This window comes from Chloroflexota bacterium, assembly GCA_035652535.1.
Taxonomy (GTDB): Bacteria; Chloroflexota; UBA6077; order UBA6077; family SHYK01; genus DASRDP01.
In genome coordinates this window covers 1-57,671 of the sequence record DASRDP010000009.1, presented here as the reverse complement: position 1 = coordinate 57,671, position 57,671 = coordinate 1, and the positions used below count along the sequence as shown (strand labels likewise).

The following is a 57,671-nucleotide window of genomic DNA, read 5'->3' as shown; positions in this document are numbered from 1 at the left end:
GATTCAACCTGCTGGTCCGGCTGGTCGCCGTGCCAGAGATTCGCGACACGCAGTGCGGCTTCAAAGCGTTCACCAGGACCGCTGCGGAGGATCTGTTCAGCCGCCAAGTGATCAACGGCTGGGCCTTCGACGTCGAGGTGTTGTTCCTCGCGCGGCGTCGGGGATACACGCTTCGCGAGGTTCCGGTCACCTGGCGGTATGATGCATCGAGTCGGGTGCGACCACTCCATGATACAATTGCGATGCTGCGCGAACTGTTCATCATCCGCTGGAACCAGACAACCGGTCGATACGCATAGCCCCTGACTGGCCATCTGAAGCGTATTCCCGGCATCGCTTTCGAGCGTTCCTGTCTCCTCTCAGCGATCTTCAGGAGGACATGTGGCCGATAAAGTCCTCGTTTGCGTCGCATGGCCGTATGCAAACGGCTCACTGCACGTCGGTCAGATCGCCGGAGCGTATCTTCCAGCCGATATTTTTGCGCGGTTTCACCGCTTGATCGGCAACGACGTTTTGATGGTCTCCGGATCCGATGAGCATGGCACGCCGATCACGGTCCGCGCCGACCAGGAAGGTCGCACGCCTCGGGAAATCACAGATCACTATCACGCGGAATTCCTGGAATCGTGGAAGCAGCTCGGCATTAGCTTCGACATCTTCACGCGGACCGGAACGCAGAACCACGAACAGGTCGTTCACGATCTCTTTCTGCGCATGCTGAATGACGGACATATCACGCTCGATACCATGCAGGCTCTGTACTGCGTCTACGACCGCCGATACCTTCCGGATCGATACGTCGAGGGGACGTGTCCACATTGCGGGTATGACGGCGCCCGCGGGGACCAGTGCGACAATTGCGGGCGTCCACTGAACGGGATCGACCTCATCCGTCCTCGCTGTCGCTCCTGCGGCAACGAGCCCGAGATCCGGGAGACGCAGCACTTCTTCCTTCAGCTTCCGCACTTTGAAGAACAGCTCAAGGAGTGGGTGGCCGGGCAGTCACATTGGCGACCAACCGTGCTCAACGCGACGCGCTCATTCCTCGAAGGCGGACTCCTTCCGCGACCCATCACCCGAGACATCGACTGGGGCGTCACCATCCCGGTGCCGGGGTTCGACGACAAGCGGATCTACGTGTGGTTCGAGGCGTGCATCGGGTACCTGTCATCGAGCATCGAGTGGGCGAAGGCACAGGGGAAACCGGATCTTTGGAAGCAGTGGTGGACTGGTGAGAACCACACCTATTACTTCATCGGAAAAGATAACGTCTTCTTCCATACGATCATTTGGCCCGCCGAACTGCTCGGCCACGGGGGCCTCAACCTCCCCTACGACGTGCCCGCTAACGAATATCTCACGCTGGAGAACGCGAAGGTTTCGACGAGCCGCAACTGGGCGATCTGGGTGCCAGAGTTCCTGCAGCGGTACGATCCTGACCCCCTTCGGTACATGCTCGCGGCCAACATGCCGGAGGGCCGCGACGCGGACTTCACGTGGGAGGAGTTCATCCGACGCAATAACGAGGAGCTGGTCGCCACGTGGGGGAACCTGGTGCATCGAACGCTCACATTCACGAGTCGAAACTTCGACCGGCGCGTTCCCGCGGCCGATCCGTCCGTGAGTGAGGCCGTCGAAGCCCGCGCCGCCGAGACGTTCGACCGTGTGCGGAGCTTGCTCGCCGCGTGTCGCTTCAAAGAGTCGCTCCGCGAGGTGATGGCGCTCGCGCAGTTCGGGAACAAAGAGCTGGACCGCCGCGAGCCCTGGCGGCAAATCCGCGAGGACCGGGCCGCCTGCGCCGCGACGGTGTACGGGCTCCTGACGCTCATCAATTCGATCAAGGTGCTCATGGCGCCGTTTCTGCCCTTCTCGTCCGAACGGCTCCACCATCTCCTTGGCTATCAGGACGAGCTGGCGACACGCGGCTGGAAGATCGAGCGCCTCGCTCCGGGCACGCCACTTCCGGTCCCCACCCCGCTCTTCACAAAGCTCGACGTCGATTGAGCGCCCGCCTCGAATCAGACGTCGCGAGGAATCACTGCGGTCGTTCGGCAGCCGACGGCGGGCAGGGGCACCAAGGATGGCATAATCGACGCCATGAACATGCAGCGCCCGGGACCCAACCGAGCCGCTCGACGGAGGGGGTCAAACCCCAGGGTTGGCGGCCCCAATGCGGACGACCATTTCCACGAGCTGATCGGAAGCAATAGCTTCTGGATTTATCTGACCCCCAACAAGCGGCTCAAGGGCTTCGAGACGCTTCAGGAGCAGGTGGAGTCCCATGGCTGCTCGATAGGCTTTGCTGACGACGCGCCGGTGGACGCTGGCAAAGGCTATCAGGCGCTGAAAATCGCTGCCCGGGGCGATCTATTGCTGCCGGTGGATGTCCTCAAGCTCGCTCACCGCTGGGCCCATCGACACAATTTCTTGCACAGCTTCTTCAAGCCCACATTTCGCGGCCTGATTTGAAGCTGCCTCCTCCGCGCGCATCCGCCCCATCGGTTCGGCAGCGAGCGTTAACGGGATATGGGGCCGACCCGCAGCGTCTCGCGCACGAGCTGGACGAGCTTGGCAGGAATGAGCCGCGCCAGGTCGGCCAGCGGACCGGGATAACGGCTGGGGTCGATCTCCATTATGCCGCTCAGGACGAGCGCGAGCCCTGCAACTACCGCGATGGCGATGAGGGCCAGAACCACGCGCACGAGGTGCCCAAGGATGAACCCCACGCGGATTGGCGCGCGCGGCGGTTTCTCGGGCTCGGCGGCCCGAGCTGGCTGCGATGGGCGCGCGACTCGTACGACCCCGGCCTTTGGTGTATGCGGGGCGGGGGCCTGCACCGCGGGCGGCACGCGAGGGGCGGCACGAACGGCGGTGGCAGGCTCGGCCGCTGTCGGAGCCGCGGCTGCGGACAGGCGCTCCGGTTCCTGCGCGGCACCAACGGGCCGGGGGCCGGCTGGGACGGGCGATTCCGGTGGGAGACGGAGGACTCTTCGTAGCTCGGCTTCACGAGCGACGAGATCTTCGAGCTCTTCTCGCCGGCTGATGAGCTCATCGTGCACCATGGATTCCCGCAATCGTTGGACGGATCGATACGGGTCTGTTCCGTCGCCCTCGAGCGAGGTTGCCGGCGGTGCCGACGCGAGGCGTTCGATCTCCAACCGAAGCTGGGTGATCCTCTGGCGGGCGCGTTCCAGCTCTTCTCTGCGTTGATCGCGGCGAAACGGGAGGGAAAAGGGCACGCTTCCTCCGGGGGGTTGATCGGCGCGCTAAAGGTTAACCGGCAGACACCAGGGGCGTCCACCCGCTGTCCGAGTAGCGAAATTCGTATCGACGACGCGTGGCGAGCGCCACGGTCGAGACCCTAGCGGGATGGAATCTGCGTGAACGGACCACCAGGCGCACCAACGGATCCGCCGGAGGCGCCGGAGCTTCCGCCGCCGTGCTGAGGCCCAGGAACTGGCGACGGATCGACCGACGCCGGCGAGCCAGCGCGGGTGGGCGTTGGCGACGCCACACCGGAGGCAGTACCGGTCGACTGCGCCGCCGGCGAGCGCGGTGTCGCTGTCGCGCTTGCGGCCGACGGGGTCGACGTCGACGACGGATCAATGGGAACGAACGTACCGGATGGAGCACTCGAAGACGCTCCGGAAAGCGCGTCCACGCCGGCCTCGCTCGCGGGGAGGTTCGCCCCGCCAATCCGTGTGAACCCGCTCGCCGGCCGCGGCGCCAGCAGGGAATTTTTGCTCCCGCTCGACACCGAGTCCTGGATGCGCGCGTCCGTATCAGGCGCGGCGACGCTGTCGACGTTGTCCGGGGCCGCGATGATCGAGCGCGAGCTCGGATCCTGAGCAGGTCCAGCCGGCAGGGAGTTATTCGTTGGGGCGCTCAGAGCCGCGACCCGATTCGCCTCGGCCTGCACGCTGGCGATCGCACGAGATACGGCCTCGGGATGGGACGTTTGGCGCGCCGCCGCCCGCGCGGACTCTAACTTGATCTGCGCGTCCACGACTGTCCGCTCGGCTTCGGAGAAGTTCCCTCCATCGATGAGCCGTTTGGACTCCTGGACGCGCAGCCCTGCTTGTTCCACGTAGATCTGCGGTCGGGCTTCAGCGTCCGCCGTCGCCACGCGGACCTCTTCCACAAAGAGCTTGAGGGAATACAGCGGACTATCCGGCAGCGACGCGGCTGATACCGCGAGCGTGCTGTATCCGGCCAGGACGGCGATGAGCGCCGCGGCGATCGACCGGCTGGCGAGGGTGACCCAGTGATGTCGACGGGGACGAATAGCCGCGAGATAGACGATCCCGCCGGTGGACCGCCCACTATAGATCTGCGAGAGAACGCGTGACCGGAGCCGGAATGGGGCACGCACGGCGCGAAGGCGGCGCATGCGACGGGTCAGCAGCAGGAGGTCGGCCGACTCGTCGTCGGTAATCAGGTCAGGGCGCTGCCTCTTCGGTCGCAGTCCTGTCCCGCCCCGCAATCGCTCGAATAGGTCTCGGGCCCGCCACGGCACTTCTGGTCGTTCCGCCTTCCGCTAAAAGATTCTGTAACGCCCGTAGAGCGCGAACCTGGATCTGACGCACGGCCACTACGCTCTTTTTCAGAACCTCGGCCGTCTCCTTGTGCGAATACCCCTCGATAAATCGAAGAATCAATACGTCCCGCTGATCATCCGGTAGCTTCCTCAGAGCACGCCCGAGTGTTTCAACCTCAAAATCAAAGGCGATTCGCTCGTCGGGGAGAAGGTCCTCGCTTGTCGCTTCCCCAAGCTCATCAATCGGGCTTGCCACTCGCCGCCGCGAGCGCCAGAAGTCGATAACAACGTTCCGCGCGATCCGCAGGAGCCAGTGCTGGACTGGGACATTTCTCCACTGAAACCGGTCGATCCGCTCCCACGCTTTTGAAAAGACTTCCGCGGTTAGATCCTCCGCGATCGACCCGTCGCCCACCTTATAGAAGATGGACCGATACACGACGTCCGCATGCTCGTCGTACAGCTGGGCAAACGCATCGGGGTCCCGCTGTGCTGCGCGCTGCGCGATTTCCTGGGGATCAGCCTGCGTCATGGAGCCGGTTGGGTTCCTTTCCGCTGCTCCCCATGATGTAAACGGATGGGGAGGATTGGTGTGACACCAATGTGTCGCGGCTTGGGGGGCGATACCGGTCGTAGATCGAGTGGCGGTACCGTCAGAGTGAGCGGCACGCCCTTGATTCAGGGCTTCTAGCGTGCCTATGATACGCGCAGGGCGCGCAGAGGGCAAAATACCCGATTTTTGCCCGGGGGAAGAATGATCGATCCAGAGCTCCTCGAAATTCTCGCGTGTCCGGCCTGCAAAACACCCGTTCGCCTGGAAGATTCGTACCTCGTTTGTGACACCTGCGGCCGACGGTACCCCATCCGCGATGGCATTCCGGTAATGCTCATCGACGAGGCAGAGCAAGGCCAGCCCCGGCCACCCGTTGGCGGCTAGTCTGCGACGCCGCCACTGCCAGCAGCACACGGATCCGACGCGGAGCAGGGTGGGCTGCTGCGCGACTCATGCTCTGAGGCGCGCGCGCAAGCCGTATCGCCGCGGGGTCCTGCTCGTCATCGCCCTGGCGATTGCGCCGCTGGCTGCACAGCGGGGGGAGATGCGCGCCCTCGCGGGCGAGGTCCACGCGGCTATCGTCCCAAATGACGACCTGTACGACCAATATCAATGGAACCTGCGCCAGATCCACGCCCCAGAGGCCTGGGATCTGACCACCGGTTCCTCCACCGTCGTCATTGCCATTCTTGACACGGGCGTGTCGCTCACCCATCCCGATCTCGTGCGCAAGCTGGTGCCGGGCCACAACTTCCTGAACGACGCGAGCCAGCCCGACGACGATCACGGTAACGGGACGCACGTCGCGGGAATCGCCGCGGCCGACACCAACAATCACGCGGGCATCGCGGGCATTGCCTGGCAAGCGCGCATTATGCCGGTGAAGGTGCTGGATGCGAACGCGCGCGGGGATCCGTCCATCGCCGCGCGCGGTGTCACCTGGGCCGTCGACCATGGCGCCAACATCATCAACCTCGGACTGACGGGGCCTGACCCCTCGCCCGATCTCGAGGCGGCGATCGACTACGCGCACTCGCAGGGCGTCACGGTGATCGCGCCGGTGGCAAATGACGGAGCAGACGCGGTCACCTATCCGGCGGCGTTCCCCCACGTGATCGCCGTCGGCGCCACCGGCCGTGATGATCAGCGCCTGTCCACGTCGGACACGGGGTCCTACATCAGCGTTTCCGCGCCAGGCGAGCAGATCGCGAGCACGTTTAAGTCGCCCGACGGCCAGGATGGCTACGCCGTGGCGAGCAGTACGGCCCAGGCGGCAGCGCACGTATCCGGCGTCGCTGCGCTTCTTCTCGCAATCAACCCGAATCTCACGCCCAGCGACATCCGATCGATCCTCGAAAGCTCCGCCGACGATGTCGGTCCACCCGGTCGGGACGCGGAGACGGGCGCTGGCCGAATCAACGCTGCGCGCGCGGTACTTTTTGCCAGCCCGTGGAACTTCGTACCGAGCGGCGCTGGCGCCTACACGGCCGCGAGTACATCGACGAACTCCCTGTACTTTCCGCTTGTCGAGAAGGACGTCAACGGCTGGAGTACGTCCTTCACCGTCCAGAACACCAGCGGCAAGTCCGTCAACCTGACCATCGAGCTGTTCGACATGGACGGCAAGCTCGTTCTCTCCTTCCCTTCTTCTATCGGCGCGAACGGCTCCGCCACGTACCAGCCAGCTCAGCTCGCCGGACTGCCGAGCGGTTTCAATGGGTCGGCAGCCATCTACGCTGATGGTCCGATCGATGGATTGGTGAACCAGGACCAGGCCGGGCGCGATCGCCTGACGTACGAAGGAGTCAGCGGTGGGGCGCGAGGCGTCTGGGTGCCCTACCTTGCCCGATCCTCCGACGGGTGGAGCACCGGCCTCCGCGTGCAGAACATTGGGGGCGTTCCGACCCGAGTCCACGTCGTCTATACGTCAACCGACTCCAGCGCGCCAACGGCCGACGCGATGGTATCGATTCCCGCCTTCGGGTCGGCGACCCTATTCCAACCAGCCGAGGATCGGCTGCCGGACGGCTGGGTCGGCGCCGCCTACGTCGATAGCCTCGACGACCAACTCCTGGCGGTGGTGGTCAACGCGGTGTCCGCCAGCGGCGCCAACGCGAGCTACAGCGTGTTCGGAAGTCCGGGCCCCGTCGCGTATGCGCCGCTCATATTTCGTAACGGTGCAAGCTGGGTGACCGACGTGCGTGTCCAGAACGCGAGCTCCGTTCCGACGACCCTTGCCGTGTCCTACAACAGCGCGGCGAGCCCCGGCGAACGCTGGGTGGCGCAACGCCCGCTCGATTCGAATGCGGCCGCTCCCATCAGCGAACCCACAGACGCGCAGCTCCCATCACCCTTCGCCGGTTCCGGGACGTTCCGGGCCATAGGAGGCGGACAACTGCAGGGCGTTGCCGCGACAGTGAATCCGACCGGAGATGAGGGGATGGCGTACCAGTTGCCCGTGGACGGCAGCCAGACCATTGCGCTTCCCTTGCTCTATCGTGGATTTGCCGGCTGGAACTCTGGCGTTCGGATCCAGAACATTGGATCGCGACCCACGACGGTCGATTTGAGCCTCTATCAACAAGACGGCACACTGGTGGCGGCGCTTCAAGAAGAGCTAGACGCCGGGGCTGCCCGCACATTTTTCCTCCCCGACATCGACGCGGTCCCCCCGTTTTTCGTCGGGAGCGCGATAGCCACCTCGAGCGACTCGGTGCCCATCGTGGGCATCGTCAACTCCGTGAAATAGGCCAACCTTGTTCCGAGTTCTCCTGCGCGTCGTGCTTGCGACCGGACTCGTCGGGCTCTTCCTCACCGGTGGTCCGGTTGCGGCGCCCGCGAGCCACGATTTCACAGCCCCGCCGATCCTTAGCGCCCGCGACCAGGACCTGGCGCCCGGCGAGGTCCTCGTCCGCTGGCGCGACGATGCGACGGCCGACGCGCTCGCAGAAGTCGGTGCGTCGGTCCTCGACCACGTTATCGACGACCACGTAACTCTGCTGCGCGTGCCCATCGGCGAGGAGCGCCGAGCCGCCGCGCGTCTCACGGTTCGGCCAGAGGTCGTTTGGGCCCAGCCGAACTACGTTCGGTCGGCGCAGATGATGGCGAATGACCCGCTCTTCCCTCAGCAATGGGGATTGCAGCGGATTCAAACGCCCGATGCCTGGGACGTGACGACAGGCACGGCGTCGGTGGTGGTCGCTGTCGTCGATACCGGCGTTGACCTGGGACATCCCGAGCTGCAGGGGAAGATCGTCGACGGTCGCAATTTCCTCGAACCAGACGAGTCACCGCAGGACGACGGCGGCCACGGCACGCACGTAGCAGGCACCATCGCCGCGACCATCAATAATGGCATGGGGATCGCCGGCATCGCGCCGGGCGTGTCCATCATGCCCATCAAGGTCCTGAAGGCGGATGGGTCGGGCAAAGACAGCACGGTCGCTGCGGGAATGCGCTGGGCCATCGACCACGGGGCCCGCATCATCAACATGAGTTTCAGCGGCGCGGAGGTCTCTCCGGCCTTGACAGAGGCGGTCGCGTATGCGCAAAGCAAGAACGTGCTTCTCGTCGTTGCGGCTGGAAACGAGGGCAGCTCCGATCCGACCTTTCCTGCCGCCACAGATCCGGTGATCGCGGTCGGCGCTACGGACCAGGCGGACCATCGCGCCTACTACTCGAATTTCGGGGATTGGATCGACATTGCCGGCCCGGGTACCAACATCTTGAGCACCTACTGGGACGGCACCTCCACCTATCGGACGGACACGGGCACGTCTATGGCGGCCCCCCACGTGACCGGCGTGATTGCGCTGCTCCTCTCGCTCCATCCGGAGTATTCGATTCCCGAGGTCGAAGCCATCCTCCGTTCGACGGCGGACCCGATCGGCGACTCCGGCCTGGGCGCGGGACGCGTGAACGCGGCGCGTGCCGTGGCGGCCGCGGCCCAGCTACCGCCCACGCCGACGCCGCCTCCTCCGACGGCGGTCGCGACACCAACGCCAACTCCGCCCCCATCGCCGGTTCCAGGTCGGTCGCGCGCATTCACCTACAATACGCCGTCGCCGGCGAGCACCGTGTACCTCCCGGCGTTGGCGCGCAGCACGGATGGGTGGAACAGCCACATCAGCGTCATGAACACGGGCAATGCCCCCGCCTCTACGACGATCCGCCTCATCGAGGTGAATGGCTCGTCCACGCTCAGCCTGAACGCCGTACTCCCCGCCAACGCCTCGACAACCGTCGAGCTGGAGTCGATAGACTTCCTCAGCGGCTCATGGGAGGGCTCGGGCGTCATAAGCTCCGAGGGGGCGATCGCCTCCGTCGTGACCGCTACTCGCGCCTCCTGGAATTCGATCGCCTACGACGGGCGTGTCGGGGGCACGCCCGTCGCGTACGCGCCGCTGGTCTTCAAGAACCGAAACGGCTGGAGCACCACAGCCTACGTTCAAAACCTGGGTGCCGATCCGACGTTCGTGCAACTCGCCTACACCAGCGCGGACGGGCCCGGCGTGTGGACTGATCGCGTGTCGATCCCGGCGGCGGCGAGCCGCCGGATCAGTCTTCGAGACACGACGGCCATCCCCGACAATTTCGTTGGCGGCCTGACCGCGACGAGCCAGGACGCGCAGCCCCTTGCCCTGGTGATCCTCGAAACCAACCCAATCGGCAACGCGGCAGCCTACACTGCGCCCCTCAACAGTGGCACCAATCTCGTGGCGCCGGTCGTGTTCAAGAACAGGCGGACGAACGGCACGTGGAACACCGGGGTGCAAATTCAAAACCTGGGAGCGGACACCGCGCACGTGACCGTGACGTATCGGGGAACGGACGGGCCAGGCGACTCGTACAGCGATCGCGGCAGCATCGACCCGGGCGGGTCGCGAACCTTTTATCAGCCATCGTCGCCTGGGCTCCCAGACGGCTTCGTGGGCTCTGCCACCATCGCCGTCGACAACGCGCAGCTCGTCTCTGGCCTCGTCAACGAGGTGAATTACGATCGGAACGTCTCGTCGACCTATCAGGTGCTGGCATCGGGCCAGAATACCCTTTACGCGCCATTGCTCATGCGAAACGTTGCGGGCGCAAATACCGGCCTGCAGGTGCAGAATCTCGGCCAGCAAGCAGCTGCCCTGACGATTACGTACCGCAGCCAGACGGGCACAGCGCTGTTGGTGCAGTCGGACGTGATCGGACCCGGCTCCGCCAAGAGCTATTTCCAGCCGGCCATTGGCGGGCTTCCGGACGGATTCATCGGGTCCGCGACGGTCGTGGCCGACAACGGTCAGCCGATCGCCGCCATCGTCAACGCGGTCGCCTATTGACGCGGCGAGGGGGGGACCCCCCCCTTTGCCCTCTCGTAACGGGGAGAATTCGCTACCATTTGCGGTGGCCGATCAAAAGGCGAAAGCTAAGGAAGTGACGCGTGAACCACGAATCGGTGGGCCTGGAGCAGGTCGATGCTCCACCCCGGCACCGGCGAAGCCTGCTCGCGCGCGCAGTCACGGTCCTCGCGTTTGCCGTCCTGACGGTGCAGCTCTGGCGCTTACAGATCGTCGACAACCTCGTCCATCGCGCTGCGGCGGAGGACAATAGCCTGCGTCCTACGACGATCCAGCCCCTACGCGGGGTCATCTACGACCGCAACATGACGCCGCTTGCCGTCAATGCGCCGACGTTCGTCGCCACCATCACAGAGGCCGACGTTCCTGCCGCCCGCCGAAGCCAGATCTTTAAAGAAACGGCGGACATCCTCGGCATGACCGTGGGAGACATCGAGCAGACGCTCCGGTCGAAGTCCGCCGATTCGCGATCGTTCACACCCATCGCCATTATGGAGAACGTACCGCGAGAAACCGCGCTGCAGCTGGAGGAGCGGAGCTGGGCGCTGCCCGGCGTCAACATCCAGGTCGCGACGGTCCGGCAGTACGTCGACGGCCCAATTTTCTCACACATCGTCGGCTACACGGCCCTCCCCGCCCCGGACGAATACGCCAAGCGATACAAACCGGACGGTTACCAGATCGACGAGCGGGTTGGGGCAACCGGAGTGGAGCAGTCCTACGAGGCGGACCTTCACGGCCATCCCGGCGCCAGGCTCGTCGAAGTCGACGTGTCCGGGCGACCGATTCGCGAGGTGCAGGAGCAGGCCGCTGAACCGGGCCACCGGGTTATCTTGAGCATCGATGCCGATCTGCAGCGCGCGGTGTACGACGTGATGAAGAAAAAGGTAGGCGAGGATTCCTCAGGCGTAGCGATTGTCATGGACCCGCGCAACGGCGAGATTCTGGCGATGGTTTCTATCCCAGGGTTCGACAACAACCTGTTCGCCATGCCCAACAACGACCAGGAGATCAACCATCTCCTGTCAGACCCGCGACTGCCCCTCTTCGACCGGAGCATAGCCGGGCAATACCCGCCGGGGTCAACGTTCAAGCTCGTCACCGGCATCGGCGCGCTTGAGGAGGGCGTCGCAACCCGAGATACGCGGATCGACTGCAACGGTGGGCTCCGGATTCCGAACCCGTACAATCCGTCGGCGTCCACGTATCTTCCGGACTGGGGCGTCATGGGCGTGCTGGACTTCGTTCAGGGTCTCGCCCAGTCGTGCAACGTGTATTTCTACACGCTGGGTGGGGGGTATGGTCCCATTGACGGGCTCAAGGCGGACCGCATCGCCCGGTACGCCCGCATGCTCGGGTACGGAGAGCGGACCGGCATCGACCTATCGTCCGAGGCGGCCGGCCGCGTTCCCACACCCGCGTGGAAGCAGGCGACTATCGGCGAAGAGTGGGTGCCGGGCGACACCTATCACATGGCCATCGGCCAGGGGGATGTACTGGCGACCCCTCTCCAGGTGGCGAACCTGACAAACGCCATCGCGACCGGGGGCACCTTCTACCGACCCCACGTCGTGCGCTCGGTCGCCGACGAAGACGGCCAGCCGGTGCACGACCCAACGCCCCAGGTGCTTCGCCAGGTCACGCTGAAACCGGAAACGATCTCGGCGATTCGCGACGGCATGGCCGCGGTCATGGACACGTCGCAGGCAAAGCCGCACAACAACATTGGAGTGCGGGTGGCAGGGAAGACAGGCACCGCCGAGTATGCTGCCCCACGCGGGGGGAGCGCCATTGGTCCGACCCACGGCTGGTTCACCGCGTATGCCCCGGTGGAGAACCCGCGCGTCTCCGTTACCGTGTTCGTCGAGCACGGCGGGGGTCCAAGTGACGCCCTGCCGCCGGCAATGGACATCTTGCGGGAATATTTCGAGCGCTATCCTTAAGAATCGCTCCCTGATATAATCGGGCGAGGCTACATTGATTACCGTTGAACACCTCTCGAAGTACTACGGTCGTATCCCCGCGGTCGACGATATCTCCTTTGATGTCCCCAAGGGCGAAATCCTCGGCTTCCTTGGGCCGAATGGCGCAGGGAAGACGACGACAATGCGGATCCTGACCGGTTATATGCCCCCAACTGGCGGCAGAGCGACCGTTGCGGGACATGATGTTTTCAAGGATTCGCTCGAGGCGCGAAAGCACATCGGGTACATGCCCGAAACGGTTCCGCTCTATCCGGAAATGACCCCAAAGAGCTATCTGCACTTCATGGGCAAGATTCGGGGCTTAGACGGGCGAAGACGGCGCGCGCGCATCGACGACGTCGCCGATAAGTGCAAGATCGGCGATGTCATGAATCGGCTGATCGGCAAGCTCTCCAAGGGGTATCGCCAGCGTGTCGGCCTCGCGCAGGCGCTGCTCGCGGACCCCGAAGTCCTGATCCTCGACGAGCCCACCGTGGGCTTGGACCCGCGCCAGATCGTCGAGACGCGACAAGTCATCCGCGACCTGGCGGGCGCCCACACCGTCATTCTCAGCACGCACATCCTTCCCGAAGTCTCGATGACGTGCCAGCGCGTCATCATCATCAACCGCGGTCGAGTCGCAGCGATCGACACGCCGGAAAACCTCCAGCGACGCATGCGCGGGTCCGATTCCCTCGAAGTCGAAGTCCGCGGCCCGTGCGAGGCCATCATGGCGGCGATCCAGGCGATCCCGGAAGTTCTGACGGTGAAAGCCCGCGGCAATGGCACCGATAGCCACGTGTTCGCCGTGGACTGCGCCTTGGGCAGCGACATCCGCGAACAGCTCGCGCAAACCGTGGTGCAGCGCGGCTGGGGCCTGCGCGAGCTGCGCCCCGCTTCGGTCAGCCTCGAGGAGATCTTCGTGCAGCTCGTAACCGCTGAGCCTGCCGCTGCCTGAGCCAGGCCCGCATGCGTGGTCAATTCCTTGGAGTCTGAAAACCAATGATTCGTAATGTCGCCGCGGTCGCGGAGCGGGAGATTCGCTCCTACTTTGTGTCGCCGGTCGCCTGGGTCGTCACCGCCGTGATGATCGCGATGTGGGGATTCCTTTTCGGAATCATCATTCCACAGAGTCGACAGGCGGACCTGCGACCGGTCCTGAACAACTTCAGCGTCACCTTCCTCCTGGCGGGTCCGCTGCTGACCATGCGCCTCATCGCGGAGGAGGCCCGCACGGGCACGCTCGAGCTGCTCCTCACGCAGCCCATCCGTGACGTCGAGCTGGTTCTCGGGAAGTATCTCGGCAGCGTCGTCTTCCTCCTCTTCATGCTGGCTATGACCCTCTACTTCCCACTGCTCCTCAACATGTTCGGAAATCCAGACCGGGGACCCATGGTCGGCGGGTACCTCGGCGTCATGCTGCAGGGGATGGCGTTTCTCGCCATTGGCTTGATGGCGTCAGCGCTGACACAGAACCAGATCATCGCCGCGGCGGTGACGTTCGTCACGCTGCTCCTGCTGTGGCTCAGCGACTCGCTTTCGCGCCAGTTCACCGGCATCCCCGGCCAGGTCGCTCAATACGTCAGCATCACCAAGCGGTTCGAGGACATGCCTCGAGGCGTCGTCGACACCAAAGACATCGTCTTCTTCGTGACCGTCATCATCGCTTGCCTTTTCATCACGACGCAGATCATCTCGGCCCGGCGATGGCGATGAGCCAGGTGGCTGTCCTCCAGCCGCGCAAAGGAGCTGCGCCATGATCCCTCAGCAAACGATGACGCACCAGAGCTGGCTGGATCGGGCACGTGGGCCGCTGGCCCTCGTGAGCGGGCTGGCCCTTCTGGTCGCCGCGGGCTCGGCCCTCGTCGCGGGGGAATTCAGCGTCCTCTCCCGATTGGCGCTCGCTGTGGCGATCCTCTGCTTCGGTATGTACATCGCCATTGATCCGGCGAAAGCCTGGGGCAACGTTACGAGCCGCGAATCGCAGTACGGATCGAACGCGTTTGTCATGTGCCTAGCCATGATCGGAATCCTGGCTCTCGTCAACGTCCTGGCCAATCGCTACCACGAACGCTGGGACCTCACTGCCCAGCGCGACTTCTCCCTTTCAGAGGCGACCCTCAAGCTCCTGGCAGACCTGCCGGCACCAGTCCACGCAACCGCCTATTTCTCCTCCTCGCTGCCCGACGCCCAGAAAGTCGAAGATCTCTTGAAGGAGTACGCCGCGCGATCGAACGGCATGCTCACGTGGGAGACCGTCGACTTCAACATGAACCCGGCCGAAACGAAGCTCGCCGGCGTCAACGTCGACGGCACGATTCGATTTCGTTGGGCCGGCAAGACCGGGCCCGACGATCCGAAGCAGGATTCCATCACCACTGACGAGGCGCACATCACGACCGCGCTGTTGAAGCTGGTCAACCCAACCCCGCTCAAGGTGTACTACCTGACGGGACACGGCGAGCGAGACCTCGACAATTTCCAGGACGAAGGCTATTCGGACCTCAAAACGCAAATCCAGGCGGACAACTACGTCGTCGAATCGCTGAACCTCCTCTCGACGGGGAAAGTGCCCGACGACGCCAAGGCGGTCATCATCGCAGCCCCCAAGACGGCGTTGCTGGACGACGAGCTGAAGGCGTTGAACGACTACCTGGACGGCAACGGCCGTCTTCTCCTCTTCGTCGACCCCCTCCAGACCGACTCGAACGTCGGCGAGCTGATCAAACGCTGGGACCTCAACATCGGAGATGGCGTGGCCGTGGACCCGGTGAGCGCTCTCGGACAGGATCCGCTCGCCATCATCGTCCAGCGGTACGGACTCCACACGATTGTCAAAGACCTGGGCACCATCTCGCTGATGCCGTTCTCTACTTCCATCGAGATTCCCAACCTGATCAAGAAGGGTGTGGACATCAGCGGACTGGCGCTGACCTCTGGTGACCGGTCGTGGCTCGAGACGGACCGCTCCAAACTCCAGTACACCGATGGGGAAGACAAGAAGGGGCCGCTCACCTTGGCCGTGGCGGTCGAGCAAGTCGAAAATCCACCGGCCGAGGAGCCGCCCCCCGGGTTCGAGGATCCCAACAAGAAGGTCAAGAACCGAGCGGTCATCATCGGCAGCTCAGAGATGGGCGTCAATGGGCTCATCAAGCAGCAGATCGCAAACCGCGACTTCATTCTCAACTCCCTGAACTGGATTACGCAGACGGACCAGCTCATCACGACCCGCCCACGGATCGATCAGCAGCGCACCGTCTTTCTCACGCCAGCGCAGGGCAACTTTGTTTTCTTCTCGAGCGCCGTGTTCTTCCCGCTCGTCATCCTCGGCGTGGGCGGCGTGATCTGGTGGATGCGGCGCTGACCCATGGCCCGTAACACCGTCCTCATGGTCGTCGCATTCGCCGTCCTGGCAGCCGGCGTGTTCGCCATCGAAAAGACGCAGCCAGCGCCGGCCGCAGAGGGCGCCCCGACGTACATCGTCGACGCCAAAGACACGGACGTGCAGCGGCTCGACGTTCAGACCTCGGCGGGGAGTCAGGCATTCGAGCGCGCGGAGCCCGTTGGCTGGAAGTTCGCCGACAGTGGCGATCAGGCGGACCTGAGCCGCGTGAGCAGCGTCGTCAATCGTCTGGTGAAGCTGCGCAGCTCGGCCAAGGTTACCGACAAACCCGGCGACCTGGCGCAATACGGCCTCTCGCCGGCTGCCGACCAGGCGACGCTGTCCATGAAGGACGGCAAGACGATCCGCGTGCTCGTGGGATCAAAAACGCCGAACGGTGCCGCCTACTACGCGATGGTGGAGGGCCGCGGCGAGCTGCACACGATCAACACACTGCTCGTCGGCGATATCGAGAAGCTGGTGAGCGAGCCGCCCATCCCAACGCCAGTGGTGACGGCAACGCCAACGGAAGCTGTCGCGGGAGCATCGGAATCCGCCGCCGACGCCACGCCAAGGCCCAGCCAAACGCCAACGCCGACCGTCGGGCTGCCCGCCCCGTCTACGTCGCAGTGAGGTCGGACGTCGCGGCCGGTCCCGAAAAGGACGAGCGCGTCCGTGAGCACGCGCTCGAGATCTGCCATCGCCTGATGGTCTTCTATGGGCCTCCGAGTCCCCGCCCGCTTCAGGACCCGCTGTCCGAGCTGATTCAGACCGTGCTTTCCCAGAATACTGCCGACGTGAACTCCGATCGCGCCTTCGCTCAGCTCATGGACCGGTACCGAGGGGATTGGACCGCAGTCGCCCGGGCCCCGGTCTCGGAGGTGGCGGACGCGATTCGATCCGGTGGGCTCGCGGACATCAAGGCGGCCCGCATCCAGAACATCCTGCGAAGCGTTACGGACCGCCTCGGCGAGCTGGACCTCTCCTACCTGCGAGACGTCCCGCTGGAGGAAGGTCGAGCGTTTCTCCGATCGCTCGACGGGGTGGGGCCAAAGACCGCGGCGTGCGTTCTGCTTTTCGCGTGCGGCAAGCCTGCGATGCCCGTCGACACGCACGTGCTCCGCGTCAGCCAACGAATTGGCCTGGTTGGCGACAAGACGAGCGCGGAGCAGGCGCACATGGCGCTCGAAGCCGCGGTGCCGGCCGATCTCGTGTATGCGTTCCACATGCTCCTCATCACCCATGGCCGCCAAATCTGTAAGGCACAACGGCCGCGCTGTTCGACGTGCCCCGTATCCGCGCAGTGCGCATTTCCGGCGAAGACCGGGTCAGACGGGGATGGCCGGGGCGCATCCGGTCGGGGGAGCCAGAGCTGAGCGCACCGCTACGGTCGACGGAGCTGACCGCCGCGCTGGAGGCCGCGCGCGCCGCGGGCCGGCTCCAGCGCCGACGATTCCGCCGATGGCACGCGGTCGAATTCAAGACGGACGACACTCCCGTTACCGCGACGGACCGCGATTCGGAGCGGATCATCCGAGAGGTGCTCGTCCAGCGGTGTCCGGGGTGTGAATTTCTTGCCGAGGAGAGCTACACGACCGGCGCGCCCTTGACGCCCGTCGCCGATGGATGCCGCTGGATCGTTGATCCGCTAGATGGGACCAAGAAGTTCGTCCGCGGCCTCCCCTTTTTCGGACCGTGTGTCGCATTGGAGCGTGACGCCGACCTCGTGGCGGGCGTCATCCACCTGCCCGCGCTCGCAGAGACCTTCGCGGCCCAACGCGGCGACGGGGCCGACCTAAACGGGAATCCAATCCACGTGTCGGACGTGTCGCAGCTCGATCGCGCCTACGTCGTTTACGCCAACGAGTCCGAGTTCGCCCGGCGGGGCTGGGGTGAGGTCATCCGCCAGCTGATCGCGTCCACATATCACAACCCAGGATTTCTCGACCTGTACTCATACGGAGCGCTGGCGGCTGGCCGCGTAGACGCGGTGGTCATGATCGGCGAAGCCCCGTGGGATACGGCCGCGGCACGACTCATCGTCGAGGAAGCCGGGGGGAGATTTACCGACTTTCAGGGTGAGGCCAGTGTCTACGGCGGCACGACCCTCGCGTCCAATGGACTCCTCCACGCAGCGCTTCTCGACCTCATTCAGAGCGCCACCGATGGCCGCCACTGATGCGGGTCACGGACGGCGCGACGAACCTTCGGAATTCGACGACGCATCGGCGCTGAAGTTCGGACGGGCCTCGTCCGCCGAAGCCTGGGGCCCGTGAATAGGGATCAACAAAACCTGGCCCGCCTGGAGCTTCGCCGGATCGTCGATCCCGTTCGTGGCTGAGATCACGCCCACACTCACGCCAAACCGCTGCGAGATCTCCGCGAGCGTCTGGCCCGGCTCAACCGCGTGCACGACGCCGGGCGTCATCGGAACGTAGACGACCTGGCCGGGCTGGACCACGCCCGTGCTCTGAAGCCCGTTCGCTGTGACGAGATCCTGCGCGGCGATCCCGTACGCCCGCGCGATGGAAGACACGTCCTCACCGCGCCCGACGACGTGTCGGACAATCACCGGTGCGATTGGCGGGCTGCTCGGCGCCGCGCCAGGCGCAGACACACGCTCTGGCTGAGCGCCCGGAGTGCTTGCCGACGCCGGGGGCGACTCCGCGATGGGAGCGGCAATCGATGGCGCGACTGCGGACGCCTCCGCGCTCGCCCCGCCGGCCGTAATGGGCGCCGCGACGGGGGCGGCGCCTTCGCTCGCGATGACCTGCCTTGGCGTTGAAGAACCGGCGTCGGTCCGCGGGGACCGACGGGCAGACTCAACCAATGGCGGCGCCGAGGCGATCGCCGTCGTGCGGGCCGGGATGGCGATGCGGGTTTGGCTCAGCGCAACGAGCCAGCCAACGCCGGCTACGAGCACGATGAGGATGATCGCCACGAGGCGACCGGTCGCGCTGGGCTCGGCATCAGACTGCGTCGGCCTGCGTGACCGCGCCGACGTGATGCGCGGTCGTTCTATGGAGAATCGATCGTACACGCACTGCTCCTCGGATCTTGCTGACTCCAAGCATAGCCGCGCGGAGATTGTGCGCTGCACGCGGATGCGCGGCTACGATCGGTTGATGTAGCGCTGTGATGCGGTTGTGATAGACGGGCCGACGAACGCCGACAAATTATTCGATTCGCGCGGCGGCGGCCGCCGGCCTTACGTCATCGCGAAGGTGGATCCGCCAGGTCCTTTGATGACCTCGATGCGGACGGGAAACGCGTCCTTCAGGTCGTCGAGGTGGGTGATGACGAGAATCCGTTCAAAGTCGGCCTGAACGGTTCGAATCGCCTCGACGAGACGGTCGCAACCCTCGCGGTCCTGGCTCCCGAATCCCTCGTCGATGGCGAGCATCTGGAGCGGCGCATTCGCCCGACGCGCGAGGAGCTTGGAGAGGGCGATGCGGATGGCGAAGTTGATCCGGAACTTCTCGCCGCCGGAGAACAGCTCGTAGGGGCGTGTTCCCAGCTCGTCAGACACCAGGACGTCCAGCGTGCTCACCGTTCCGCCCGTCCTTCCCGGACGCTGCGTCTGCATCCTGACCCGCATGCGGCCGCTCGTGAGACGCGAGAGGAGCTCATTCGCGATATCCTCGATCTCGGGCAGAGCCTGGTCGATGATCATTTCCTGAATTCCGCTCTTGCCGAAGGCGTCGGCGAGCTGGGTGTAGGCGGAGACCTCCTCGAGACAGTGCGTGAGGTTGCGCTTCTGCTCCTCAACCTCTCGAGCCCTGGCGTTCAGCCAGGAGACCATCTGCTTCGCCTCCCCCACGCGCTGGGCCGCTGCGCGGTGCGCGGCGGCGCTCTCCTGCAACTCAGCCTCTTTCGCGGCGAGGGCGGACCGCTTGGCAGGCAACGCCGCGGCTTCCTGGACCAGCACGTCCGTCTCCCGATCGAGCCTCGACACCTCGGCATGGACTGCCGCCAGCTGGGCATCGAGCGCCGCTCGGTGCGCGGACGCCGTCTGGATGGTCGCGCGGGCGGCGTCGAGCGCTCGCATGCTGTCTGGGGCGTCGCGAAGCCGCTCGCGGGTCTCGCGCAACGCGCGATGCGCTTCAGGATCGTAGCCGGTGGCTTGCATCGCCTGGCGAAGCGGTGCCACGCGCGAGCGGGCCTCCAACGCGTAGTCGTTGGATTCCAGCGCCTGGCGATACGCCGCGGCCACTGCGCGGACCTCCGTCAGCGCCCGCCGATCCTCTTCTGCGTGCCGAAGCTGCGCCTGCAGGTCGCCGAGTTCGCGCTCGATCGCCGCGCGCCCGTTCAATTGCTCACGGAGCGACGCGGCGCGTTCTTGTGCGCTCTTGGTCACCTTCAGCTGCGCAAGATAATCCGCCCGGGCGCGCTCCAGCTGGCGCTCGACTTCGCGAAGCTCTTCGGTGAGCCTCTTGTGGGCGGCTGCGAGACCGGAGGCCCCAAGCTCCTGCCCACAGAGAGGGCAAGTATCGTTCTGCCCCAGCAGCTCCAGCCGCTGCCGGACCCGATCGGGCTCTTCTTTCAGACGCTCTCCTTCCCGGCGAAGGACGGCAAGCCTCTCGTTCGCGGCGTCAAAGGCCTTGCGCGCGTCCTCGTCCTCGCGCGCCAACGCGTCATAGCGAATGATGTCGGCCTGGATCGCTTCGGCTTTGGCCTGAGCTGACTCAACGCCCGCCAGGCGGCGCTCGACGTCAGCGGCCCTGTTCTCCGCCGCGGTCAGCTCTGCCTGGATGCGGCCGCGCTCCCGATCGACGGAAGACTCGACGCGCTGCAGCTCGTCACGAGCCTGACACCAGGCCTGAAAGCGGCCCGCCATGTCACGCTCTTGCTCGTCCGCCTTTTGGAACGCGGCGAAGTCCCGTTCGATCTCGCCGGCGCGCGACTCGGTCGCGGCCGCTTCGGCTACCTGCCGCGCCAGCTCCTCGATCTGCTTCTCGAGGCCATGGACCCGATCTCCGGCGATCTCGCGAGCGGCGCGCTTCTCGGCGGCTTGCCGATCGACCCCGACGAGTCGGTCGACCTCGCGGACCAGGGCGGTCCGCTCCGCTGTCAGCTCATCGACCTCGCGTTGCGCGTCCGCTTCGGCGCGAATGCTGTCGGCAAGCGCGCGCTCGAACTCTTCCCGACGCGCCAGCTCGGCCTCCGCCGCGCGGATCTGGCCGCTCAACCGATCCGCGCTCGCGCGGGCCTCTCGCATCGCCGCGTGGGCGGCGTCCGCAAGCTCGTCGTACTGGCCAAGGTTGAGGATGTCGCCGAGCACCTGCTTTCGGTGCTGCGGCGTCATGAGCATGAATGCGTCGGCTTTCCCCTGCTGAACGAACGACGCATGGACGAAGGTGTCGTGGGTCATGCGGAGTAGGCGGCTGATGGCGTCCTGTGTCTGGCCGACGCTGCCTTCGGCGAGCGGCCGCCAGATTGACCCGTCGAAGCCCTCGAACCGCAGCTCCGTGGAACCGCTGCGATTGCGCACCGTGCGCCGCCGCGTCACGCGGTAGCGGCCGCCGTCCATCAAGAACTCCAGCGCCACCGACATCTCGCTGGCGCCGTGCCGGACGAGGTCGTCTCCCGCGCGCGACCCGCCCCGCGGCTCTCCCCACAGCGCCCACACCATGGCATCGAGCAGGGCGCTCTTGCCGTTCCCGTTGGCGCCGGAGAGACAGGCAACGTGGACACCGTCGAGGTCCAGGGGCGGCGGTCGATCGCCATAGGACAGGAAGTTCCGAATCTCGAGACGGAGGGGGATCATGCTAGGCTCAAAGCCTGGACTGAATCAGGCGCTGCGCGTACGAGCGGAGGCGCTCCCGTTCGTCGGACGGAAGCTGTTTCGCCGAGAAGAATTCGTCGAGTAGCTCCATGGGCGTCTTGCCCTCCACCGACGCGCCCGCGAACCGGGTGCGCGCCGGTCGATCGACCTGCCGCGAGATCTCGGCGATCCAGAAGGCGCCGGCCAAGGCGGCCCGCGCGCGCCCCTCGTCGAAGAGCGCCTCATTTTGCGCCGTCAGCTCGACTCGCAGGCGCACCACCGCGTCATCGATCTCCGGCCGATGGCGATCGATCTGCCGCAGCGCCACGGCCGTCGGGTCATCGCCCGTCGCTTTGACTGGAATCGTGAGGAAGCGCCGCGCGGGAACGGGGAAGAACTCCCACTCGGCGTGGCCTTTCGAGACTTCGGCCACGACGTATCCTTTGTCCTCCAGCTCCTCACCGAAGTTCACGCGTTCGATGCTGCCCGGATAGACGGCGGGTGGCTGCGAACCGAAGGACTGGTGCGCATGGATGTGGCCAAGGGCAACGTAGTCGAAAGGCGGTACGGTGAGCACGCTGGCAGGAATCAGCGGGTCATTCCCAACGGTGAGCATTCGCTCCGCGCCGTCTCGCGCCTCCTGGGCGTGCAGGTGAGCGACGAGGATGGCTGGCGCCGTCCGCAACTCGGGATCGCCGCGCATCTCCTCGACGCGCTCGCCCAACGCCCCCACGACCTTGACCACAAAGTCGGCGATGTAGCGCTCGAAATCGCTCGACAAGAGATTTTGAGCGCCCTCGTGCGCCACGACGACACTTCGGGTGATCCAGGGAAGCGCGGCGATGATGGCCGGGCCCGATGGCGTGTCGACCCGGTGGCAGTCGGGCTGGCGGCCGACCGTGACCCCTGCCACTTCCAGCTCGTGGAAGATGTCGATGGACGTCGCGCGACTCACCGCATTGGGCACGTCGTGGTTGCCGGCCAGCAGAAACACCGGAACGCGTGCGCTCGCCAGTCGCAGAATCCGACGGGCGAACGCCCGCTGGTGAGTCGGGGAGGGGTCTCGCGACTTGTAAATGTCGCCCGCCATGACGACGAGATCGGCGCGGCCATCGATGGCCGCGTCCACGATCCGGTCGAGCGAGGCCAGAAAATCGTCGAGGCGACGCGGCAAGCCGGTCTGCGGATCGATTGGGCCGTGGGTCTCCATGCCGATGTGCAGGTCCGCAGTGTGGACGACCTTCATCAATCGTCCGGAAGCGTGGCCATGTCGAGCAGACCGCGGCCGGTGGGAAGGTCCATGCGCTTATCGCTCGCCGTCGCGTCCGCGTAGAAAGCTTCGTCGATCGTGCGGACCTTCACCACCACCGGCATCGGCACCGCGTGTCCCAGCAGGATGGCTTCTTGCTGGCTATCCAATGACGCGAGGACGGACCGGAGATGGGAGGCGCCGCTCACGCCGGCGAGAATTGCCGCGATGTCGTTCTCGTCGTTGAGCTGGCAGCTGAATCGCGTGCCAATCTGTGAGAGCACTTCAGGGTCAATGCCGGACGGACGTTGATCGACGACGAGGAGCGTCACGTTGAACTTGCGCAGCTCCCGGGCGATCTGGCCGAAGCTTGTGTGCCGGGCAGCGCTCGGGCTCAAGAACTTGTGCGCCTCCTCAATGGTCACGACGAGCTGCCGTGGACGTTCGCGATTCTCGGCGTCCGCGAGCTGCGAGTCGGTCCGCCACTTGTCGTGGATGCGCCGCGTGATGATGTTGGCGACGAGCATGTATTGGAGGAGGTCACCCTCCTGATCGAACGCTAGGACGACGCTGCGCCCGCTCGAGAGGCTTCGGACGATGTGGCTGATGGACGACGCCTCCGGCGAACGGAACTCCGAAATCACGAAATCCAGTCGCTGCAGCTGGCTCAGCTTGCGCTTCAGCGCCCCCACGGCGGCCGGGTGCGCTCCGGCCCGATCGGCAAAGTCCTTGATGGCCGGCGTGTCCATTTCTAGGAGATTCAGAAGCCACCCCTCCCTGAACTCGGTTTCGAGGAGATGAATGGTCTCGAGCGCCGTTTCGTTCAGGTTCAGCAGCTCCGACAGCAGCACGACGTCGTCGCGCGTGATCTCGTTCATACCGATGGCGATGTCCCCATCCGACTTGTGGCCGATCGGGCGGGGGCGGTTCGACTTGAGGGTGTACACGGCAACACGGCGACCGAAGAGGTCGGTCAGGCTCCGGAGCACCGCGCCCCGGTCAGGTTTCGGCCACGCATACTCGCTGTGCATGTCGAAGATAAGGTTCACCGCCCGGTCGCTCCGGATGAGCCCGCAGAGGAGGAGGCGGGTGAGCATGCTCTTACCGGAGCCAGACTTGCCAAAAACCCCGTTGGAGCGTTCGGCGACGCGTTCGAGGTCGAGGAGGATCGGAATATCCATGTCCCTGGGCGTGCCGACTTGCCAGGAGGAATCCCCCGGCTGAGCGAACACGCGATCGAAATCGGCGCGACCTGCGAGGCTGACCGGCGCGAAGTGGACGGGAACCGTCCGAACCGGCAGGGCCTGGCCCAGCTCCGACGGGTCGGTCTCCGCCGCCGGCATCTTGCCGAGCATCAGCATCGGCTGCAGGGAGACCGACCCGAAGAGGTTCGTTCCTTGGAGCACCAGGCGCGTGAACGCATCGCTGGGGTCCGGCGGGTTCGCCAGCACGTCGGCGTTCGCGGCGTTGAGCATGACGTCCGTGACGAGACAGAAGAAGTCGTACTTTTCGCCGTGAATCTTGACGAATTGCCCCACCCGTACATCTTCGACCGAGCAGTCGGCGTCCAAGTTCGCCGTGATCCCTTTGGTGAGCGTGCCATCGACGACGACGGCGAGCGGGCGACCTTCGTTCGGGTTCATGGAATGGTTCATCTCCCGCCCAGGAGCCGCTCGCGGTCGAAAAACCGAATGGCGGTTGCGATCAGAAAAACGTCGAGCGCCACGAACGCGGTGCCCAGGACCCACAGGGCGTGGCGGGTGAGGAAGAAGAGCACCACCGTCTGCGGAATCATAAAGGCGACGATGGGAAGAACGATGAGTCCGTTGAGCTGATAGGCTGCGCGATACGTCGCTACCCGCGTGGAGATCAGGGCAGCCACGCTCGCTGACATCAGGGCCATCAGTGGCACGATGATGAAGGTCGATGCCGTCCATTCCGGGTCGGCGAGGAGCAGGTGCGGGAAATACTGGTTGCCGGAGAACCAGATCCCGACCGCCAGGATCGCAGTCCCCCACCACGTCCCGAGGACGGCTGGGACGACCGCGGTCATGAGCTTGCCGAAAAAGAGGGCGCCGTTGCCGATGGGCGTCGCCAGCAACGGCTCGAGGGTGTCGCGCTCCTTCTCGCCGACGAAGCTGTCGGCCGCCACCGTCGCCGTGAGCGCGACCGTGACGATCCAGAACAGCGGAAGGGTGAGCGCTTTGAGCGCTTTCCCGACCGTCTTCGCCTGGTCGGCCTCGCTCAGCTGCAGAAAGGCGTTGGACCATGCGGGTGGCATGCGCTCGACACCGACGCTGCCGACGACGATGCTGACCGTCCCCGTGTCGACGGTTGACGTCCCGTACAGGCCAAGCGAGACGATCAGCGCCATGAGGGTGGGGAGGATGAAGATGGGCCCGACGAGGTTGAAGTCCCGAACGACTTCGGTCAGCTCACGTCGGGTCACGAGGAGTGTTCGGGTCACTTTCCCCCTTTCTCATCACGTGGAGATACGCGTCTTCGAGGCCCATCGCCTCGAGCTGCAACGACAAAACGTCTGCCCCGGCTTCGACGAGCTGGCGCACCACCCGGGGATTGACAGACGCGGCGTCCGTTGTGCGGTATGTGATCGTGCCGTTCTCGGTAGCCAGCGCCTCCACGCCCGGCGTCGCGTGGACCACCGCCACGTAGTTGGGCAGAACCGCGCGCAGGGACAATCGCACCGCCTGAGCAGCCATCGCCTTGAGCTCGATCGGCGTCCCCTCGGCGATGGATCTCCCCTGCTGGACAATACTGATCCTCCAGCACAGCTGCTCCGCCTCCGCCAAATTATGCGTGCAGAGCAGCACGGTGCACCGCTCGGTGCGAATCAAATCGACGATGTGGTCGCGCACGGTCTTGGCCGCTTCCGGATCCAGGGCCGCGGTGGGCTCGTCGAATAGCAGGACCTGGGGCCTGTGGATCAGGGCGCGCGCGATGGCGACCTTTTGCTTCATCCCCTTGGAGAAGCTGCGGAGCCGCTCGTTCCGCGCATCCCAGATATCCAGTAGCCGCATCAGGCCCTCGATTCGCGCCCGTCGCTGCGACCCCTGCAATCCGTACATCTGCGCAAAGAAGTCCAGATACTCGCCGGCCTTGAGCCGGTCATAGAGACCGGGGACCTCCGTCAAGATGCCGATGGTCGACCTCACCTTCTCCGGGTTCCGCGCCGCGTCAACGCCCGCGACCCATGCGCTTCCGCCGTCGGGATTGAGCAGACAGGCGAGGATCCGCATCGTCGTGGTCTTCCCTGCGCCGTTCGGGCCGAGCAGGCCATAGATTCGCCCCTCCGGAACGGAGAAGGTCATCCCATTGAGCGCTCGCTTCTCGCCGAAGCGCTTGATGAGGCCGTGCGCTTCGATCATGCCAGCATGGACGACGACGAGGTCTCGGCCGGGCGAATGCGCTGCAAAATCGCGCGAAGGCGCTGATGATCGTCGCGAAGAAGCGTCGCCACTTCTCGTCCGGCCCGTACCAGGTACTCGGAGGGTCCGCGCGGCGGCGAGCTGATCGACGCGACCAGCCGGATGTGGGTCGCGATCACGTCCTCGTTCGGCGCGTTCTGCGCTTCCAGCAACGTACGAAAGTAGTGCATCTCCGCGGCAAAGCGCTCGACCTCGTCGTGGGAGCACACGGTCACGGAGTAGTGGATCGGCACGGCAATGGGAGGAAGGTACTGATGACGGCCCGATCCATCGCGGAAGCCGACGACCAGGCTGCGAAAGCACGTCCGAAGGACGAACTCCAGATCAGGATGCGCCTGATAGATCTGGGCGTCTTCGCACCCGTCGCGTCCCCGCAGCACCGGCCGCGCGCCGACGTCGATCCCGTCCGTCCAGGATCCCGCGACGACCGCGTAGACGGTCATGGGATCCAAGCGCACGGAAACGAGCGTGCCGATGGGCGGTGCGGCGTGCAGCTTCGATGCCTGGGCCTCGAATTCCGCCACGCTGGTGCCCACAACTTCGCCAGCTCGCCGGCTCGTCGTGGCCGCCGATCCGTTCTGTGTCTCCACGATGCGATTGGACTCCAATCTCAACAGGCAGGGACCGCGTAGGAATCATCGGTTTCGCAGAAGCACCTGCGCCACGCCCGCGAACTCTCACGTCCTGGCGCTTAGACTGCCCTGAGCGTTTTGCTCGCCTGCTTCTCCGACACACCGGCGCCCAAGCCTGCTCGCGTCAGGGATTCGATGACGAGCTGCTGGAACGCCAGACGGTCCCGCCCGCTGATGACGGCTTGCTCATGGGCGCGTGCAAGCGCGACCGGATAGCCCAAGCCCCGCTCCGCCTGGTCGAACACCACATTATGGACGAGCCGCCGCGCGTCCTCATCCCTGGCCACCCAGGCAGGCACCTCAACGCGAACAATCTCCCGCCCGACGTTGAGGTAGAAGAAGTGGGATCGCACGCGCTCATCGTAACGATGCTGGTCCGGACCGACAACCTCAAAAAGCGTCGACGCCTGGCCCGGCTGCAGGAAGCGATACAGCTCCGCGTCGACGAGTCCGCCGAAGACACAGCCCGTCTCCTGGCACAGCGCACCGCACCCTTTGACGCACTGGACCGCCGACCGCAAGAGGTCCACGACCCAATGGCTCGACGGATTGCTGACGTACGCGGCAAGCGGCAATTTCACGTCGGCGATCCGCGCCAGCGCCCGGTTGAACTGGGCAATCACCTCGTCCCCGTCCTGGGTCGCCCAATCCTCGCGCCAGATCGTGAGCAGCCCGTCCGCCAGCGCAACGCTCGGCAACGCCAGTGGATTGGCGTCCCGAGCCATCTCGCTGAGGGCCTCCATCTCCAAAACGCTTCGGCGCGCATCCAGGAGGCGCTGGCGCAGGAGGACCCGACGGCCGCCTTGCTCAATGAATAGCTCCTCTCGCCGGAAGTACAGGATTGGCTCCGAATCGAGCTCGGCCTCAGGGGCGTCACCGTAGCGGATCCGTGCACGACCGATGTTCACGAGGGCGCACATCGCGGGGCCGTGCCGATCGGGCTCAATCGTCGACCCATCTGTTGCCATGACGAGATACGACGGGGGCGCAGCGCCTCGGTCGGAGGCTGAGCTGAGCGGCCCGAGCGGCGCCGCCCCAGATCGATCTCCCGAGCGCGCGGCCGACGCCATGCGCTCCCAATCGTCGGAGAGGCGGGCGAAGACGCCGCGCGCGGCGCTCAGGCGCGCGGCCCGCGCCTCGCGATGGTCACGCAGCTCTTGCCCCATGGCGGCAAGCTGCGAGCCTACGCGAAACACGTCGAGCGTCACGCCGAATCTCCCACTCGCTACTGTACCGGACAGCCGAGATCGTGCTGAGTGTACCAGGAGGCCATCGTGGGCTATTTCACCTCAGCCGTTGATCCGGCGCGGGACTGCGCGGCGTGTTTCCTATACTCTGGGGATGCATGGATCTGGATTGCGCCAGGACCTCGGACCGCGCTGCCGTCACCGGCGCACCCCGACGCTTCCGGAGGCATCGTGACCGAAGCCACTCTGGCGCAAGAGTGGGAAGCGGATCTGGTCGCAAGGGCGGTCGACGGGGATGAGCATGCATTCACCAGCCTCTACGACCACTACTTCGATCGAATCTATCGCCACATCTCCTATCGCGTCGGGCAGAGGCAGGACGCCGAGGATCTAACCCAACAGGTATTTCTCCAGGCGTGGCGCGCTCTGGGTCGGTACCGCCAGACCAACACACCGTTCGTCGCGTGGCTGCTGACCATCGCCCACAATCTGGTCGTAAGCTTCTATCGCCGCAACAAGTCGACGGCTTCGCTCGAGTCGGATCAGATTGATTGGCCATCCGACGACCACGTCGAAGGATTGGCGGAGACGCGAGCCGATTACCATCTGGTGCGTCGGCTGATTCGCGAGCTGAGACCCGAGCACCAGCAGGTTCTGGTGATGCGATTCCTCGAAGATCTTGCCCATCGCGACATCGCGATCGCAATGGGCAAGAGCGAGACAAACGTCCGGGTCATGCAGCACAGGGCCCTGTCGGAGTTGCGCAAACTCCTGAAGCGACAGGAGGGCGCCTAGCGGCGCGGCCGACGGGCGACCGGTCACCCTGGGGCACGCGCGGATCGGTCGTCCGCGCCTCAGTGGACCGGCTCGGAAAGGCCGCCGATTCCGTGGGCCGCGGCCCGCGTCACAATCGGGGAATACTTTCGGGCATTCTGCGTTCGATCCGGCCGGCCCTCGAAGGTGAGGTGGTTGATGAAGGGCGCCCACGGGCGTGCCGCATTGGTTGTGGGCCGGGTCGCGGAACACGTTCAGCGGATCGCCCCCCTCCTCCACGATCCCGATCTCTTCTTCGAGGAGCTGGCGCATTCGGATGATGTGCTCGGCTCCTTGCCCCAGATGCTCGCGCGCCCGGTCGGCGATAGCCCCCTGAGGGATCCCCGTTGCCATATCCTGTGCGCTGTTGACGGGTAGCCTACCACCCCGACTCCGAGTCGGGCTTACGGTGCGGCGAACTCCCAGTCAGCAACATTCCAAGTCGGCTCCGACTCGGGAGCGCGAATCCGCATCCCCCTGATTGTCGCGGGGAAGACCACCACCGTTGGGTTGAAGTAGAGCGAGATGATCCCGGCTTGTGCCGTCAGGATCCGCAGCGCCTCCACCACGCGCTGGCCCTGCTCCGCTCGGTCGAGCGTCGACTGAACAGCGGTGGCCATCCGGTCGTAGTCCGGGTCCGACCATCCACCGCGGTTGGACCTCGTCCACCGGTTCTCGGGACCGGAGATATTGTCACTCTGAAGCCGGATGAGTGACGGGATGCCCGCCGATGAGCCCGTCGAGTACATGCTTCGAAACGTTGCCAATCGCTGTCCGTCCCGGATCTCCTGGCCCGCGAATTCGGCCTCGTCGGTGTCCAGTCCCAGCTTTCGCCAACCGTCGGCCAGGATGCTCCGCTCACTGGCATTTTGCGGCGACTGGGTCCCGGTGATCTCGAAGGTCATTCGACTGCCCGTCTCGTCCAGATAGAACCCGTCCTGCCCTTTCCCGTAGCCAGCCTCCGCCATGAGTCGCTCGGTCTGGCGAGGATCGAATGCGTACTTTGTCACCGCAGCGTCCAGGGCGGGAAAGTAGTCCGCCGTCGGGTAGATCATCGTGTCTGTTGGGATCCCGACGCCGTGAAAAAGCGTCTCGTTTATCGTCTCTTTGTCGATGCCGCGCGCGATCGCTTGTCTCACCCGCACGTCCAGATGCGCCTTCGGGCGCGCGTATTCGGGTCGGTATTGAAAGTCGATAAATCGGTAGTCCCGGGGGAGAAACTCAATAGCCCCCGCGTTGCGCGCGGCCCAGGCTTGTTTCAGCACCAATCCGCCCTCGATCCGAATCGAGTCGTCCACAGGAAGGTGAGCCTCTCCAGCAAGCATCGCCGCCAGGACCACGTTCGAGTCCGCCGAGAAGCGGAGCTGGACGCGCTCGATCTTCGGGCGACCAAGCGCATGCTCGTCAAACGCCACGCCGTCGACGAAAGCGCCCGGCTCCCACCGATCCACGCGATAGGGACCGGCTCCCACGTACTGCACGGTCCAGAAGGGCAGCGTTGCGAAGGTATCGAGCTGCTGCTCGTAGGCGCTCGCGAGGATGTGCTTGGGCAGCGGCGCAAAGCTCGGCCCCGAATTTCCTGACGCCTGGACGCCCTGGAGCACTCCGGCGTCCGGGTAGGGCTGCAACCAGTGCACGACCAGCGTGCGATCGTCGAGCGCCTCGACTCCCGACATCGAGCTGATGGGCTCCGAATGAGATCGGCCAAGCTCAGGAGTGGCGTAGACGCGCCACGCGAACGCGAAGTCCTCAGCCGTGAGCGGCTGGCCGTCGTGCCATAGGAGCCCAGCTCGGAGGTGGTACGTGGTGTCCATCTGGCCGTCCGCGTACACGCGCCAGTCGTCGGTGCCGAGCTGGGGGAGCGATTCGGCGAGGTATGGCTGCGCACGTCCGTCGCCATCAAGCAGGCTGAGCGCAGCGTTAAAGAGGCGCCGCTTGCTGCCGGTCGATGCCGTGAGCGTGGTGATGGGCGTACCCGCGAGCGTCTCGGGCTCCGTCCGCGTTATGAGCACCAGGGTGCGATTGTCACCCGAATCGCGGTCGACCTTCCCGTCCTTGGGCGCGGACCCTCCGGCGTTGGGCGCGCAGGCCGCCAGCACCATGAGCAGGGCGGAAATGAGGAAACGAGGGCCCTTCACCTCGCGCGGGCTTCCGTCGCGCGCGAGCGCTCCTCGCTGGACGCGAAGAGCGCGGGCGACGTCCACTCCTTCAGCGGGCGGCCTTCGTCCAGGGCCCGAAGCTCGCGCTCCCAGATCTTGCGCTTGAGAATCGGCTTCGTGTCGGTGCGGACGAGTCGCTCGCTGGTCCGATCCGCTATGGGGCCCTGGCCGACCTGCGTGACGTAATCTTCGATCCAGAATTGTTTGTAGTAGCTCAGCTCCGGATCCATATCTTCGATGCGCATCTTCCCCGCCAAGATCGCCTCAGCGATCGCCAGGGGAGCTTCCGCTTCCGGATCTTGGATCTCGCGCCGTAGTCGGCTAAATCGCTCCCCCTCTTCCCCGGCGAGACCGGGGGTGAGGTTCACGTCGAAGGCAATGCAGTGCTCATCGTCCATCGGGACGTGGAAAACGAGTCGATATTCCCAGAGGCGCTCGTAGCCGGGCACGCGGTGTCGGACCTTGAGCTGATTCGTATTCGGCATGTGGAAATGATTGCTCGACCCGCCAGGGATCGAGCTCGCCACGCCCCAGTCCGTCTCGACATAATGCGTTGCATCGATCGAACCGCTTCGATCATGGCCCATGCGCCGGGTCGATTCGCGATGTGCCCAGGGGATGTGCGCGGGATCGTTGTCCAGCCGGTTGAAGAAATTGCAGGGCCAGACCTCGGGCGGATCCACATCGATCACGCCCGGTTGTTCGAAGTCCGGGTAGCGCCGAATCGGCGGGGGGTCGCCCTCGCCCAGGTACGCGAAGATGAGCCCGAGATACTCCTGGACCGGATAGCTGCGGATTTTCACGCGGGCTGCCAGGGCCGGATCCTCGCCCGGCTGCTCAACGCACTGGCCCGTGCCGTCGTAGAGCCATCCGTGGTAGCGGCAACGGATGCAGTCACCCTCGACCCAGCCGACGGAAAGCTGCGTGCCGCGGTGGGCGCAGCGAAAGGCTACGAGGTGCGCGTCCCCGCCGGCACCCCGATAGAGAGTCATATCCTCGCTCATGATCCGAATCGGTACGGCACGGCCGGGCTCCAGCTCGCGCCCCCGAAACACCGGTTGCCAGAACAGCCGCAGGTATCGCCCCCCGAGCGTGCCCGGGCCCGTGTGCACGAAGTCGGGTGTCTGAGAATCCCGCAAGTCATTGCTCCTCAAGCGGTCTGAGGTGGAAGGCTAGAGCCTTCCGCGATCAGATGTCAAACCCGGGCAGCATGCGTGGCACCGTCGGCACGGCGTGTTCCACTGGCCGACCCAACCGGCGCGCATATCACCATGGGCGCCAACCCAGTGGCGCCGATAGGAACGCAGGCGCTTGCGCCCTGACCCATTGGCCGGCCGCGGGTGTTGCCGTTGCGCGAGGAGGCGGCGGGCTGTACCATCCGTCGTCCGGATCCAGGTAGGATTGCGAGCGTGGAGGAACCTCATGGGACAAATAAATCGCCCTCCGCGCGGTGTGGGGCGCCACGCAAGGGGTTGGGCAATCCTTACGACGGTGTTTCTCATGACCTGTGTCTCGGATCCCGTGGCGTACGCGCAGCCGGGGTCCGATGACGCGGCATTCCACGAGCTGGCCGAGCGCCTCCTGACCACGCCCAGCGCGTCGCTCGCCACGGATACCGAGCGGGAGCCGACGAAGATCCTTCCCGGGCGCCTCCCCGACGACGCCCCCTTCGATGTCGCGTTGCCGCCTGGCGGGCGTCTCGTGGGCAGCAGCGAGCTTCGCTCGATGGATCGCGAGACCATCCAGATCGTTCTCGACTTTCCAGGGTCCGCGGAGGAGGCGGTCGCGTTCTACAGCGCTGCGCTCGGCGACCTCGGATGGTCGCAGCCTCAGCAGAGCGGGACGCAAGCCGGTGGCTTCCAGGCTTCAACAGCGGCCTTTTCGTACCTCTGCTCGCCCGTGAGTCCTACGACATCTGCCACCGTGAACGCCGGCTCACTTCGGCGCGGCGTGGCGGATGTGCACATCACGATCTACACATCGGGTCCAATAGCAGCACGTGGCATCGGACCATGCGCCGAACGAGCCGGGTACCCCTCAGGGTCCTCGGTCCTTCCGCCGCTTCACGCGCCGGCGGGGGTCCGGGTTCTCTCCACAGGCCAAAGTGCCGGGAGCAGCAGGATCGGCTCCACCGCGCTCCTCGAAAGCACGCAGCCGATCGAGGAGCTGGCATCGCAGCTCGGCGATGCCCTCGAGGCGAGCGACTGGTCGCAATCAGATGCTGGCGTATCTGGACCAATTGCCTGGAGCATGTGGGACGTACCGGGTGGCGAATTATGGGGAATTCTGCAAATCGTCGCCCTGCCCGCGGGCAACGAATTTGCGGCGACGATTCAGCTCTATCCCACCGGTGCCGGGTTCCCATCGGTTCCATCGACGACGTTCTTCTCCTATCCGTAGCGGCGGACCCGGCAGGGGGATGCCCACAGCGCGCCTGCCATTCGTCCTCGCCAAGAGGTCGGGGCTCGTCCTCTGCCCACGAGCCCCTCGCACAGTCACTGATCGTTAAGGTGGAAGAACTCGATGGCGTTGCCCGCCAGCATCTGGTAGCGCTCGTCGTCGGGCACGCCCACGAAGTCTCGCTCGATCAGCTTCCGCGAATTCGGCCAGTCGCTCGCGGCGTGAGCGAAATCGCTGCCCCACATGACGTTCTCGACGCCGACCGCCTCACGCCTCCGCACGCCGACCGGGTCCGACAGGAATCCCCACAGACAGTGGTCCCTGATGTACTCGCTGGGCATGCGCTCCAGCCAGTCGAGGCCGTATACCGCACGGCCCAGGTGTTTGTAGCGCTCGTAATGGTCGTCAATCTGCCAGAGCGCGTATTCGAGCCAGCCAATCATCGTCTCTGCCCAGTAGACCTTGAGGGCCGGAAACCGGTCCCACACCCCGGCAAACGCCATCTGCACCGGCGCGCACGCGGCATCGCCGCAGAATCGAAAGAACCAGTGGCGCATGGGATCGTGGCCGAATCCGCTCGCGTCTTCGCGCACGCCCCTGGCGTAGGTGAACGTCTGCTCATCGTGCGCGGTCATCCGGGTTGTGCCGCCATTTGTGTGGTGCGTGACCGGCATCCGCAAATCAAGGGCCGCCGCCCAGAAGCGATCATCTTCCGGACGCGGCGCGCCCCTGCCGTTTGGGAATCGGTCGATGAGGACGCCCTTCAGGCCAAGGGAGCTGCAGTGCTCTAATTCGCGCACCGCGTCGTCGATGCCGGTCGTAGGGATGACGCCCATCGGGATCAAGCGGTCGGGCGCGACGGCCGCGTACTCCTCGGCCAGGTAATCGTTGTAGGCGCGCACCCAGGTCAAAAAGATCGCGTCATCGGGAATCTGGCGGAGTGTCGACTGAATGCGCGAGAAAAGGATCTCCGCATCGACGCCGTCCTGGTCCTGCTCCTCGATCCGTCTCTCGGGACTTCCGGTCCCGCCGCTGTTGTCGAACGTAGGGATCTGCTCGTGGAGACGGTCCCGCGGAACGCCGACGCTCCGCGTCAGGCCGATCCGGGCCGGACGGCCGCCGTTCACGACGACGGCGTCCTCTCCCGACTCCAGTCGCACAACGGAGACGAGGTCGCGGTGGGCAGCCGGAACGCGGTGTTTCCAGCGTTCGGGCGAGAGGTCGAGATGCGAATCAGCGGAGATCAGTTGATAGGTCCGCGCCATGCCAGCCTCCATTTCCCAGCATCACAACGAGCGCATCGGCGAAGTCACTGGGCACGATTGTCGCGCGTCGACCGATCCGGATGGCGCGCATCGTCGAGCTCGGTGCGGACGGCCACCGCCAGCGCCTCGCGCGTGACCGGCTTGCGAACGAAAGCTCCGGCCCCCAGCCGCTGAGCTTCTGCGACCCGCTCGGAATCGGCAAATCCAGACAGCAGAAGCGCGCGCTGGTCAGGATATCGCTCGCGAACCCGTCGAAAGGTCTCCGTGCCATCGATTCCTGGTGGCATCACCATATCAAGGATCAGCAGATCGAAGGATTCGACCGCGCACAGCTCGACCGCCTCCTCTCCGTTTCTCGCCACGGAGACCCGGTAGCCCAGTGATTTCAGCAGCTCCCGCGCGACCGCGAGCTGAAACGGATCGTCATCCACCACGAGCAGCGATTCGCCTCCGACCGGCGAAGCGGGCCGATGCTGCGATGCGGCCTCGGCCCGGGCGGCGGGGAGGTAGATCAAAAAGCGAGCGCCGGCCCCTGGTTCCGACACCAGGTCCAGATAGCCGCCGTGATCCTCCACGACGCCTTGAACGACGCTGAGTCCCAGACCGGAGCCGCGGCGTCTGCCGGTCGGCTTCGTCGTGAAGAACGGATCGAAGATCCGATCTCGAATCGCGGGCGCGATGCCAGGCCCTGTATCGGCAATCTCGATGAGGACAAATTGGCCGATGGGCACACGAGTAATCCGACCGAGCGGCTCGTGGACCGAGAGGTTTGTCGTTCGGATGGTCACCGCCCCGATGTCCTGCACGGCCTCTCGCGCATTGGCGATCAGGTTGGCCAGCATGCGCACGAGCTGGGCGGGCGCGCCGGCGATGCGCGAAAGGTCCGTCGCCAGATCGAGCGTCACGTCGAGCGAAGACGGGAGAGGCCCCAGCTGCTCGATCACCTCCCGCACGAGCTGGTTGATGTCCGTCGATACGCGCTCGAAATGTCCACGCCGGCCAAGCGCCAGAAGGTCCTCGTTGATCTGCGCCATCTGCTCAGCGGCCTGGAGCATGGTGTCGCAGTACTGTGTGAGGCGCTCGTCATCGGGTACCTGTATCTTGATGAGCTCGGGGTATCCCATGAGCGGCGAGAGGAGGTTGTTGAAGTCGTGGGCAACCTGCCCGGCAATAGTGCCCGCCGTCTCCAGCCGCTGTGCGCGCAGGAGTCGGCGCTCGATCTCACGCCGCTCCGTCACGTCCCGGAAGCTCCAAACGCGGAAGGGGCGGTGACCCTCCGCGCGGTGTGCCCGGGAGTAGCGCTCGAACACGCGGCCGTCGGTCATTTCAATGAGGTCGAAGCCCTCGTTCTCCGGGTGGGCATATAGGTCGCGCACCTTCGTCTCGAAGGCCTCTGGATCGGCGATCTGGTCGCGCACGTAGGCGATGGCTTTCGCATCGCTACCGGTTTCGAGGATAGATTCCGGGAGTCGCCACATCTCGATGAAGCGCGCGTTGTAGCGCAGGATCCTACCGTCGCCGTCCACGACGAGAATTCCGTCGGCTGTGGACTCGAGCGTCCCCTCCAGGAGGGATAGCGCCTCGGCCGATTCCTGGTTCAGGCGCGCCTTCTGGAGCGCGATCCCGGCCTGGTTGGCGATTGCCTCCAGCAGCTCGACCTCGACCCGGCCAAACGAGCGCTTCGACCGGGTCGCCACGAGCTGGACGCCGAGCACCTCGTCGTCGGCCATGATGGGGATGGTGACGAGCGACGCAACGCCCTCGCGCTTCATACGGGGAAAGTCCACAGCCGATGCCACGTCCTCGACGATCAGCGGAACCCGGCCTTGTACAACGCGGAGGCTCACCTGAGGGATTGGATCGATGGGCGGCAAGTTTTCTGGATCACGAAAACCGCGATGGGCTACAACCTCCAGCGCTCCGTCGCGCCGTGCGAATCGGAGCATCCCCAGGTCGAAGCACCCGACACGCATCGCTCCGTCCAGCAGAAGATCCGCCAGGGCTTTGATGTCACTCGCGCCCAAGATGGCCTGCCCGATCTCGTGGAGGAGGGAGGCGCTTCGAAAACTGGCCTCCGCGCTCTCTGCCCGAATCTCCAGTTTGCTCGTGACGCGGCGAAGCTCCGCCTCGGCCTGGTTCCGGCGAGCAATGTCCGTCTTCAACGTGGCCGTCAGGAACGTGATGAGGATCTCGACCCCGACGAATCCGGCGAGGTACAGGGCGGAGGGCGGGGACTCGATGTTGAGCGAGTACGGGGAATCGACAAACACGTAGTCGAAGATGGTGGCGCCGACGAAGGTGGAGAGCAGACCGGGCCAGAAGCCGCCGGACCACGCGCTGACGGCGACGGCCGCCGTGAACATGACCGACGGCGTGGCGGCGAGGATGGGATAGAAGGCGACAGAGCTGATGGCGGCTATGGCTGTGCTGAGGAGCGGGACGCCAAATCGCGACCACACTGCGTGTATCGGCAGCATCTCTCGTCCGTGTTCCGATTGCTGCGTGGCTACCATAGTGCAGCGAAGGGTAGCGCAGCCGCGCGCCGTGCGCCAATCTCATCGCAAATACAGCGCCGAGGTGAGCGGCCGGGCCCTTCATTTCTCCCACCGCTTGAGATCGGCGGGCCCCGACGACGTGGGATATGATGCGGCGGCAACCAACTGGCGAAACGATGGCAGCTTGAGAGGGATCGATGCGGTCGTTGATCCTCGTCACGCTTCTCGTCTTGGTGCCATTTGGCGCACAGTCGGCCCCGAGCAACGGCGTCGAGGCGGCCCTCCCGGCGCCGCAGACCGCCCCGCAGATCACCCCAGTCACCGGCCACCCGCGCCTGTGGCTCCGGTCTGATGATCTGCCCCGTCTCCGCTCGTGGGCTACGGCCTCAAATCCGATCTTCCAGGAAGGGCTGTCCGCCCTCGCGACCATGGCGAAGTCCGACATGGATGCCGGTCGAGTGCCGGGGCTCGACACCGGCACGCGAGAATACCAACAGTACCCGACCGAAATGTATGCGGAGCTTTTTGCCTACCTGTCCCTGATCAGCACGGACCAGGCGACCAAGGACGACTATGGGCAGCGCGCGCGAACGTTGCTGATGTACGTCATGAACCAGGCCGTCCTGGGCCCTGCCAGCGGCCAGCCCTTTCGGGATCCGTGCTTCGCCACCTGCGACTCAAATCGATCGCGCTGGTACGGCGAAGGATTCGCCCTGACCGTGGACTGGGCCTATCCCTACTTCACCGCCGCGGACAAGGCGACGATCCGAACCGTGTTTCTCCGCTGGGCACAAGAGATCGTCCAGTCCAGCTACCACATCCCACAGCCGATCGGCGTCGTCAACAGCCCTTCCCTCGTTGCCGACCCCGCGACGCGGCGATGGGCGGGCAACAATTACTTCACCGCGCACATGCGGAACCTCGGTCTCATGGCGATGGCGCTGGATCCATCCGACGACCCGGGAAACACGCTGCGCAACTACCTGAGCAACGCGACCGGCGCATGGCTGTACATGGTGGACTACCTCATGCGCAACGACACCGCGGGCGGGCTCTTCCCCGAAGGATTTGAGTACAGCCCCCAGACCGTCGGGTACGTGACGCAGTTCCTGCTTGCTCTCCACACCGCCGGCCAGGACGATCCGACGGTCTGGGGGCCACAGGTCACCTTCTCCGGCAACTCCTTCTGGAACGACGTCATTCCCGCCTACCTGCACTCGCTGAGCCCCCGCCAGGCGCAGTCGCATGAGCTGCAACAGCCCGTGTATCTTCCCGCGTGGTACGGGGACGGGACGAACTACTGGACGCCCGACTTCATCGCCATGTTTGCCCCGCTGGGACTCTACGACTACGGGACGGGCAACGCCGCCCGACTGAGCGCCATCCGGTGGATCGAGGTGAACACACCGCCTGGCGGAGCGCCGGGCTTGAACGGACGCGCCCGCGACGAGAACTTTTTCACCAACTGCATCCTGTACTTCATGCTCTTCGACCCGTCCGCATCCATGGGAAGCGATCCGCATTCAACGCTCCCCCTCACCTTTTTCGCGCCAGGGGCCGGCCGCATACTGGCGCGAACGGACTGGGGCCAGAACGCCACGTGGTTCACGTACCGGCTTGCCTGGGCCAGCATCGACCATCAGCTCGAGGATGGCAATCAGTTCGAGCTGTATCGGCGCGGAGAATGGCTGACCAAGGAGCGCACGGGATACGACCTCGACTACGGCTCAACCGACTACCACAATTCCGTCGCCCTTCAGAATGATCAGCCGCAGCGAGACGCGTCCGACTATCGGACATTCCTCTGGCAGCGCGGATCGCAATGGGGCCTCCTCTCCAGCGCGGACCCTCGAATCGTGGCGCACAGTTTTGGCGCGGGATACGTCTATGCGCTGGGTGATGCGACGAACCTGTACAACTCGACATACGAAGGCCTCTCCGACATCACCCATGCCAGCCGCTCGATCATCTGGCTCGTGCCTGACCGAATCGTCGTCTACGACCGGGCGGCCTCGCAGACCGCCAATCGTTTCAAGCGCTTCTGGCTCAACACGCCGACCCTCGCCACGGTTACCGGGAACCAGGCGCGCGCAACGACACCATCCGGGCAACAGCTCTTCTTGACCAATCTGCTTCCTGCCGGCGCCTCCGTGTCCGCGGAGTCGGTGACGCCCCAATATGGAGAAGTCGCGATCGATGACCCGATGGGTGAGATCCCCGGGTCGACTCCACCCCACAGCTATCGAGTACGCGTGGATGCGCCCGGCGGGCCGACGAGCGTCCGATTCCTCGACGTCGTCCAGGGCGCGGACCCAGGCGCCGCGGCCGACAGCGTCGCCCTGGTGCAATCCAGTGGGGGGACCGCGTTCGAAGGCGCCGCGCTGGCCGGCACGGTCGTCCTCTTTCCCGTTGACCTCGCCCCGCCCTTCGCAAGCATGACCTACCTCGCACCCGCGGGCGCGTCGCACCAAATCGTGACGGGGCTGGCGCCGAGCGCGTCGTACACGGTCGCGGCTCAGCCCGCTCCGGGAGGCATGCAGGTGACGGTGAGCCCCGGCCCCGGGACGATGACGGATTCGGGAGGCGTACTGGTGTTCGACATCGCTGCCTCGGGCGGCCCAACCTCTACACCCACGACGACCGCCGTTCCGGGCGCGACGGCATCCCCCACGGGCGTGCCGAGCGCGACCGCGACGCAGCCGACGGCCGGTATTGGGGGCAAGGGCTTCGGGATCTCATCCGCGGCCGACGGCGTCCGGCTGTCGTGGTCGACCGGGACCGGCCAGACAGGCTATCAGATCGCCCGCCTCGCCGCTGGGACCCTCTCCGTCTTGCCCGCCTTACCGCTCGACGCCAGCGCGACCTCCTTTCTCGATACGACCGCTCCAGCGGGCCTCAACTGCTACGTGCTGCTGCCCCTTGGGACGAGCCCGCAGCAGCTTTCCGATCTCCTCTGCGCCGTCGTCGGATTTCGCACCCCGACCGGCGCGCCACAGAGCTTCACGCTACGGCTCAACCAGTCCACCACAGCGTCGCTGAGTTGGGGGCCGCCCGCGGGCACGAGTCCCGACGGCTATCTGCTGCTGCCGATCGGCGGTCAGCTTCAATCGCTCGGGCCGACGGTCACGAGCGCGACCGCTCCAGCCAATGGCTTCACCTGCTTCGTGGTGGGTGCGACCGTCGGCGGCAGCCTCACCGGCTACTCCGACCTCGCATGCGGTCTGCCCGGCTTCGCCACCCTATCGCCCTGAGCACGGTCCACGCGACCTGCAGCCCCTCTTCGCCCTGGGTGCCCTGCTTGAGGACGCACCAATTGCCGCCTATACTGGCGCAAACCACTTGAAGGATGGCGCGATGGCAACGTCCGTGATCGGCCAGAGGGCGCCCAGGACCGAGGGCGCCGGCAAAGTTACCGGCGCAGCCAAGTACGCGATGGACGTGTTAATCCCCGGCATGGTGTGGGGCAAGGCGCTCCGTAGCCCGCATCCCTACGCGCGGTTGAAGCGCGTCGATGCGAGCAAGGCTCGGGCCATGCCCGGCGTCCTCGCGGTCATCACCGCCAGGGACATTCGCAACGTGCTGCACGGGCGTCGCGTGTACGATCTGCCGATTCTGGCGGAGCACGTCGTCCGTTTCATCGGAGAAAAGGTCGCCGCGGTGGCTGCCGAGGACCCGGTCATCGCCGAGGCCGCGCTCGATCTCATCGAGGTGGAGTACGAGGTCCTCGACCCGGTGCTCGATCCCCTCCACGCCATGGATGACGACGCGCCGCTCCTCCATCCGGACCAGCGCAGCTATACAGGCCTCCCCAACATCCCCGATGGGCTCCGCAACGTGCAGTCATACGGCCACTGGGAAAAAGGCGACGTCGGGGCTGGCTTTGCTGACGCCGATCTGATCTTTGAGGAGACCTACTCGTCAGCCATGACGCATCAGGCCCATTTGGAGCCGCAGGGCGGAGCCGTTTGGATCGACAACGAGGGTGTGATCCACGTCTACGGCCATCCGAAGAATCCTCTCGGCCAGCGGAAGCAGCTCGCCGAGGCGCTCGACGTTCCCGAGGAGCGGGTCATCTACGAGTTCGTCCGAATCGGCGGCGACTACGGTAACAAGGGCGGGTTGATGGACATCCCGCTCTGCTATTACCTCTCGAAGCTGTGCGGTCGGCCGGTTCGCATGACGCACACCTATAAAGAAGAGTTCATGGCCGGGAGTCCTCGCCATCCGTCGATCATCCACATGCGAACCGGCGTCAAGCGTGACGGCTCCATCACGGCGCATCAGGTCCGCAGCATCTTCGACGGGGGCGCATACGGCGCGCACAAGCCGACGCCCAACGTGGACGTCGGCGGCGCCCGGAAAGCGGGCGGCGTGTATCGCATCCCCAACTGCAAGATCGAGTCCTTCGTTGTCTACACGAACCACGTCCCGGGCGGGTTCATGCGCGCCCCGGGGGATTCGCAGACGATCTTCGCCATCGAGAGCCATATCGACGAGATTGCCCGCGCCCTCGGGTTCGACCCGCTGGAATTCCGACTGAAGAATATGATCCGGGAGGGCGAGGCGGACGCCACGGGCGACGTCTGGCGAGACCTTTACTGGCGCCAGTGCGTGGATGCCGCCGTGGCAGGATCGAACTGGGGGAAGCCGAAGCCACCCAACGTCGGCCGGGGCATCGCGATCACCCACCGCCACATCGGAGAGGGCGAGGCCGAGTCCCTCATCCGGGTTGACCCCAGCGGTCAGGTAACCGTGGTCACCGGCACGCCGGACGCTGGGATGGGCGCCCACGTCATGGAGCAGCAGGTGGCGGCCGCCGTGCTCAGCGTGCCCCTCGATCAGGTCACGATCCTCCCCGTGGGCTCCGACGTGATGCCCTACGATCCGGGCCTCGGGGCCGGACGGACGACGCACCTGGCGGGTGGGGCCGTCCACGCGGCGGCCGAGTTGACGCGCGACGAGCTTCGCTCGGCCATCGCGGAAACGCGCGGCTGGCCAGAGGACGAGATCGTGCTCGAAAACGGCGCCTTCCGACTTCCGGGGTCGCCAGAGCCACCGGTCACCCTCGGGCAGGCAGCGGTGGAATACGCCAGCGGGACCGGAAAGCCGGTCGAGTTCCGCGCCCGATTCGACGGGCGGAAGGTCTACACGGAGCTGTGCATGGCCCAGGTCGCAGAGGTCGAGGTCGACCCAGAGACGGGCCAGCTCACCATTCTGCACGTAAGCGCCGCGTGTGACAGCGGAACCATCATCAACCCGCCGGCCGCCGAAGGCCAGGTGGAGGGCGCATTCGTGCAGGGCGTGGGCCTCGCCATGTCGGAGGAGATGACCATCGAAGATGGTCGGGTCACCAACGCCAGCTTTGGCGACTATAAGATTCCGACCGCCGCCGATATCCCGCCGTTCACGCTAACGTGGATCGAGGACGCGCCTGGTCCCCTTCCCTTCGGTGGACGGGCCCTCGCCGAGCACGGGCACATTCCCACGTCCCCCGCCATCGCCAACGCCATCCGCGACGCCGTCGGGATCCGCCTGAAGTCGATCCCCTTCCGACCCGAGACCATCTACAATGCGCTCAACGCGGCGGAGGCCTCCAAAGGAGTCGGATGATGCTGACCCGTCGAGAAAACGAGCTGCTTACGCAATGTGGTCCGGGGACACCCATGGGCGAGCTGATGCGGTGCTACTGGCTTCCTGCCGTTCTCTCGGACGAGCTTCCCAACCAGGACGACCCGCCAGTTCGCGTGCGACTCCTCGGTGAGGATCTTGTCGCGTTTCGCGACACCGACGGCCGAGTCGGCCTGCTCGACGAGTACTGCGCCCACCGCCGCGCGTCACTGTATTTCGGTCGAAGACCTCGGCTACAGCAAGGGTCCGGATGGGACTCTTCGTCGACCGCGACGGTCAGCCCCTCTCGGTCGAGATTCGGCACGTAACGTCGGTGGATACGACCAGACTCCTTGCGCAAGCGACCGCGGACTACAGGCACCAGGTGGGGGTGGACGCCCACCCCCTCGTCATCCCGCCGCAGCTCAATCGCGATGGTCAGTACCGCGCCACGTTCCCTGCCTTCGAGCTCGTAAATCAGGCGGCCGGCGCCGACGCTGTCCAGGGCCTCCTCCGGAGCCTCCAGCCCCAGGCAATCGCGAATAGCATCGTCAATGCGCACGTGGGAAAGGCGCTAGGTAACCTCATGGTGGCGGATACCCAGCGCTGGGACCTTCGCTGAGGGAGAGCGCCCCGCTCCGGGGTTCATCTGCGATCATGGGAAGCCGAACGCGCACGGCGGTCCCCTCGTGCTCGCGGCTTTCGATGGTCATCGCGCCGCCGTGCTGCTCGACGATCTGCCGGGCGCCGGCCAGGCCAATCCCGGTGCCACCGATTCGCCCCACCACGTTGCTCCCGCGTCGAAACCGTTCGAACACCCGCGGCAGGTCCGTTTCGGGTATGCCAACGCCGTGGTCGCGCACAGTGAACCGTGCGAACGGCACCTCGCCCTCCTCCCGCTCGACCGTCACCGTGACTTCGCCGCCGTTAGGACTGTATTTGATGGCGTTCTCGAGCAGGTTCGTCAAGACCCGCTGCAGGCGGGCCACGTCCCAGTCGCCGATCAGCTCGTCCTCGGCTTCCACGGAGATGCGATGCTTTTGCGCCGTGCGCGCCAGATCGTCTGCCACCGTGCGAACGAGCCTCACGAGGTCCGTCCGCTCGCGGTCCAGATCGAGGGGCTGGCCCAGCTGCAGCCGAGCGACGTCGAGAAACTCATCCGCGAGGCTGGCCATGCGGCTTGCGGACCCTTCGATGGTGTCGAGAGCTGACGCGACGCGGGAGAGTGCGCGGGGACTTTCACGAGCAAGCTGCATCCGTGCGAGCTGCGCCGCCGCTTTGATGGCCGTCAGCGGATTCTTGAGATCGTGCGAGGCCGCGGCGAGAAACTCGTCCCGCGTCTCGACAGCTCGCTGGACCTCGCGGTGCAGCCGAGCGTTGTCCACCGCCAGCGCCGCGCGATTGCCCAGATCGGCTGCGAGGGCCAGGTCGCTGGGGCCATATTTCCGACCGGATTCGGCGGAGATGAACGTCAGCACGCCAAGGGTTCGCCCACGTGCAACGAGGGGGACCGCCATAGCCGACTTGAGGCCGAGCTGCCGGAGCACTCCGAGCAACCCGGGGTCCGACACCATCGACTGCAACAGCTCGTCCGTGATCTCCGAATACAGCTCCGGCTCGCCTTCGGTGAGAGCCCGCGGCGGACGCAGCTCGATGGGGTATCGCCGCGCCAGGTCCTGGGCGACGGCGACCTTGGCCGGATCCACGTGCGCCACCACCAGCCGTCGCAGGGAGCCCGAGTCGTCGAGAAGGTCTACGGCGCACCAGTCCGCCAGCCTGGGAACCGCGAGCTTGGCGACCGACGTCAGCGTCGTCTCGTAGTCGAGCGAGGAAGCCAGCTCCTGGCTGGCGGCGGAAAGAAATTGAAGCGCGCTCTCGGCCGCCTCCGCTCGCCTCCTGGCCAGGATCTCCTGCGTCACATCGCGGAAGGAGTTGATCGCGCCCTCGATCGTTCCGTCCGGGGCGACCAGCGGAGTGGCAGCCAGCAGCGACCAACGCTCGGCTCCGGTCTCCCGCTGGCGATAGCGGACCAATATCTCCGGCGGGTCCGCGCCCTGCAGGATCATTCGTCCTGGCAGAAGGTTTGGGGGGAGGACGTTCCCCGCCTCGTCGGTGATCTCGAACCGCGCGAGGAGCTCGGATGGAGGGGTGGCGACCATCTCCTCGGCCGAGTCGCACCCGACGATGCGGGCGGCCGCGTCGTTCGCATAGATGATGCGACCGGAGGCATCCTGAACGGTAACGCCGTCCGCAATGCTCCCGAGCACGCGATGGTGCAAAGCCGAGGCGCGAATATCGTCCCCCGTGCCCACGGCCCACTCCAAAACGGATTCAACGACGCGTGGCTCGCACTGATGCGAGCATACCACCGTGCGCGACTTTGACACGCTGTCGATCCGGGCGCTATCCTCGCGCATCAGCACCTGCTCGACTTTCGGCTCTTTCTGTGGCGTCCCAAATGCGGAATAACCAAACGGCTATTCGTCGAATCCGCGCGCGCCTCCACACCCCTTGGAGTGACGGGAGGATACCGCGGATCGCACAGAAGCTCGCTGCCCTCATCTCGACCTCCCTGATCTTCGCGGTTGGGCCGCTCCATGCGGAAGCGCAGGGGCAGACCACCCCGGCGTCGCAGGTGCAAATCAGCGTCGACACGCCGACAGATGGCGATCGAGTCGGTAACGGCACTCCGCTGAATGTGGGCGGATGGGCTGCCGATCCCGCCGGCCCGGGGACCGGCGTGGACCGAGTGATCATCTACCTCGACGAGGAGATGGGCGCCGGAAGCACGCCGCCTCTGGGCACTGCCGACTATGGCGCCCCCCGGCCCGACGTCGCCATCGTTCTCGGCAACTCGGCCTTCGCATATTCGGGCTTCAATTTCACCTGGACGCCCACAAGCTTGGTCCCGGGCCCGCACACGCTCTATGTGTACGCGCACTCGCCCGTGGACGGATGGTCGCACGCCACGGTCACCGTGCTCCTGGAGGGGCGCGTCGCGTCGTCGCTGACAGGGCCCGGGGTGGCGCCGATGCGACCATGCTTCGGGCCCCAGAGCGGCTGTCCGGCCCCCCCATACCCACCACCGTATCCGCCTGGCTCTCCCTGCATTCTGATCTTCCCACCGCCGCCCGGCTGCTAGCGCACGGAAGCGCGGCTGCGCCCCGTCGCGCAGTGAAGAAGTTCACCGCGCGGCTCGTTACGAATTCTCCAGAATTCGGCGATAATAGCGACGCGTAGGGTATCAATCCGCTGAACCGGCCGTGCCAGAATGTGCGCGTCCCGTAACCGGCGCTCACCGGACCCTGAGGAGCCATATCGTTGGACGTACCGCGACGAGTTGCGCTGGCGAGCGCCGCGATCGCGATGATCGCCGCGGTGCTGGTCGATGGCTCCCCGTCGAGCCCGGCCGTCGCATCCAACGCGCTCCATGGCCGCTTCAACGCCCCCGCGTGCCCGGGGCCCGGCGGCCCGCACGCCGCGAGCTGCCATGCCCGTTTCGTGTCGGATCAGGTGGGAACGCCGCTCACCACGTCGACGTACCAGTCCGGGCTCACCCCCGCCCAGGCCAGAAAGGCGTACGGATTCGACCAGATCGCAGGCACCGGCGCAGGCCAGACCATCGCCATCGTCGACGCGTACGGGAGCCCGACGATCGCCAACGACCTGGCCGTCTTCAGTCAGCAGTTTGGCCTGCCGGCCGCCAACCTGACGATCGCAAAGCCGCAGGGCAGCCGCATTCCCACAGATGGCGGCTGGGCGCTCGAGACATCCCTTGACGTGGAGTGGGCGCATGCTATCGCCCCGGACGCCAACATCCTCCTCGTCGTAGCCGCCGACAACAGCTTCACCAATCTGTTCGCCGCTGTCCAATATGCGAACACCCACGGCGCTGTCGCCGTTTCCATGAGCTGGGGCGGGTCCGAGTTCTGCGGAGAAACCACCTACGACTCGTACTTCACAACCCCAGGCGTCACATACTTCGCGTCATCTGGGGACAGCGGACACGGCGTCATCTACCCGTCGTCCTCGCCGAACGTCGTGAGCGTGGGTGGCACGACGCTCAGCGTCACGTCCGATGGCTCGTACGTGTCCGAGTCGGCCTGGGGCGGCTCCGGTGGCGGCATCAGCGCGATCGAGGTGCCGACATCGAGTTTCTGCCCAGGGGGTTTGGCCACCCCATCGTACCAGTCCGGTTTCCAGACCTTCGGCGCGGGGCGCGGCACGCCGGACGTCGCGTACGACGCCGATCCGCACACCGGATTCGCCGTGTACGACACCACGCTGTACCAGGGCCAGAGGGGTTGGTGGGTCGTCGGCGGGACGAGCGCGGGAGCGCCCCAGTGGGCGGCCCTCGCGGCCCTTGCCGCGTCGAGTGGCGTTGCCCCGCTCTACTCCTTCCCCTCGGACTACCACGACATCGCGACCGGCTCGAACGGGAGCTGCGGCCCCCAATGCAACGCCGCACCGGGGTACGACCTCGTCACGGGGCTCGGAAGCCCGAAGGCGAACCTCCTGATCCCGGCGCTCGGGGGCGGAGGCGCCGCCACACCCACCCCATCCCCCACCGGGTCGGCCGCGAGTCCAACGTCGACGGCCACCAGTCCCACGGGGAGCCAGACGCCGACCAGCACGTCGACGAAGCTGCCCGCCGCGACATCCACCGCGACCCCGACCGCGTCGTCGACCAGCACTCGAACACCGACGGCCCCGCCGATCCCCTCGTCGACGCCGACGCGAACGGCAACGCCGACCACTGGAGCATCGGGCGGCGGGACCGCGACGCCGACCCTCAGCCCCACGCCGTGCGCCTCCCGGAGCTGTTCGGCCGTGACGTCCACGGCGACGCCCTCAGGCCCAACGTCGACGCCGACCCTCGCGAGCCAGCCGACGGCGACCCCAACGCCAGCGAGCGCGACGACCGCGACCTGGACCCCGGCTGCGCCCTCGGCGACGCCGACGTCAACCGAAACCGTCGCACCAATCCCGAGCGCTACGCCGAGTCCGACCCGCACGCTCGGGACGTGTACCAGGCGCGGCTGTTGAGGCCGCCCCGCCGATGCCCGTCGCTATCCATCAGCGGCGCCGGCGAGAGCCCGCACCGCCGCTTCGATTCGCGCCGTTGCCTCTGGGTATGACGTGCGGACATCGAAGGTTACCGGTTCGCCGATCCGCACGGTGAAGGCGCCGCGCACAGAACACCGGCCGCCCTGAACAAAGCTTCGGCGCTCGACCTCCACCCAGACGGGCACCACCGGAACGCGACATTCGACGGCCGTGAGGCCGGTGCCCGCCATGAACGGCCGGAGCGGCCCGCCCTCGAAGAGCTCCCCCTCCGGGAAGAGGAGGACTGACCAGTCGAGGTCGAAGAGCCTCCCCATAGAGTCGAGGCTGCCTCGCACGTTGCCGGATTTCGACAGAGGAAACCCGTTCGATCGTGGACGGAATGGAAAAGGATCCGGCGGAGACGCACCGGGATCAACTCCGCGAGTCGAAACATCCGGGCGAGCTGCTCGGCGTCTCCCCTCCGTCGCGCTTCGCGCTCGATGGCATTGAGGAGGAGCTGCAGCGCCTGGGGAACCACGACCAACATGGTGATCTGGTTCTCCTCGATGCCTCGGACGAGCATCGCGCGGTCGCCCCCTTGCTGGTGTCCCAGCTGACGACGGAGCTTGTCCCGGAGCCGCGCGCCTGTCAAGCGGCCGGCCTTGGGTATACTTGCCACCGCGCCGCGCTTCCTCGAATGGGAACGGAGGAGGAGATGCAGGATACCGCATCGAAGGGATCTGTCACGCTCGCGGACCTCGAGCCGTGGCTCGGGCGGGAGTCGGAGTTCGAAGGTCTCGAGGAGGTCTCTCGCAACGACATCCGACGGAAGCTCGAGGTCTACTGCTTCGACTGCCCCCTCCACTACGACGACGCGGTGGCTCAAGCGCACGGTTATCGCATGATCGTCGCGCCGCTCGCGATGACGCCGCTTTGGGCACTGCCGCCTTACTGGGTGCCGGGCGAGCCGCCCCCCTTTGCTCCCGGCCGGCCGGAGCGAAACGGATCGCGCCACTCTGCCGTGCCGTCGCCTTTTTCAAAGGGCTTCAACGCGGCGAGCGAATGGGAGAGCTTCGAACCGCTCTATCCCGGAGACCGCCTCCGCGTCGTGACGAAGCTCGTAAAGATCGATCCGAAGGAGACGCGCGTTGGAAACGGCGCCTTCTTGACCCACGAGACCGGCATCTACAAGCGGACCGGCGAGTTGGTGCTCGTTAGCCGCAGCACCCAGTATCGGTATGACCCCCATGAGGAACGGGTCCAGGAAGCGCGCTCCGCTCCGGTGGAGCAGCCGCCGACCACCATGCAGCCCCAGGAGAGTAGCCCCGACGTCGACTGGTCGCGCCAGACGTACTTTGAGGACGTCGCCGTCGGACAGGAGATCCCCCCGTATCATATCTGGCTGAATTACCAGCGGATCGTGATGAGCGTCGCCGCGGACCGCATGTTCGGCTCGATCCACCACAATCGCGAGCTCGCCCGGGCGGCCGGGCTGGACGACATCATCTTCAACACGCGCGGCTATGAGATGGTCTTCGAGATCACTCTCCGCCGATGGATGGGCCTCGACGGGCGCATCAAGAAGATGGGGCCGTTTCGGATGGTGAAAAACAGCCATCCGGGCGACACGCTGACCGGCCGCGCCCGCGTCGTCGATAAAGAGCTGCGCGACGGCGCGGGGATCGTGCAGCTCGAGATCGGAGTAGACAATCCCCGGGCGGAGGCGGCGCGCGGATCCGCGACAGTGGCGCTCCCGCTTCGATCCCGATAAGCTTTCGCGCCACGTTCGCCGAGACTTCGCGAGCCACACGGACTCGCGGCATCCGCCCACCGATTCGGAGGCTGACTCATGGCTCGTTCTCCGCGGGTCAATTGGCTCGCCGTCCTCTCCACGCTGATCGGCTGCCTCGTGGTCCTGGGCGCGCCCCATGGCGCTGGCGCGCAAGAGGGACCGCAGTTCGGGAACTGGGGGCCCGGCATGCCGCCACCGGAGCAGGAGGGGATCGACCAGTCGGCGCAGGCCGCGCTCACGCCGGGCGTAGCCGCGGCGCCGGGAGGAGCAGAGGCCCCGAGCGCGATCGGCGCCATTCCCATCGCCGGTTGTCCCTACGACCTCCGGGGCACGTGGCTGAACCAGGGACAGCAGACGGTCGGCGGGAGCCGGTCGTACTCGGCCACCGTCTCCGTGCGGCAGTTTCACACCTGGATCATGGCTCAGCAAGACGACGGCGCGAGCTACTACGGGCAGTGCGCCGGCAACCGGCTCATGTTCGACATGTACAACGGCTATCAGTACGTCGGCCGCCAGTATGGCACGATCTACTCCGGCTCGCGGCTGACGCCGGTGCCGCTCCCCGGGGGCGCATCTCCCTTCGCGGCCCCTGCGCCTCCACCGCCGGGTCGCACCGGCGCGTTGTGGGCAAGCTTCACGTGGACCGCCTGGTTCGGCTCCGGGAGCGAGACGTGGACCCAGACCTCTCTGGTCACGCCCCCGACACCGACCGCGACCGAAACTCCGACGCCGCTCCCGACCTCCACGCCGACGGCTTCGCCGACGCCTGCCGCGCCAGCACCGGTCCTCGAGGCCCTCGAGCCGGCGAGCGGCCCGGCCGGGATCGAAGTCGTGATCCGAGGGAGGGCGTTCGCGGGCGGGAACAACCTCATCACCTTTGGTCCATCGATGGGGCTGCACCATCCAGACGGCGCGCCAGGGAACCTCGTCGCCCGAAGCGGCTCCGACGACAGCACGACGCTGCGGTTCGTCGTGCCATCGTCCGGTCCGTCCGGCGTGCTGTGCGACGACGCGGGCAACTGCATCGGCGTCACATCGACGCTCCCCGTCCCCGGGAGCTACGAAGTCACCGTGATCAATTCGAACGGCGCGAGCAATAGCCTCAGGTTCGAGCTGACGCCCGGCGGGAGCGAGAGCATCAACGGCGACGAATAAGGGTGGGCGTTCGCCCGGAGAGTTCGGGGTGGGCGGCATCAGGCCGGGCGGGACGGCCGAACGCGACGGTGACTCCCCTACGACGGCGGGAAGACGACGACGGCTTTGCTGGAGTTGAACAGATAGGTCTCGGCATAGGAGAGGATCCGCGGCGTGCGGCCCTCCATCGCGCCGGCCAGGCATACCCAGTTCAGGATTTCGTGCTGGCCGCTGTTCAGGATCTCCTCGGGCGTCAGATCGCGCCACACGCGCAAATCGCCACTTCTGATCTCCGCCAGCCGGGCGCGGTCCGCCTCGACGTCAGGATAGAGGTAGTGGTGTTTGCGGGTGAGCGTGGCGTGGGACCAACTGGACGATCCGATCACCACGGCGCGCCAAGGACTCGCCGAGATGATGCCCGCGATCTCCTTCCCCAGGTCGTAACAGCGCCAGGCGGGAGGTGACGGGGGAGGCGCGAACGGGCCAGCGGGTCGGTCCTTCTCCCGCACGCGGAGGTTCGATCCGTAGCAGTTCACGTGGAACGGGATAATCGGGTAGTTGAAGCCCTGGAGGTCCATGTCGAGATACACGACCGTTCGCGTGAAGGCGTGGTTCAGGCTCTCGGCGTGGTTGAACTCGAAAGCGCACGCGACGTCGAACCCACGGTGGACCAGGCGCTCGGTGATCTCCATGGCGGCCTCGCGGTGGCCGGGCACGGTGATGACCGTGTCCGTGGGCTTGTTCCAGATGTTTGCCGAGGCGCCGAGGCCGGCGCTCGGCTTGAAGGGCTCCGCCGGCATCTCGGCCAGCGCGTAGACGCAGAATGGCGGGATGATGTCCAGTCGAAAGTTCTCGTACTGGTCGTCCCCGAAAATCAGGACGAAATCGGGACGGAATTCGTCGATGGCGGCCCGAGCGGCGCGGTAGCCAGCCATCAACGTGGCGCGATGGGTTTGCGCAGCGCGGATCCCGCCGTCGTCGCCCCACTCGGCGCGCATTTCCGCAGGCCAATTGGCGGGGTCCTTCAGCTCGGCGGGGGTGCTCTCGCTCCTCAACGTCCGACGGAGGACGTTCGCCATGTCCTCATCGAGGAACTGTATGTGCGGCCCGTGGGAGCAGCCCACGCCGAGAATTTCGCCCATCGATTCCCCCGGCAGATGGCACGGCGCCTGGCGGTCGCCACGTTGATCCCAGTGTGGCTCGCCGCTCGCCATCTTACCACGGGTTGGTTCGTGACCGTTGTGTAACGAAACGGTCACGATTACTGGTCGACCTGCAATCGCGATCGTACAATAGCACGTCTCGGGCCGAATCCAGCGCGCCCCGAGACGGAATTCTGGCGGCTCCGTCTCCAGCCCGCGCTCACTCGGGCGCCCTCCGCACATCCACGTCGAGGGCCAGGCGCCAGGCACGTCCGCGGGCTTCGATGACCCGCCGAACGGGAATGGGAGAATAGGCCTATGGGATTTCGAACGTGGCAGTGGATGACCGGTGTTGGCGCGGCGGTGGTCCTGGTCTTCGGCATCGCCAGCAGCGCACGGATGCAGGGCGACGTCGCCGCCGACGGCAGGACTCTCTCCGGTGAGAACGCGGAGACCCAGGCGATGTTCCGCGGCACGTGGGGCGCGGAGGCGGACCACGAGTGGGTGATCGAGCACAATGCGGAGATCGGGATGACTATCCCGCCAAGGGCATCGGTGCAGCCACCGGCACCGCCGCCGCCCTTGCCCGAGGTTTCGACGCCAACCTCATCCGCGGCGACGGCCACCGTGGGCGCCACTGGTACGCCTGAAGCGACCGGCACGGTCACCGTTGTGACGACCGGAACCGTGACGGCCGTCACCACGGGTACCGTCACCGCGGTGACAACCGGCACCGTAACAGCCGAGACCACCTCGGAAACGGGCGCGGCGGGCCGTGGCGAGGCGACGAGCGCGCCGACCGAGCAGCCGAAGCCAACGCCGGTGTCGGGCCTGCAGGCGACGCTCCAAGCCCTCCCGCAGCCTGGCCAGCCACCCCGGCCAACTCCCACGCGACTCAATCGCTAATCGCGCTCAAGCGCAACGTGGCGGCCCGGATCTCATCGATCCGGGCCGCCCCTGTGGATTCGCGAGAAGAACTCGGCCGCTGCCTTCGTCTTGTCTTAGACGCCAGCCGGCTGCAGGAACAGGGGGTCAACGGTCCCGACCGGCAAGCCGAACGTTCGCCGGATGAACTGCACAGCTTCGCGGAAGGCGTCCTCCGCGTGCTCGGGGACGTAGTCGTTGCCGCCCGGCAGAGTGAAGGCGTGCCGTGTCCCCCAGTACGCCTTTAGCTCGAAGTGCTTGCCCATCTCATTGAGCTTGCGCGCGAGATCGTATACGTATTCGATCTTCACGCCCGGGTCCGACATCCCGTGCAGGATGATGAACGGTACGTCGATTCGCAGGGCTGCATCCGCCGGGTTCTCCGGAAAGCCGGCGCTTTTCTCCGGCACGAACAGCCCGCCGTGATACACGACACCGGCGGCGAAGCCCGGGACGTTCGCGAGGCCGAGATAGGTGAGCCCCCCGCCCTTGCAGTAGCCGCTCATGACGATACGGTCCGGATCGACCGACGGCTCGTTGCGCAGGACTTGCATGGCGCCACGGATCGTCTCGACGCTTTCCACATTGGTGGGATTGTCAGATTGGGTGAAGTAGTCGACGGCCATGCCGACGATCCCCTCCTCGGCATAGCGCACGCCCACGTGCTTGAACGGATCGTTCACACCGTTTCGGCCGTGGAACATGATGATTGCCGGATAGCGACCGGGCGCCGTGGGCGTCGAGATCCACGCCTGCTGCTCGCCGCCCCCGCCCGGGAATCGGACCTCGCGCGTCGTCGCTTGGTACACCTCAGCTCTCCTCGTGTGTGGTGTGATGCTGCGAGGATAGCCGGGCTCCTCGCGCGCGTCAACGCCGAGGGGGAGGCTCCGCGCGTCGAAATACGGTCATCCTGAGGGCGGAGCCCGAAGGATCTCGATCGACCGAGATGCTTCGCTGCGCTCAGCATGACAGGCGCGCTTCGATCCTTCGCTGCGCTCAGCATGACAACAAGAAAGCGCTCAGCATGACAGCCGCCCGGTCATCCTGAGGGCGGAGCCCGAAGGATCTCGATCACGCGAGATGCTTCGCTGCGCTCAGCATGACAACAAGAAAGCGCTCAGCATGACAGCCGCCCCGTCATCCTGAGGGCGGAGCCCGAAGGATCTCGATCAACCGAGATGCTTCGCTGCGCTCAGCATGACAGCAAGAAAGCGCTCAGCACGACACCGCGGAGCGGTATGCTCGCCCCGCCAAGGCCCGCCGTTCACGGCGGCGAACCCTCGGCCCGCCCTTCGACAAGCTCATGAAACGCGAACTACGCTTTTGCGAGCAGCTCGTCCCGCATCAGGTCCTGCCAGCGCGCACCTTCCGGGAGGACCATCTCCGCCGGGCGCACGTGGGACGGGTCCGCGAAGGGCGCAGCCGGCTCACGGCCCGCCTGGAGATCGCGAATGGACTGGAGCAGCATCCGACGCGCGGCGATGATGGCGAGGTCCGAGGTTCCCAGGTGCTCTTGCGTTCGGTCGTAGATTGGACCCATCCCCTCTTGCACCGCGTAGTCCTGGGTGTTGACGCCGGGGATTCCTGAGTAGTTCTCGCCGGACCGCTGCAGCGCCCGGTCGATCAGGTAGTCGTTCTCTATGTTCTGCTTGAGCCGAAAGCCGGGAAGCAGGTCCTCGGGTCCCCTGCCCATCCGATGCTCTTGGTCGAGCCACCGCTCCTCGGGGATCGGGCCACAATCGCGTCGGTACGCCCAGTTGAACACCCACGTGTGCTCGTCGTCGATGGGGATCCACATATGGCCGTCGATTTGTGGGTCGGGGCGGATACCCTGGCCCTCCGCGCGCATCTGGTGGAACGGCAGGACGAATTGATACACGCGCACGTAGTTCTTCCCCTCATCCGCCAGATGGCGAATGCCCGCGTAGGTGAAGCCGTAGTCGGTGTCCAGCACCTCGAGCCGCGGATTGCGCGCCCGTGCGCGAAGCTCAGACTTGTCGATGGCGACATTGTGCGCGCGGCTATGAAGGAACGAGGAGTGGGACGTGTCGATCCCGCCCTCGAGGGCCTGGAGCCAGTTGCAGCGCTCGTACGTCTTTGAGACCCACCGATGCCCCGCGGGTAGGCGCATCCACTCGAGGTTCAGCATGGGCGGTCTGCGCTCTGGCGGACCCATGTACGTCCACACCACACCGGCCTGCTCGACGCATGGATACGACGTGTGCTTGATCTTGTCTTTGAAGCTGCTCTCGGGCGGCTCGTTGGGCATGTCGACGCACCGGCCCGTCACGTCGAACTTCCATCCGTGGTACACGCAGCGTAGCCCGTTCTCTTCGTTGCGGCCGAAAAAGAGCGACGCGCCACGATGGGGACAGTGGGCGCCAACGAGCCCGATGCGCCCCTCTGTGTCTCGGAACGCCACCAGGTCCTCGCCGAGGAGGCGCACGCGGATTGGGTCGCAGTCGGGCCCGGGCAGCTCCGTGACCAGCAGGGCCGGCAGCCAGTAGCGACGCAGCAACGCGCCGCCGGGAGTTCCCGGTCCAACCCGGCAGACCAGCTCATTGTCTTCTTTGCTCAGCATTGCCCCTCCCGGTCCCAACTCAGCATCAGAATCGTCGGATCACATCAATGATAGTCGAGGCTGCGTGGCAGCCAACGACTGCGCTCCGCCGCGCGTGATACGATCCGTCCAGCAATACCATGGAGGGTACACGGTGGCCGGTTACGTCATTGCCCAGCCAATTGAGATTCTCGACCCTGCAGCGATGGATGAGTATCGAAAGGGCCTCGCGCCCACCCTCGAGCAGTACGGCGGGAAGACGATTATCCGCGGTGGTCGGGTCGAAGTTCGCGAAGGCGACTGGTCGGCAAAGCCCTTCATCGTCATCGAGTTTCCGAGCTTCGAGCGGGCGAAGGAGTGGTACGAATCGGCCGAGTACGCCGGTCCGAAGAAGATCCGTCACTCCGCGGCGCGGACCAACCTGGCGCTTGTGGAAGGCGTGTAGCCGCGCCCGCGATTGCCCACTTGGTGACCGGGTCCCGGGCGACGGGTACGTCCCCCACCCTCACCTTCCCTTGCTGCGGCGGGGGGGAAGACCGGCCCCCCGCCACTCGGGTTCCTACGCGGTGGCCGCGGCGACGAGATTGCCGCGCCACTGCGGCGCGCCGCTGGGGGCGCTGGCGAGCTCGCGCGCGATCTGTCCGAACTCCGCGAGGGACTCTCGGATGTAGTAGTCGGTGGTCGCCGCCCGCATCTCGTTGATGGCCGCCTGGTAGCGGGCCCGAACGTCTTCGGGCATATCCGCGGGGCTCCGTCCGACCGGTCCGAACTCGGGGTTCGCCTGCTGAATCTCCCGCGTCTTTTGCTCGCGCAGCGTCGTCACGCTCTTGGGGCGCTCGATGAACACCGACCGGAGATTCATCGCCTGGTCGTAGAAGGCGATGACCGGGACGGACTCGTACGGACCGTTCATGAACTCCGCCATGACATCCTTGTTGTCGTCGCGCATCAGGATCCGCACGTCCAGCTTGCCGGTCGCATCGGCGATGCGCTGGATGATCGGCAGATTCGTGTATACGTCCGGACAGGGATCGATCACCAGAACCAGAACGTTGAACTTCTCGGGGAGAGCGCGCCAGGGGGCAAGATCCGCGTCGGTCAGTGAAATCAGACCTTCGATCCGCTCGATGTTCGGACGGTTCCGCGTCATGCGCTCCTTGGCCTCGGCATAGCTCATGCCCTGCTGGAAGCGTTCCCGAGTAACAGCCATGGTCTCCTCCTTCGTGAGCCCATCAGATGTGTGCACCGCTGCAATGGTAGCAAGAAGCGGCGCGGCTGTCCGCTCGAGGTTCCTGCCTATGGGCCGTACAGCCGGGCCCGCCGCGCTATACTCCGGCCATCACCGAAAATGCTCCGGTGGCGAGACGGGGAGGAAAGATGCTGAGCAAGGAAGACAATCAGCTGTTGACTCGCGTCGGTCCGGGCACGCCGATGGGAGACCTGCTTCGCCAGTACTGGATTCCCGTTGTTCTGTCCGAAGAGCTGATGGAGCCCGATGGAGCGCCGATGCGGGTGCGCCTGCTGGGCGAGGACCTTATCCTGTTTCGCGACACATCAGGACGGCCGGGCCTCCTCGCTGACCACTGCCCCCACCGCGGAGCGTCGCTGTTTTTCGGCCGCAACGAAGAGGACGGGCTACGCTGCGTGTACCACGGATGGAAGTTCGACGTGACAGGCCGGTGCGTCGACATGCCGAACGAGCCGCCCGAGAGCAACTTCAAGGATAAGGTGCGCCAGCGCGCATATCCCTGCCGCGAGCACGGCGGGATGATCTGGGCCTATATGGGGCCTCGGGCGAATCCCCCCGAGCTGCCGCGCGTCGAATGGGCGTTCGTGCCGCCCGAGCAGCGGAATCTGTCGCCCGTCCTGCGGGAATGTAACTGGGTGCAGGCGCTGGAAGGCGATATCGACACCGCGCACCTCTATTTTCTTCACGCCCGTTTGAATCCCGACGAAGAGCGCGGCCCTCAAAACGACCAGGGTGTTTTTCACGAGGACCGGCACCCGCGCCTCTTCCTCACCGACACCCCTTATGGCTTGATGTATGGGGCGCAGCGGGACGAAGGGCCCGACCATTACTACTGGCGCATCACCCAGTTCATGTTCCCGTTTCACACCTTCTTCCCCCCGGGCGGCTTCGTGGGCGTTCCCGGCCACATCTGGGTCCCCATCGACGACAACAACACGATGGCGTGGTCGGTGGCGTGGAACCCGATAGATCCGATCGTGCTGCGCGCGGGCGGACAGGGCGCGAACGGCGTCGGGTTCCTGCCCTCCA

General features: G+C 65.6%; 47 protein-coding genes and 1 pseudogene (1 of these 48 running past the window's edge). 27 read left to right on the top strand and 21 right to left on the bottom strand.

Features of this window, described 5'->3' with window-relative positions; translation table 11 throughout:
• The 3 genes from VFC51_01420 to VFC51_01410 form a co-directional block, all read left to right on the top strand.
• On the top strand, positions 1 to 299 hold the 3' end of the coding sequence (locus tag VFC51_01420) for a dolichyl-phosphate beta-glucosyltransferase (GenBank protein HZT05664.1). It extends 469 nt beyond the left edge of the window; the window shows 299 of its 768 coding nt (coding positions 470-768); the start codon falls outside the window, past its left edge; the stop codon is at positions 297 to 299.
• 82 nt (positions 300 to 381) lie between these two features.
• Positions 382 to 2,004, top strand: coding sequence for a methionine--tRNA ligase (metG, locus tag VFC51_01415; GenBank protein ID HZT05663.1), 1,623 nt, complete (start codon positions 382 to 384; stop codon positions 2,002 to 2,004).
• Positions 2,005 to 2,097: 93 nt separating this feature from the next.
• Positions 2,098 to 2,469: a hypothetical protein gene (locus VFC51_01410; protein ID HZT05662.1), complete on the top strand. Its 372-nt coding sequence runs from the start codon at positions 2,098 to 2,100 to the stop codon at positions 2,467 to 2,469.
• Positions 2,470 to 2,516: 47 nt separating this feature from the next.
• Here the strand turns inward: VFC51_01410 and VFC51_01405 are convergent, their stop codons facing one another.
• From VFC51_01405 to VFC51_01395, 3 genes are all read right to left on the bottom strand, one after another.
• Complete coding sequence (locus VFC51_01405; protein HZT05661.1) at positions 2,517 to 3,239, bottom strand: hypothetical protein; 723 nt, start codon at positions 3,237 to 3,239, stop codon at positions 2,517 to 2,519.
• A 122-nt stretch (positions 3,240 to 3,361) separates the two neighbouring features.
• Positions 3,362 to 4,390 (bottom strand): DUF5667 domain-containing protein, encoded by a 1,029-nt coding sequence (locus VFC51_01400; GenBank protein ID HZT05660.1) that lies wholly within the window; start codon positions 4,388 to 4,390, stop codon positions 3,362 to 3,364.
• Positions 4,391 to 4,439: 49 nt separating this feature from the next.
• Complete coding sequence (locus tag VFC51_01395) at positions 4,440 to 5,069, bottom strand: sigma-70 family RNA polymerase sigma factor (protein HZT05659.1); 630 nt, start codon at positions 5,067 to 5,069, stop codon at positions 4,440 to 4,442.
• 222 nt (positions 5,070 to 5,291) lie between these two features.
• Between VFC51_01395 and VFC51_01390 the strand changes: the two genes are divergently transcribed.
• From VFC51_01390 to VFC51_01345, 10 genes are all read left to right on the top strand, one after another.
• Entirely contained in the window at positions 5,292 to 5,474 is a 183-nt protein-coding gene (locus tag VFC51_01390; GenBank protein ID HZT05658.1) for a Trm112 family protein, read from the top strand.
• Positions 5,475 to 5,523: 49 nt separating this feature from the next.
• The gene (locus tag VFC51_01385) at positions 5,524 to 7,839 is read left to right on the top strand and encodes a S8 family peptidase (GenBank protein ID HZT05657.1); all 2,316 of its coding nucleotides are present in this window, start codon (positions 5,524 to 5,526) and stop codon (positions 7,837 to 7,839) included.
• A gap of 7 nt (positions 7,840 to 7,846) precedes the next feature.
• A complete protein-coding gene (locus VFC51_01380; protein ID HZT05656.1) occupies positions 7,847 to 10,414 on the top strand; it encodes a S8 family peptidase in 2,568 nt (855 codons plus the stop codon).
• A 101-nt stretch (positions 10,415 to 10,515) separates the two neighbouring features.
• Positions 10,516 to 12,375, top strand: coding sequence for a penicillin-binding protein 2 (gene mrdA / locus VFC51_01375; GenBank protein HZT05655.1), 1,860 nt, complete (start codon positions 10,516 to 10,518; stop codon positions 12,373 to 12,375).
• A 34-nt stretch (positions 12,376 to 12,409) separates the two neighbouring features.
• Complete coding sequence (locus VFC51_01370) at positions 12,410 to 13,354, top strand: ABC transporter ATP-binding protein (GenBank protein ID HZT05654.1); 945 nt, start codon at positions 12,410 to 12,412, stop codon at positions 13,352 to 13,354.
• A gap of 44 nt (positions 13,355 to 13,398) precedes the next feature.
• Positions 13,399 to 14,112 carry an ABC transporter permease subunit gene (locus VFC51_01365; protein ID HZT05653.1) on the top strand — a complete coding sequence of 238 codons (714 nt, stop codon included), beginning with the start codon at positions 13,399 to 13,401 and terminating at the stop codon, positions 14,110 to 14,112.
• A gap of 40 nt (positions 14,113 to 14,152) precedes the next feature.
• Positions 14,153 to 15,760 (top strand): Gldg family protein, encoded by a 1,608-nt coding sequence (locus VFC51_01360; protein ID HZT05652.1) that lies wholly within the window; start codon positions 14,153 to 14,155, stop codon positions 15,758 to 15,760.
• A 3-nt stretch (positions 15,761 to 15,763) separates the two neighbouring features.
• On the top strand, positions 15,764 to 16,411 hold the full coding sequence (locus VFC51_01355; protein HZT05651.1) for a DUF4340 domain-containing protein: 648 nt from the start codon (positions 15,764 to 15,766) through the stop codon (positions 16,409 to 16,411).
• A complete protein-coding gene (gene nth / locus VFC51_01350; protein HZT05650.1) occupies positions 16,408 to 17,154 on the top strand; it encodes an endonuclease III in 747 nt (248 codons plus the stop codon). The genes VFC51_01355 and nth overlap by 4 nt, the downstream gene beginning before the upstream one ends.
• Positions 17,082 to 17,957 (top strand): inositol monophosphatase family protein, encoded by an 876-nt coding sequence (locus tag VFC51_01345; GenBank protein ID HZT05649.1) that lies wholly within the window; start codon positions 17,082 to 17,084, stop codon positions 17,955 to 17,957. Before nth ends, VFC51_01345 begins: the two co-directional genes overlap by 73 nt.
• Before the next feature lie 6 nt (positions 17,958 to 17,963).
• Here the strand turns inward: VFC51_01345 and VFC51_01340 are convergent, their stop codons facing one another.
• The 8 genes from VFC51_01340 to VFC51_01305 all read right to left on the bottom strand — a co-directional run bounded on the left by VFC51_01340 (position 17,964) and on the right by VFC51_01305 (position 28,077).
• Complete coding sequence (locus tag VFC51_01340; GenBank protein HZT05648.1) at positions 17,964 to 18,818, bottom strand: LysM peptidoglycan-binding domain-containing protein; 855 nt, start codon at positions 18,816 to 18,818, stop codon at positions 17,964 to 17,966.
• A gap of 168 nt (positions 18,819 to 18,986) precedes the next feature.
• Complete coding sequence (locus VFC51_01335; GenBank protein ID HZT05647.1) at positions 18,987 to 21,545, bottom strand: SMC family ATPase; 2,559 nt, start codon at positions 21,543 to 21,545, stop codon at positions 18,987 to 18,989.
• A gap of 7 nt (positions 21,546 to 21,552) precedes the next feature.
• Positions 21,553 to 22,788: an exonuclease SbcCD subunit D gene (locus tag VFC51_01330; protein HZT05646.1), complete on the bottom strand. Its 1,236-nt coding sequence runs from the start codon at positions 22,786 to 22,788 to the stop codon at positions 21,553 to 21,555.
• Positions 22,788 to 24,434, bottom strand: a complete 1,647-nt coding sequence (locus VFC51_01325) for an ATP-binding protein (GenBank protein ID HZT05645.1) — start codon at positions 24,432 to 24,434, stop codon at positions 22,788 to 22,790. The genes VFC51_01330 and VFC51_01325 overlap by 1 nt, the downstream gene beginning before the upstream one ends.
• Before the next feature lie 8 nt (positions 24,435 to 24,442).
• Positions 24,443 to 25,258, bottom strand: coding sequence for an ABC transporter permease (locus VFC51_01320; GenBank protein ID HZT05644.1), 816 nt, complete (start codon positions 25,256 to 25,258; stop codon positions 24,443 to 24,445).
• Positions 25,227 to 26,177 carry an ABC transporter ATP-binding protein gene (locus VFC51_01315; protein HZT05643.1) on the bottom strand — a complete coding sequence of 317 codons (951 nt, stop codon included), beginning with the start codon at positions 26,175 to 26,177 and terminating at the stop codon, positions 25,227 to 25,229. Before VFC51_01315 ends, VFC51_01320 begins: the two co-directional genes overlap by 32 nt.
• Positions 26,174 to 26,827 (bottom strand): hypothetical protein, encoded by a 654-nt coding sequence (locus VFC51_01310; GenBank protein HZT05642.1) that lies wholly within the window; start codon positions 26,825 to 26,827, stop codon positions 26,174 to 26,176. The genes VFC51_01315 and VFC51_01310 overlap by 4 nt, the downstream gene beginning before the upstream one ends.
• Positions 26,828 to 26,928: 101 nt before the next feature.
• Positions 26,929 to 28,077, bottom strand: coding sequence for a DNA double-strand break repair nuclease NurA (locus VFC51_01305; protein ID HZT05641.1), 1,149 nt, complete (start codon positions 28,075 to 28,077; stop codon positions 26,929 to 26,931).
• 210 nt (positions 28,078 to 28,287) lie between these two features.
• On the opposite strand from VFC51_01305, the gene VFC51_01300 reads away from it, so the two are divergent.
• Positions 28,288 to 28,851 carry a sigma-70 family RNA polymerase sigma factor gene (locus VFC51_01300; GenBank protein ID HZT05640.1) on the top strand — a complete coding sequence of 188 codons (564 nt, stop codon included), beginning with the start codon at positions 28,288 to 28,290 and terminating at the stop codon, positions 28,849 to 28,851.
• A 177-nt stretch (positions 28,852 to 29,028) separates the two neighbouring features.
• Positions 29,029 to 29,247 carry a hypothetical protein gene (locus tag VFC51_01295; protein ID HZT05639.1) on the top strand — a complete coding sequence of 73 codons (219 nt, stop codon included), beginning with the start codon at positions 29,029 to 29,031 and terminating at the stop codon, positions 29,245 to 29,247.
• 26 nt (positions 29,248 to 29,273) lie between these two features.
• On the opposite strand, the gene VFC51_01290 is transcribed toward VFC51_01295, so the two are convergent.
• Both VFC51_01290 and VFC51_01285 read right to left on the bottom strand, forming a co-directional pair.
• Positions 29,274 to 31,007, bottom strand: a complete 1,734-nt coding sequence (locus tag VFC51_01290) for an ABC transporter substrate-binding protein (protein HZT05638.1) — start codon at positions 31,005 to 31,007, stop codon at positions 29,274 to 29,276.
• Positions 31,004 to 32,167 carry a Rieske 2Fe-2S domain-containing protein gene (locus VFC51_01285; protein HZT05637.1) on the bottom strand — a complete coding sequence of 388 codons (1,164 nt, stop codon included), beginning with the start codon at positions 32,165 to 32,167 and terminating at the stop codon, positions 31,004 to 31,006. Before VFC51_01285 ends, VFC51_01290 begins: the two co-directional genes overlap by 4 nt.
• A gap of 361 nt (positions 32,168 to 32,528) precedes the next feature.
• Here VFC51_01285 and VFC51_01280 point away from each other — a divergent pair, with 361 nt between their 5' ends.
• A complete protein-coding gene (locus VFC51_01280; GenBank protein ID HZT05636.1) occupies positions 32,529 to 33,428 on the top strand; it encodes a hypothetical protein in 900 nt (299 codons plus the stop codon).
• 95 nt (positions 33,429 to 33,523) lie between these two features.
• Here the strand turns inward: VFC51_01280 and VFC51_01275 are convergent, their stop codons facing one another.
• Both VFC51_01275 and VFC51_01270 read right to left on the bottom strand, forming a co-directional pair.
• Positions 33,524 to 34,693 (bottom strand): amidohydrolase family protein, encoded by a 1,170-nt coding sequence (locus VFC51_01275; GenBank protein ID HZT05635.1) that lies wholly within the window; start codon positions 34,691 to 34,693, stop codon positions 33,524 to 33,526.
• A 44-nt stretch (positions 34,694 to 34,737) separates the two neighbouring features.
• Complete coding sequence (locus tag VFC51_01270; GenBank protein ID HZT05634.1) at positions 34,738 to 37,170, bottom strand: response regulator; 2,433 nt, start codon at positions 37,168 to 37,170, stop codon at positions 34,738 to 34,740.
• 215 nt (positions 37,171 to 37,385) lie between these two features.
• Between VFC51_01270 and VFC51_01265 the strand changes: the two genes are divergently transcribed.
• The 4 genes and pseudogenes from VFC51_01265 to VFC51_01250 all read left to right on the top strand — a co-directional run bounded on the left by VFC51_01265 (position 37,386) and on the right by VFC51_01250 (position 43,417).
• Positions 37,386 to 40,439 (top strand): hypothetical protein, encoded by a 3,054-nt coding sequence (locus tag VFC51_01265; GenBank protein ID HZT05633.1) that lies wholly within the window; start codon positions 37,386 to 37,388, stop codon positions 40,437 to 40,439.
• Between the two features lie 103 nt (positions 40,440 to 40,542).
• The gene (locus VFC51_01260) at positions 40,543 to 42,798 is read left to right on the top strand and encodes a xanthine dehydrogenase family protein molybdopterin-binding subunit (GenBank protein HZT05632.1); all 2,256 of its coding nucleotides are present in this window, start codon (positions 40,543 to 40,545) and stop codon (positions 42,796 to 42,798) included.
• Positions 42,798 to 43,040: pseudogene (locus VFC51_01255) on the top strand (Rieske 2Fe-2S domain-containing protein). The gene VFC51_01260 and the pseudogene VFC51_01255 overlap by 1 nt, the downstream one beginning before the upstream one ends.
• Positions 43,041 to 43,066: 26 nt before the next feature.
• A complete protein-coding gene (locus VFC51_01250; protein HZT05631.1) occupies positions 43,067 to 43,417 on the top strand; it encodes a hypothetical protein in 351 nt (116 codons plus the stop codon).
• Here the strand turns inward: VFC51_01250 and VFC51_01245 are convergent.
• The gene (locus VFC51_01245) at positions 43,380 to 45,107 is read right to left on the bottom strand and encodes an ATP-binding protein (GenBank protein ID HZT05630.1); all 1,728 of its coding nucleotides are present in this window, start codon (positions 45,105 to 45,107) and stop codon (positions 43,380 to 43,382) included. The genes VFC51_01250 and VFC51_01245 overlap by 38 nt on opposite strands.
• Before the next feature lie 146 nt (positions 45,108 to 45,253).
• Here VFC51_01245 and VFC51_01240 point away from each other — a divergent pair, with 146 nt between their 5' ends.
• Together VFC51_01240 and VFC51_01235 are read left to right on the top strand one after the other, a co-directional pair.
• A complete protein-coding gene (locus VFC51_01240) occupies positions 45,254 to 45,937 on the top strand; it encodes an Ig-like domain-containing protein (protein ID HZT05629.1) in 684 nt (227 codons plus the stop codon).
• A gap of 179 nt (positions 45,938 to 46,116) precedes the next feature.
• Positions 46,117 to 47,841, top strand: coding sequence for a S53 family peptidase (locus VFC51_01235; protein HZT05628.1), 1,725 nt, complete (start codon positions 46,117 to 46,119; stop codon positions 47,839 to 47,841).
• A gap of 23 nt (positions 47,842 to 47,864) precedes the next feature.
• Here VFC51_01235 and VFC51_01230 read toward each other — a convergent pair whose 3' ends face one another.
• Positions 47,865 to 48,215: a 1-acyl-sn-glycerol-3-phosphate acyltransferase gene (locus tag VFC51_01230; protein ID HZT05627.1), complete on the bottom strand. Its 351-nt coding sequence runs from the start codon at positions 48,213 to 48,215 to the stop codon at positions 47,865 to 47,867.
• Positions 48,216 to 48,241: 26 nt separating this feature from the next.
• Here VFC51_01230 and VFC51_01225 point away from each other — a divergent pair, with 26 nt between their 5' ends.
• Together VFC51_01225 and VFC51_01220 are read left to right on the top strand one after the other, a co-directional pair.
• Positions 48,242 to 49,612: a MaoC family dehydratase N-terminal domain-containing protein gene (locus VFC51_01225; protein ID HZT05626.1), complete on the top strand. Its 1,371-nt coding sequence runs from the start codon at positions 48,242 to 48,244 to the stop codon at positions 49,610 to 49,612.
• Between the two features lie 78 nt (positions 49,613 to 49,690).
• Entirely contained in the window at positions 49,691 to 50,788 is a 1,098-nt protein-coding gene (locus VFC51_01220) for a hypothetical protein (protein HZT05625.1), read from the top strand.
• Positions 50,789 to 50,865: 77 nt separating this feature from the next.
• Here the strand turns inward: VFC51_01220 and VFC51_01215 are convergent, their stop codons facing one another.
• A complete protein-coding gene (locus tag VFC51_01215) occupies positions 50,866 to 51,909 on the bottom strand; it encodes an extradiol ring-cleavage dioxygenase (protein ID HZT05624.1) in 1,044 nt (347 codons plus the stop codon).
• A 318-nt stretch (positions 51,910 to 52,227) separates the two neighbouring features.
• Here VFC51_01215 and VFC51_01210 point away from each other — a divergent pair, with 318 nt between their 5' ends.
• A complete protein-coding gene (locus VFC51_01210; protein HZT05623.1) occupies positions 52,228 to 52,815 on the top strand; it encodes a hypothetical protein in 588 nt (195 codons plus the stop codon).
• Between the two features lie 95 nt (positions 52,816 to 52,910).
• Here VFC51_01210 and VFC51_01205 read toward each other — a convergent pair whose 3' ends face one another.
• Both VFC51_01205 and VFC51_01200 read right to left on the bottom strand, forming a co-directional pair.
• Complete coding sequence (locus VFC51_01205; protein HZT05622.1) at positions 52,911 to 53,642, bottom strand: dienelactone hydrolase family protein; 732 nt, start codon at positions 53,640 to 53,642, stop codon at positions 52,911 to 52,913.
• A 506-nt stretch (positions 53,643 to 54,148) separates the two neighbouring features.
• A complete protein-coding gene (locus VFC51_01200) occupies positions 54,149 to 55,414 on the bottom strand; it encodes a Rieske 2Fe-2S domain-containing protein (GenBank protein ID HZT05621.1) in 1,266 nt (421 codons plus the stop codon).
• 64 nt (positions 55,415 to 55,478) lie between these two features.
• Between VFC51_01200 and VFC51_01195 the strand changes: the two genes are divergently transcribed.
• Entirely contained in the window at positions 55,479 to 55,838 is a 360-nt protein-coding gene (locus VFC51_01195) for a DUF1330 domain-containing protein (protein HZT05620.1), read from the top strand.
• A 114-nt stretch (positions 55,839 to 55,952) separates the two neighbouring features.
• On the opposite strand, the gene VFC51_01190 is transcribed toward VFC51_01195, so the two are convergent.
• Positions 55,953 to 56,603 carry a thioredoxin family protein gene (locus VFC51_01190; GenBank protein HZT05619.1) on the bottom strand — a complete coding sequence of 217 codons (651 nt, stop codon included), beginning with the start codon at positions 56,601 to 56,603 and terminating at the stop codon, positions 55,953 to 55,955.
• Between the two features lie 167 nt (positions 56,604 to 56,770).
• On the opposite strand from VFC51_01190, the gene VFC51_01185 reads away from it, so the two are divergent.
• The coding region (locus VFC51_01185) for a Rieske 2Fe-2S domain-containing protein (protein ID HZT05618.1) at positions 56,771 to 57,671 on the top strand (901 nt) is incomplete at its 3' end.

Coding starts and splice junctions, on each gene's coding strand:
- VFC51_01410 (HZT05662.1), top strand. CDS start 2,098: ATGAACATGCAGCGCCCGGGACCCAACCGAGCCGCTCGACGGAGGGGG.
- VFC51_01400 (HZT05660.1), bottom strand. CDS start 4,390: ATGCGCCGCCTTCGCGCCGTGCGTGCCCCATTCCGGCTCCGGTCACGC.
- VFC51_01395 (HZT05659.1), bottom strand. CDS start 5,069: ATGACGCAGGCTGATCCCCAGGAAATCGCGCAGCGCGCAGCACAGCGG.
- VFC51_01390 (HZT05658.1), top strand. CDS start 5,292: ATGATCGATCCAGAGCTCCTCGAAATTCTCGCGTGTCCGGCCTGCAAA.
- VFC51_01365 (HZT05653.1), top strand. CDS start 13,399: ATGATTCGTAATGTCGCCGCGGTCGCGGAGCGGGAGATTCGCTCCTAC.
- VFC51_01360 (HZT05652.1), top strand. CDS start 14,153: ATGATCCCTCAGCAAACGATGACGCACCAGAGCTGGCTGGATCGGGCA.
- VFC51_01355 (HZT05651.1), top strand. CDS start 15,764: ATGGCCCGTAACACCGTCCTCATGGTCGTCGCATTCGCCGTCCTGGCA.
- VFC51_01335 (HZT05647.1), bottom strand. CDS start 21,545: ATGATCCCCCTCCGTCTCGAGATTCGGAACTTCCTGTCCTATGGCGAT.
- VFC51_01330 (HZT05646.1), bottom strand. CDS start 22,788: ATGAAGGTCGTCCACACTGCGGACCTGCACATCGGCATGGAGACCCAC.
- VFC51_01325 (HZT05645.1), bottom strand. CDS start 24,434: ATGAACCCGAACGAAGGTCGCCCGCTCGCCGTCGTCGTCGATGGCACG.
- VFC51_01315 (HZT05643.1), bottom strand. CDS start 26,177: ATGATCGAAGCGCACGGCCTCATCAAGCGCTTCGGCGAGAAGCGAGCG.
- VFC51_01295 (HZT05639.1), top strand. CDS start 29,029: ATGAAGGGCGCCCACGGGCGTGCCGCATTGGTTGTGGGCCGGGTCGCG.
- VFC51_01280 (HZT05636.1), top strand. CDS start 32,529: ATGACCTGTGTCTCGGATCCCGTGGCGTACGCGCAGCCGGGGTCCGAT.
- VFC51_01275 (HZT05635.1), bottom strand. CDS start 34,693: ATGGCGCGGACCTATCAACTGATCTCCGCTGATTCGCATCTCGACCTC.
- VFC51_01270 (HZT05634.1), bottom strand. CDS start 37,170: ATGCTGCCGATACACGCAGTGTGGTCGCGATTTGGCGTCCCGCTCCTC.
- VFC51_01265 (HZT05633.1), top strand. CDS start 37,386: ATGCGGTCGTTGATCCTCGTCACGCTTCTCGTCTTGGTGCCATTTGGC.
- VFC51_01260 (HZT05632.1), top strand. CDS start 40,543: ATGGCAACGTCCGTGATCGGCCAGAGGGCGCCCAGGACCGAGGGCGCC.
- VFC51_01250 (HZT05631.1), top strand. CDS start 43,067: ATGGGACTCTTCGTCGACCGCGACGGTCAGCCCCTCTCGGTCGAGATT.
- VFC51_01240 (HZT05629.1), top strand. CDS start 45,254: ATGCGGAATAACCAAACGGCTATTCGTCGAATCCGCGCGCGCCTCCAC.
- VFC51_01225 (HZT05626.1), top strand. CDS start 48,242: ATGGAAAAGGATCCGGCGGAGACGCACCGGGATCAACTCCGCGAGTCG.
- VFC51_01220 (HZT05625.1), top strand. CDS start 49,691: ATGGCTCGTTCTCCGCGGGTCAATTGGCTCGCCGTCCTCTCCACGCTG.
- VFC51_01215 (HZT05624.1), bottom strand. CDS start 51,909: ATGGGCGAAATTCTCGGCGTGGGCTGCTCCCACGGGCCGCACATACAG.
- VFC51_01210 (HZT05623.1), top strand. CDS start 52,228: ATGGGATTTCGAACGTGGCAGTGGATGACCGGTGTTGGCGCGGCGGTG.
- VFC51_01200 (HZT05621.1), bottom strand. CDS start 55,414: ATGCTGAGCAAAGAAGACAATGAGCTGGTCTGCCGGGTTGGACCGGGA.
- VFC51_01190 (HZT05619.1), bottom strand. CDS start 56,603: ATGGCTGTTACTCGGGAACGCTTCCAGCAGGGCATGAGCTATGCCGAG.